Source organism: Amycolatopsis sp. NPDC051372 (assembly GCF_040682095.1).
In the GTDB taxonomy this organism is placed as follows: Bacteria; Actinomycetota; Actinomycetes; order Mycobacteriales; family Pseudonocardiaceae; genus Amycolatopsis.
Genome location: NZ_JBFBAF010000013.1, coordinates 169962 through 225005, shown reverse-complemented (window position 1 = coordinate 225005; position 55044 = coordinate 169962). Strand labels below are relative to the sequence as shown.

The 55044-nt window shown below is 70.5% G+C and carries 55 protein-coding genes and 2 pseudogenes (2 of these 57 running past the window's edge); 31 read left to right on the top strand and 26 right to left on the bottom strand.

All coding sequences use genetic code 11. The annotated features are described in order from the left end of the window. The 4 genes in view from AB0M56_RS21530 to AB0M56_RS21515 are tightly spaced (each overlapping or abutting the next) and all read right to left on the bottom strand, a layout consistent with a single transcriptional unit that may run on beyond the window. Positions 1-441: the 5' end (the start) of a 2Fe-2S iron-sulfur cluster-binding protein gene (locus tag AB0M56_RS21530; protein ID WP_364178871.1), read on the bottom strand. The gene continues 558 nt to the left of window position 1, outside the view; only the first 441 of its 999 coding nucleotides appear in the window; it begins with the start codon at positions 439-441; the stop codon falls past the left edge of the window. After that, positions 438-1400 carry a 4-hydroxythreonine-4-phosphate dehydrogenase PdxA gene (locus tag AB0M56_RS21525; RefSeq protein WP_364178869.1) on the bottom strand — a complete coding sequence of 321 codons (963 nt, stop codon included), beginning with the start codon at positions 1398-1400 and terminating at the stop codon, positions 438-440. The genes AB0M56_RS21530 and AB0M56_RS21525 overlap by 4 nt, the downstream gene beginning before the upstream one ends. Next, the gene (locus AB0M56_RS21520) at positions 1397-1861 is read right to left on the bottom strand and encodes an aromatic-ring-hydroxylating dioxygenase subunit beta (RefSeq protein WP_364178867.1); all 465 of its coding nucleotides are present in this window, start codon (positions 1859-1861) and stop codon (positions 1397-1399) included. The genes AB0M56_RS21525 and AB0M56_RS21520 overlap by 4 nt, the downstream gene beginning before the upstream one ends. Continuing rightward, positions 1861-3183, bottom strand: coding sequence for an aromatic ring-hydroxylating dioxygenase subunit alpha (locus AB0M56_RS21515; protein WP_364178865.1), 1323 nt, complete (start codon positions 3181-3183; stop codon positions 1861-1863). The genes AB0M56_RS21520 and AB0M56_RS21515 overlap by 1 nt, the downstream gene beginning before the upstream one ends. Positions 3184-3325: 142 nt before the next feature. Between AB0M56_RS21515 and AB0M56_RS21510 the strand changes: the two genes are divergently transcribed. The 8 genes from AB0M56_RS21510 (at position 3326) to AB0M56_RS21475 (ending at position 11405) form a co-directional block, all read left to right on the top strand. Further along, on the top strand, positions 3326-4078 hold the full coding sequence (locus AB0M56_RS21510) for an IclR family transcriptional regulator C-terminal domain-containing protein (protein WP_364178862.1): 753 nt from the start codon (positions 3326-3328) through the stop codon (positions 4076-4078). Between the two features lie 74 nt (positions 4079-4152). Further along, on the top strand, positions 4153-5160 hold the full coding sequence (locus AB0M56_RS21505) for a LacI family DNA-binding transcriptional regulator (protein ID WP_364178859.1): 1008 nt from the start codon (positions 4153-4155) through the stop codon (positions 5158-5160). A gap of 116 nt (positions 5161-5276) precedes the next feature. Further along, a complete protein-coding gene (locus AB0M56_RS21500) occupies positions 5277-6668 on the top strand; it encodes an extracellular solute-binding protein (protein ID WP_364178856.1) in 1392 nt (463 codons plus the stop codon). After that, positions 6646-7611: a sugar ABC transporter permease gene (locus AB0M56_RS21495; protein WP_364178853.1), complete on the top strand. Its 966-nt coding sequence runs from the start codon at positions 6646-6648 to the stop codon at positions 7609-7611. Before AB0M56_RS21500 ends, AB0M56_RS21495 begins: the two co-directional genes overlap by 23 nt. Continuing rightward, positions 7608-8486 carry a carbohydrate ABC transporter permease gene (locus tag AB0M56_RS21490; RefSeq protein WP_364178850.1) on the top strand — a complete coding sequence of 293 codons (879 nt, stop codon included), beginning with the start codon at positions 7608-7610 and terminating at the stop codon, positions 8484-8486. The genes AB0M56_RS21495 and AB0M56_RS21490 overlap by 4 nt, the downstream gene beginning before the upstream one ends. A gap of 42 nt (positions 8487-8528) precedes the next feature. Further along, the gene (locus AB0M56_RS21485; protein ID WP_364178848.1) at positions 8529-10118 is read left to right on the top strand and encodes a glycoside hydrolase family 13 protein; all 1590 of its coding nucleotides are present in this window, start codon (positions 8529-8531) and stop codon (positions 10116-10118) included. Between the two features lie 84 nt (positions 10119-10202). Beyond that, entirely contained in the window at positions 10203-10721 is a 519-nt protein-coding gene (locus AB0M56_RS21480; RefSeq protein WP_364178846.1) for a hypothetical protein, read from the top strand. A gap of 111 nt (positions 10722-10832) precedes the next feature. Beyond that, positions 10833-11405 (top strand): dihydrofolate reductase family protein, encoded by a 573-nt coding sequence (locus AB0M56_RS21475; RefSeq protein WP_364178844.1) that lies wholly within the window; start codon positions 10833-10835, stop codon positions 11403-11405. Positions 11406-11419: 14 nt separating this feature from the next. Here the strand turns inward: AB0M56_RS21475 and AB0M56_RS21470 are convergent, their stop codons facing one another. Then, positions 11420-11992 carry an AAA family ATPase gene (locus AB0M56_RS21470; RefSeq protein WP_364178842.1) on the bottom strand — a complete coding sequence of 191 codons (573 nt, stop codon included), beginning with the start codon at positions 11990-11992 and terminating at the stop codon, positions 11420-11422. A 49-nt stretch (positions 11993-12041) separates the two neighbouring features. Next, entirely contained in the window at positions 12042-13343 is a 1302-nt protein-coding gene (locus AB0M56_RS21465; protein WP_364178904.1) for a hypothetical protein, read from the bottom strand. Positions 13344-13476: 133 nt separating this feature from the next. Here AB0M56_RS21465 and AB0M56_RS21460 point away from each other — a divergent pair, with 133 nt between their 5' ends. After that, the gene (locus AB0M56_RS21460; protein ID WP_364178840.1) at positions 13477-14934 is read left to right on the top strand and encodes an ABC transporter substrate-binding protein; all 1458 of its coding nucleotides are present in this window, start codon (positions 13477-13479) and stop codon (positions 14932-14934) included. Between the two features lie 132 nt (positions 14935-15066). On the opposite strand, the gene AB0M56_RS21455 is transcribed toward AB0M56_RS21460, so the two are convergent. Further along, entirely contained in the window at positions 15067-15849 is a 783-nt protein-coding gene (locus tag AB0M56_RS21455) for an NPP1 family protein (RefSeq protein ID WP_364178838.1), read from the bottom strand. 120 nt (positions 15850-15969) lie between these two features. Then, entirely contained in the window at positions 15970-16707 is a 738-nt protein-coding gene (locus AB0M56_RS21450; protein WP_364178837.1) for an SDR family oxidoreductase, read from the bottom strand. 103 nt (positions 16708-16810) lie between these two features. Here AB0M56_RS21450 and AB0M56_RS21445 point away from each other — a divergent pair, with 103 nt between their 5' ends. After that, positions 16811-17443 carry a methyltransferase domain-containing protein gene (locus tag AB0M56_RS21445; RefSeq protein ID WP_364178835.1) on the top strand — a complete coding sequence of 211 codons (633 nt, stop codon included), beginning with the start codon at positions 16811-16813 and terminating at the stop codon, positions 17441-17443. A gap of 39 nt (positions 17444-17482) precedes the next feature. Here the strand turns inward: AB0M56_RS21445 and AB0M56_RS21440 are convergent, their stop codons facing one another. The 4 genes from AB0M56_RS21440 to pip all read right to left on the bottom strand — a co-directional run bounded on the left by AB0M56_RS21440 (position 17483) and on the right by pip (position 23321). Beyond that, the gene (locus AB0M56_RS21440; RefSeq protein WP_364178833.1) at positions 17483-19384 is read right to left on the bottom strand and encodes a S8 family serine peptidase; all 1902 of its coding nucleotides are present in this window, start codon (positions 19382-19384) and stop codon (positions 17483-17485) included. Between the two features lie 243 nt (positions 19385-19627). Beyond that, a complete protein-coding gene (lpdA, locus tag AB0M56_RS21435; RefSeq protein WP_364178831.1) occupies positions 19628-21013 on the bottom strand; it encodes a dihydrolipoyl dehydrogenase in 1386 nt (461 codons plus the stop codon). Between the two features lie 52 nt (positions 21014-21065). Further along, positions 21066-21851, bottom strand: coding sequence for a lysophospholipid acyltransferase family protein (locus AB0M56_RS21430; RefSeq protein ID WP_364178830.1), 786 nt, complete (start codon positions 21849-21851; stop codon positions 21066-21068). A gap of 63 nt (positions 21852-21914) precedes the next feature. Then, a complete protein-coding gene (gene pip / locus AB0M56_RS21425; protein WP_364178828.1) occupies positions 21915-23321 on the bottom strand; it encodes a prolyl aminopeptidase in 1407 nt (468 codons plus the stop codon). A 37-nt stretch (positions 23322-23358) separates the two neighbouring features. Here pip and AB0M56_RS21420 point away from each other — a divergent pair, with 37 nt between their 5' ends. The 7 genes and pseudogenes from AB0M56_RS21420 to AB0M56_RS21390 all read left to right on the top strand — a co-directional run bounded on the left by AB0M56_RS21420 (position 23359) and on the right by AB0M56_RS21390 (position 31284). Continuing rightward, on the top strand, positions 23359-24396 hold the full coding sequence (locus tag AB0M56_RS21420; protein ID WP_364178826.1) for a LacI family DNA-binding transcriptional regulator: 1038 nt from the start codon (positions 23359-23361) through the stop codon (positions 24394-24396). Between the two features lie 78 nt (positions 24397-24474). After that, a complete protein-coding gene (locus AB0M56_RS21415) occupies positions 24475-25158 on the top strand; it encodes a response regulator transcription factor (protein WP_364178824.1) in 684 nt (227 codons plus the stop codon). Between the two features lie 2 nt (positions 25159-25160). Then, positions 25161-26507, top strand: a complete 1347-nt coding sequence (locus tag AB0M56_RS21410; protein WP_364178821.1) for a HAMP domain-containing sensor histidine kinase — start codon at positions 25161-25163, stop codon at positions 26505-26507. A gap of 189 nt (positions 26508-26696) precedes the next feature. Then, a pseudogene (locus AB0M56_RS21405) lies at positions 26697-28078 on the top strand (amino acid permease). Beyond that, positions 28075-28848 (top strand): carbon-nitrogen hydrolase family protein, encoded by a 774-nt coding sequence (locus AB0M56_RS21400; protein WP_364178819.1) that lies wholly within the window; start codon positions 28075-28077, stop codon positions 28846-28848. Before AB0M56_RS21405 ends, AB0M56_RS21400 begins: the two are co-directional and overlap by 4 nt. Then, a pseudogene (locus AB0M56_RS21395) lies at positions 28845-30539 on the top strand (NAD(P)/FAD-dependent oxidoreductase). Before AB0M56_RS21400 ends, AB0M56_RS21395 begins: the two are co-directional and overlap by 4 nt. A 112-nt stretch (positions 30540-30651) precedes the next feature. After that, on the top strand, positions 30652-31284 hold the full coding sequence (locus AB0M56_RS21390; RefSeq protein WP_364178817.1) for a TetR/AcrR family transcriptional regulator: 633 nt from the start codon (positions 30652-30654) through the stop codon (positions 31282-31284). A 178-nt stretch (positions 31285-31462) separates the two neighbouring features. Here the strand turns inward: AB0M56_RS21390 and AB0M56_RS21385 are convergent, their stop codons facing one another. Beyond that, positions 31463-32191, bottom strand: a complete 729-nt coding sequence (locus AB0M56_RS21385) for a TetR family transcriptional regulator (RefSeq protein WP_364178814.1) — start codon at positions 32189-32191, stop codon at positions 31463-31465. A gap of 67 nt (positions 32192-32258) precedes the next feature. Here AB0M56_RS21385 and AB0M56_RS21380 point away from each other — a divergent pair, with 67 nt between their 5' ends. From AB0M56_RS21380 to AB0M56_RS21370, 3 genes are all read left to right on the top strand, one after another. Further along, on the top strand, positions 32259-33143 hold the full coding sequence (locus AB0M56_RS21380) for an alpha/beta hydrolase (protein WP_364178812.1): 885 nt from the start codon (positions 32259-32261) through the stop codon (positions 33141-33143). A gap of 169 nt (positions 33144-33312) precedes the next feature. Further along, entirely contained in the window at positions 33313-33741 is a 429-nt protein-coding gene (locus AB0M56_RS21375) for a hypothetical protein (protein WP_364178809.1), read from the top strand. 143 nt (positions 33742-33884) lie between these two features. Further along, positions 33885-34070 carry a DUF5302 domain-containing protein gene (locus AB0M56_RS21370; RefSeq protein WP_285973648.1) on the top strand — a complete coding sequence of 62 codons (186 nt, stop codon included), beginning with the start codon at positions 33885-33887 and terminating at the stop codon, positions 34068-34070. A gap of 60 nt (positions 34071-34130) precedes the next feature. Here the strand turns inward: AB0M56_RS21370 and AB0M56_RS21365 are convergent, their stop codons facing one another. Then, positions 34131-34556: a MarR family transcriptional regulator gene (locus tag AB0M56_RS21365; RefSeq protein WP_364178806.1), complete on the bottom strand. Its 426-nt coding sequence runs from the start codon at positions 34554-34556 to the stop codon at positions 34131-34133. 57 nt (positions 34557-34613) lie between these two features. On the opposite strand from AB0M56_RS21365, the gene AB0M56_RS21360 reads away from it, so the two are divergent. Beyond that, positions 34614-35135: a DUF6790 family protein gene (locus AB0M56_RS21360; protein WP_364178803.1), complete on the top strand. Its 522-nt coding sequence runs from the start codon at positions 34614-34616 to the stop codon at positions 35133-35135. Positions 35136-35195: 60 nt separating this feature from the next. On the opposite strand, the gene AB0M56_RS21355 is transcribed toward AB0M56_RS21360, so the two are convergent. The 4 genes from AB0M56_RS21355 to AB0M56_RS21340 all read right to left on the bottom strand — a co-directional run bounded on the left by AB0M56_RS21355 (position 35196) and on the right by AB0M56_RS21340 (position 39222). After that, on the bottom strand, positions 35196-36269 hold the full coding sequence (locus tag AB0M56_RS21355; RefSeq protein WP_364178800.1) for a Glu/Leu/Phe/Val dehydrogenase dimerization domain-containing protein: 1074 nt from the start codon (positions 36267-36269) through the stop codon (positions 35196-35198). Positions 36270-36407: 138 nt separating this feature from the next. Continuing rightward, positions 36408-37601 (bottom strand): kynureninase, encoded by a 1194-nt coding sequence (locus AB0M56_RS21350; RefSeq protein ID WP_364178798.1) that lies wholly within the window; start codon positions 37599-37601, stop codon positions 36408-36410. Further along, positions 37598-38389: a tryptophan 2,3-dioxygenase family protein gene (locus AB0M56_RS21345; RefSeq protein ID WP_364178795.1), complete on the bottom strand. Its 792-nt coding sequence runs from the start codon at positions 38387-38389 to the stop codon at positions 37598-37600. Before AB0M56_RS21345 ends, AB0M56_RS21350 begins: the two co-directional genes overlap by 4 nt. After that, positions 38386-39222, bottom strand: coding sequence for a PaaX family transcriptional regulator C-terminal domain-containing protein (locus tag AB0M56_RS21340; RefSeq protein ID WP_364178792.1), 837 nt, complete (start codon positions 39220-39222; stop codon positions 38386-38388). Before AB0M56_RS21340 ends, AB0M56_RS21345 begins: the two co-directional genes overlap by 4 nt. A gap of 68 nt (positions 39223-39290) precedes the next feature. Here AB0M56_RS21340 and AB0M56_RS21335 point away from each other — a divergent pair, with 68 nt between their 5' ends. Next, entirely contained in the window at positions 39291-39983 is a 693-nt protein-coding gene (locus AB0M56_RS21335) for an SDR family oxidoreductase (RefSeq protein WP_364178789.1), read from the top strand. Further along, the gene (locus AB0M56_RS21330) at positions 39980-40807 is read left to right on the top strand and encodes an enoyl-CoA hydratase family protein (RefSeq protein WP_364178786.1); all 828 of its coding nucleotides are present in this window, start codon (positions 39980-39982) and stop codon (positions 40805-40807) included. The genes AB0M56_RS21335 and AB0M56_RS21330 overlap by 4 nt, the downstream gene beginning before the upstream one ends. Positions 40808-40871: 64 nt before the next feature. Here the strand turns inward: AB0M56_RS21330 and AB0M56_RS21325 are convergent, their stop codons facing one another. After that, positions 40872-41129 (bottom strand): DUF397 domain-containing protein, encoded by a 258-nt coding sequence (locus tag AB0M56_RS21325; protein ID WP_364178784.1) that lies wholly within the window; start codon positions 41127-41129, stop codon positions 40872-40874. Next, the gene (locus AB0M56_RS21320) at positions 41126-41998 is read right to left on the bottom strand and encodes a helix-turn-helix transcriptional regulator (RefSeq protein ID WP_364178781.1); all 873 of its coding nucleotides are present in this window, start codon (positions 41996-41998) and stop codon (positions 41126-41128) included. The genes AB0M56_RS21325 and AB0M56_RS21320 overlap by 4 nt, the downstream gene beginning before the upstream one ends. Positions 41999-42268: 270 nt before the next feature. Between AB0M56_RS21320 and AB0M56_RS21315 the strand changes: the two genes are divergently transcribed. From AB0M56_RS21315 to AB0M56_RS21305, 3 genes are read left to right on the top strand one after another with little or no spacing between them, the layout of a single operon-like run. Beyond that, positions 42269-43114 (top strand): Scr1 family TA system antitoxin-like transcriptional regulator, encoded by an 846-nt coding sequence (locus AB0M56_RS21315; RefSeq protein ID WP_364178778.1) that lies wholly within the window; start codon positions 42269-42271, stop codon positions 43112-43114. 32 nt (positions 43115-43146) lie between these two features. Then, positions 43147-43884, top strand: a complete 738-nt coding sequence (locus AB0M56_RS21310) for a DddA-like double-stranded DNA deaminase toxin (RefSeq protein ID WP_364178776.1) — start codon at positions 43147-43149, stop codon at positions 43882-43884. Further along, positions 43881-44249 carry an Imm1 family immunity protein gene (locus tag AB0M56_RS21305; protein ID WP_364178773.1) on the top strand — a complete coding sequence of 123 codons (369 nt, stop codon included), beginning with the start codon at positions 43881-43883 and terminating at the stop codon, positions 44247-44249. The genes AB0M56_RS21310 and AB0M56_RS21305 overlap by 4 nt, the downstream gene beginning before the upstream one ends. Positions 44250-44252: 3 nt before the next feature. Here the strand turns inward: AB0M56_RS21305 and AB0M56_RS21300 are convergent, their stop codons facing one another. From AB0M56_RS21300 to AB0M56_RS21285, 4 genes are read right to left on the bottom strand one after another with little or no spacing between them, the layout of a single operon-like run. Then, the gene (locus tag AB0M56_RS21300; RefSeq protein WP_364178770.1) at positions 44253-45008 is read right to left on the bottom strand and encodes a fumarylacetoacetate hydrolase family protein; all 756 of its coding nucleotides are present in this window, start codon (positions 45006-45008) and stop codon (positions 44253-44255) included. Positions 45009-45049: 41 nt separating this feature from the next. Next, on the bottom strand, positions 45050-45967 hold the full coding sequence (locus AB0M56_RS21295) for an SMP-30/gluconolactonase/LRE family protein (RefSeq protein ID WP_364178767.1): 918 nt from the start codon (positions 45965-45967) through the stop codon (positions 45050-45052). Between the two features lie 10 nt (positions 45968-45977). Next, complete coding sequence (locus tag AB0M56_RS21290) at positions 45978-46634, bottom strand: histidine phosphatase family protein (RefSeq protein WP_364178764.1); 657 nt, start codon at positions 46632-46634, stop codon at positions 45978-45980. A gap of 21 nt (positions 46635-46655) precedes the next feature. Next, positions 46656-47408, bottom strand: a complete 753-nt coding sequence (locus AB0M56_RS21285) for an SDR family oxidoreductase (protein WP_364178761.1) — start codon at positions 47406-47408, stop codon at positions 46656-46658. A gap of 416 nt (positions 47409-47824) precedes the next feature. Between AB0M56_RS21285 and AB0M56_RS21280 the strand changes: the two genes are divergently transcribed. After that, positions 47825-48751, top strand: coding sequence for a hypothetical protein (locus AB0M56_RS21280; protein WP_364178759.1), 927 nt, complete (start codon positions 47825-47827; stop codon positions 48749-48751). A gap of 227 nt (positions 48752-48978) precedes the next feature. Here AB0M56_RS21280 and AB0M56_RS21275 read toward each other — a convergent pair whose 3' ends face one another. Then, positions 48979-50616, bottom strand: coding sequence for an acyl-CoA synthetase (locus AB0M56_RS21275; protein ID WP_364178756.1), 1638 nt, complete (start codon positions 50614-50616; stop codon positions 48979-48981). Between the two features lie 154 nt (positions 50617-50770). Between AB0M56_RS21275 and AB0M56_RS21270 the strand changes: the two genes are divergently transcribed. The 3 genes from AB0M56_RS21270 to AB0M56_RS21260 are packed head-to-tail and all read left to right on the top strand — an operon-like array spanning position 50771 to position 53448. After that, the gene (locus AB0M56_RS21270; protein WP_364178753.1) at positions 50771-52462 is read left to right on the top strand and encodes a bifunctional 3'-5' exonuclease/DNA polymerase; all 1692 of its coding nucleotides are present in this window, start codon (positions 50771-50773) and stop codon (positions 52460-52462) included. Positions 52463-52485: 23 nt separating this feature from the next. Next, the gene (locus tag AB0M56_RS21265) at positions 52486-52953 is read left to right on the top strand and encodes a hypothetical protein (RefSeq protein WP_364178750.1); all 468 of its coding nucleotides are present in this window, start codon (positions 52486-52488) and stop codon (positions 52951-52953) included. A gap of 57 nt (positions 52954-53010) precedes the next feature. Further along, on the top strand, positions 53011-53448 hold the full coding sequence (locus AB0M56_RS21260; protein WP_364178747.1) for a hypothetical protein: 438 nt from the start codon (positions 53011-53013) through the stop codon (positions 53446-53448). 3 nt (positions 53449-53451) lie between these two features. On the opposite strand, the gene AB0M56_RS21255 is transcribed toward AB0M56_RS21260, so the two are convergent. Next, on the bottom strand, positions 53452-54534 hold the full coding sequence (locus AB0M56_RS21255; RefSeq protein ID WP_364178744.1) for an aldo/keto reductase: 1083 nt from the start codon (positions 54532-54534) through the stop codon (positions 53452-53454). A 151-nt stretch (positions 54535-54685) separates the two neighbouring features. Here AB0M56_RS21255 and AB0M56_RS21250 point away from each other — a divergent pair, with 151 nt between their 5' ends. Beyond that, positions 54686-55044: the 5' end (the start) of an AraC family transcriptional regulator gene (locus AB0M56_RS21250; protein ID WP_364178741.1), read on the top strand. It continues 517 nt past the right edge of the window; only the first 359 of its 876 coding nucleotides appear in the window; the start codon lies at positions 54686-54688; its stop codon lies beyond the right edge, outside the window.

The following is a 55044-nucleotide window of genomic DNA, read 5'->3' as shown; positions in this document are numbered from 1 at the left end:
CGGGTTCGCGAGCGAGTACGGCCGCGGTTCGTCGTCCGGCAGCTGCACTTCCAGGAACTGCCCGGCGCGAAACGGCGCGCGCCGCCCGATCGGGAACCGCAGGTCGAGGACGGTGACGCGCGGCGCGGGTCGGCGGATGCGGTGCACCACCGTGGTGAGCTTCTTGCGCCGCGGCGGCTCGCTGCGTTCGATGCGGCGCGGCCGGACCACGACCGGGCCTTGCGGTTCGGCGCGGCAGAGCAGCACGCCGTCGGCCGGCCCCGTCAGCTCACCACGGCCGCGCACCACGACCGAACCCGCGACGAGCGAGCCGGTGCACGACGTGCAGACCCCCTTTCGGCACGAGTACGGGATCGCCCAGCCCGCGTTCTCGGCGGCTTCGAGCACGGTTTGCCCGTCGTCGCACGGGATCTCGACGTCCGTGTCCGCCACGGTGATCATGCGGTGGTCTCCTTCGTTCGTCCGAACAGGCCCAGCGTGCGGACCACGGCCGTCGGGTCGGCAATACCGCGCCCGGCGATGTCGAACGCCGTGCCGTGGCCGACGCTGCAGAACGGCACGCCGGCGCCCACGGTCAACGCGGTCGAGGTGCGGCCGGCGAGCAGCTTGACCGGGATGTGGCCCTGGTCGTGGTACAGCGCGACGAACCCGTCGTGGCCCGGCGTGGTGAGCGCCACGTCGGCGCCGGTCGGGCCGACGGCGCCGATGCCTTGCGCGACAAGGGAAGCCACGGCCGGCGCGGTGACGCGCTCGTCGTCGGTGCCGAACAGGCCGCCTTCGCCCGCGTGCGGGTTGATGCCGAAGACGCCGATGCGCGGGACGGCGACGCCGAACGTCCGAAGGGCTTCCCACAACGCCTTTCCGGCCGCGGTGACGAGCTCCGGCGTGAGGCGGGCGAGGGCGTCGGCGAGGCGTTCGTGCAGGGTCGCGTGCACGATGTTCAGGCCACCGCCCGACAGCAGCAGAAAAACGCGGTCCTCGGGCACGCCGGTGAGCTGCGCGATCAGTGGCGGGTAACCGCGAAAAGGAATTCCGGCGGCGTGCACGGCCGTCTCCGAATGCGGGCAGGCGACCACGCCGCGGTAGCCGCCGCCGAGGGCGAGCGTGACGGCGGTGCTGACGTACCGGATCGTCGCCGCGCCCGCCTCGGCGCTGAGCACGCCGGGCCGGAACTCGTCCGGCGGCAGGTGGCGTGCGTCCACGACGTCGAGCACGCCGTCCTCCGCCGGGGCACCCGGCGCGTGCTCACGCAGCCGGAAACCCTTCGCCGCGGCCAGATCCGCGAGCACGTGCCGGTCTCCCACCAGCACCGGTCGGTCCTCGGCCTGCGTGGCGGCCGCGACCGCGATCTCGGGCCCGATGCCGTTGGGGTCACCGATGGCCAGCAGCACCCGGCTCACAGCGGCAGCGCCAGGAGCGTGTCGATCTCCTTGCTGTCGCACACGACCACGCGTTCGCGCAGCAGAGCCCGATCGCCTTCGACGCGGTAGCGGTCGACATAACGACCGCTGGCGAACAGGTCGGTCGGGCCGCCGCCGGTCACGCGCAGCACGAAGAACGGCGTCTCGCTCTCGACGTCACCACCGGACTCGGTGAGGATCGCGGGCTGGCCGAGCATGTGGCGGTACACGTGCGGCTCGTAGATGTTGGCTTCCTTCAGCGCCGACACGCGGTCGGTCAGCATGCCGCGGGTGTCGGCCCAGATCAGGCCGGCGGGCAGGCCGCGGGCGTAGTTGTCGGCCGTGGTCACGCGGTAGTGGCAGTCTTCGGTGAAGAACGTGGGCCAGTCTTCGAGCGGCCCGTCGTCGATGCAGCGGGCGTAGTGCGCCTGGGCGCGGGCGATGGCGACCTGGTTGTCCATCAGGCACGCACCACCCGGGTGCGTTCGTGCTTGCCGATCTCGGGCAACGGCGCGTCGTCGTCGGGCACGAAACCCATCGACTCGCGGTAGGCCAGCCAGAACCCCCGGACCGACGCTTCCGTGACCCGGCTTTCGCTCGATTCCGCGGTGTCGCCACCCATCTGCAGGGTCGCGTACTCGTCGGACGCGCCGGCGATGCCGCGCTGCACGAAGCCGCCGATGCCACCGTCCTCCATGGACACGTAGCCGGCGGGACCGACCAGGTTGGACTGTTTCATCCGGACCAGCCGCTGCTCCTCGGTGTCGGACTCGAAGCCGAGGTAGGTCCAGTTGAGCAGCGTGTCATCAGTGCCGCGCGGGAGAATCTGACGCACGGCCACGGAGTTCTGGATCTGCTGCAGCACGAACCCCGGGTAGACCGAGAGAATCTGCAGTGTCACGTCGTCGCCGACCTCGCTGAACCCCTGCAGCAGCGACGGGTCGGCCAGGCGGTACTCGGACTCGGACCGGATGTTCTGATCGCGGTACTCGCTGGTCTCGGTGGCGCTGCGGTCAATCGCCGAGTAGCTCACGTGGTGACCACCGGACTCGTCGACGATGATCGCACCCTTCTGCGAGAGCCGGTTGATGCCGAACGTCGTGAAGAACAGGTGCAGGATGCTCGCGTGGTAGGAGTCGCGGACGTTCTCCGCGTACAGCTTCCAGTTGTTCGGCAGCCGCTGCGCGAACCGGCCGAGCACCACGGGCTTGCGGCCGCCGAGCACGCGGTCGATGCGGTCGAGGATCTCCTCGCCGAGGTATTCCTCGATGTCGGGCAGGTCGTTGGACAACGTGCCGAACACCAGCCCGTGGACCACGGCGATGCGTAGCTTGCGCGGCCCGTGGTCGGCCAGGCAGAAGTTCGGCGGCATCCCGCCCTTGCCGCCCACGCCTTCGGCGAACGCGACAGCCGTGAGGTCGCCCTGCAGGTTGTAGGTCCAGGCGTGATAGACGCAGGTGAAGTCGCGGGCCTTGCCGTGGTCGGCCATCGCGATCAGCGCGCCGCGGTGGGCGCAGCGGTTTTCGAACGCGTACACCTCGCCGTCGACGTCGCGCGTCACCAGCACCGGCTGCTCGCCGATGAAGGTCGCGCAGAAGTCGCCGGGCTCAGCCAGCTCGGCCTCGAGGCACAGGTAGCTCCAGTGCGGGCCGTGGAAGATCCGGTCCTGCTCGGCGCGGTACACCGCCTCGTCCTGGAAGACCCAGTACGGCACCCGGGTCAGCGACCGCGGCCAGCTGCGGTCGGGTGCGCGGCCCGCAGTGGTCCCCGTGAGGCGATCCATCGTCGGTTCCTCCTCGCCTGGGGTGCCGCTCGACAGCTCGCGGCACCCCTGATATTGTTCGAATAACGAACGCAGTTTCACTTGCCGAACACATTGAAGGCAGGCGAGAGCCTGCCGTCAAGACCCATCTCCCGGGAGAGTCGTGCCCGCAGCCGAAGGAATGGCCGGTTTGGCCAAGGGATTGGCGATCCTGGAACTGTTCGGAGAGGCGACGCCGAAGCTCGCGATCAGCGACGCGGCGCGCCTCACCGGCCTCAACCGCGCCGTGGCCCGCCGCTGCCTGCTCACGCTCGTCGACCTCGGGTACCTCACCCACGACGGCAAGCACTTCCTGCCCACCCCGCGCCTGTTGCGCCTGGGCGACGCGTACGTCGAGTCGACGGCGCTGCCGCAGCTCGCGCAGCCACATCTGGCGGCGGTGCGCGAGCACGTGCAGGAGTCGGCATCGCTGGCGGTGCTGCAGAACGACGAGGCGCTGTTCATCGCGCGCAGCGAGGTGAAGCGGATCGTCAACACCGGCGTGCGCATCGGCGCGAGCGTGCCGGCGTACACGTCGGCGACCGGGCACGTGCTCCTGTCCGCACTGTCCACGGAGGACTTGACGGCCTACCTCGAGCGCACCGAATTCCACCCCAGAACCCCGAAAACGCCGGTGACCGCCGCCGAGATCCGCCGGCGGGTGGACCTCGTGCGCGCCGACGGCGCGGCGTTCACCGACGAGGAGCTGGAGTACGGCCTGCGCTCGCTCGGCGTGCCCGTGCTCGACTCGCGCGGCCGCACCGTCGCCGCGATGTCGGTGAGTGCCACCGCCGGCCGCATCTCGATGGCCCAGCTGCGCGACGAGTTCCTGCCGGTGCTGCGCGACCAGGCGGAGCAGCTGGGCCGCAAGCTGTAGCAGTGGCTCCGCGTATCGGCCCACTCTCACCCTGAAGTCGAGATTTTGCGAGCCATTGCAGTAAAGTTTCAGCCATGACGCGTCGACTTGCCGAAGTGGCCCGACAGGTGGGGGTCAGCGAAGCCACGGTCAGCCGGGTGCTCAACGGCCGGCCCGGGGTTTCCGCGAGTACCCGGGCCGCCGTTCTCACCGCGCTGGACGTGATGGGCTACGAACGCCCCACCCAGCTGCGCGGGGAACGGGCCCGCCTGGTGGGGCTCGTGCTGCCCGAGCTGCAGAACCCGATCTTCCCCGCGCTGGCCGAGATCATGGGCAACGCGCTGGCTCAGCAGGGGTTCACGCCCGTGCTGTGCACGCGCACCGCCGGCGGGGTGTCCGAAGCCGAGTACGTGGAGCTGCTCCTGCAGCAGCAGGTGTCCGGGGTGGTGTTCGCCGGTGGGCTGTTCGCCCAGGCCGACGCCGTGCACACCCACTACCACCACCTCGTGGAACGCAAGCTGCCGACGGTGCTGATCAACGCCGCCGTCGACCACCTCGGGCTGCCGCAGGTCTCGTGCGACGACGCGGTGGCCGTGGAGCAGGTCGTGGGGCATCTGAGCTCCCTCGGCCACGAGAAGATCAGCCTGGTCCTGGGCCCGGCCGACCACGTGCCGTCGCAGCGCAAGCTCGCGGCTTTCCGCTCGTACGCGGCGAAACTCGGCCTGCCCGTGCTCGACGAGCTGGTGGAGCACGGCATGTTCTCCATCGAGGGCGGGCACGCCGCGGCCGCGCGCCTCTACCCGCGCGGGGCCACCGCCGTGCTGTGCGCGAGCGACCTGCTGGCACTCGGCGCGATCCGCGCCGCGCGCCGGCAAGGACTGTCGGTACCGGAGGACATCTCGGTGGTCGGCTACGACGACTCCGCGCTCATGAACTGCACCGATCCGCCGCTCACGACCACGCGCCAGCCGATCGAGGCGATGGGCCGCGCGGTGGTGGAGCTGCTCGTGAAGCGGATCAACGGCGGCGAGGTCGCGGCCGAGGAGCTGCTGTTCGCCCCCGAACTCGTGGTGAGGGGGTCGACCGCGCGGTATCGGGGATGATCACGTTCTGTTCGTAACTTGCAAATCCTCGTCGGGTTATTGCGGCGTTCTGGTCTCACACTTTAGAGTGACGGCCATCACGACACAGCCGTCGCGACCGCGAGAAGAGGCTTGAGATGAGCAGTCCCTGGTCCCGAGCAGCGAGGTCCAGCCGCACCCCCAGAACCGTGATCGCCCTGCTCACCGCGGGCGGCCTGGCTGTGAGCCTCGCCGCCTGCGGCTCCGGCTCCGAGGGCGGAGATGCCGGCGGAAAGGTCCAGATCACCGTCACCGGGCAGCCGCCGACCACGCAGCCGTTCGAGCGCAAGGTGTTCGACGCCGACGTCGCCGAGTTCGAGGCTTCGCACCCGGACATCGACATCGTGCCCCACGAGGGGTTCATGGACCCCAAGACGTTCTCGGCCAAGCTCGCCGGCGGCCAGCTCGAAGACGTGTACTACGTGTACTTCACCGACCCGGCGCAGATCATCGCCCGCCACCAGGCCGCCGACATCACGGAAGCGGCGAAGAGCGTGCCGCATGTGAACGACATCCAGCCGCAACTCCTGGACAACTTCCGGGACGCGAGCGGCAAGCTTTACGGCCTCCCGACGGCGAACTACACCATGGGGCTCGTCTACAACCGCAAGCTGTTCCAGCAGGCCGGGCTCGACCCGGACAAGCCGCCCGCGACCTGGGACGAGGTGCGGGCCGACGCGAAGCAGATCTCCGCGCTGGGCAACGGGGTCGTCGGCTACGCCGACTACAGCAAGAACAACCAGGGCGGCTGGCACATGACGGGCTGGCTGTACTCGATGGGCGGCGACATCGCCCGTAAGGACGGCGACAAGTGGGTCGCCGACTTCGACAACGACAAGGGCCGTGCCGCGCTGAACTACCTGCACGCCATGCGCTGGGACGACAACTCCATGGGCAGCAAACAGCTGCTGCAGGACGTCGACGTGCAGCGCATGATGGGCGCCGGCCAGCTCGGCATGTACATGGCCGCGCCGGACAACGTGCCGGTGCTGGTGAAGCAGTTCAACGGCAAGTACGAGGACTACGGCATCGCCGGCATGCCCGGCACGAAGGGCACCCTCCTTGGCGGCGAGGGATACATGATCAACCCGAAGGCGTCGGCCGCGAAGATCAAGGCCGGCCTCGAGTGGATCCAGTGGAAATACCTCAATCCCGACCGCTTCGACAAGCACGTGAAGCAGTACGTCGACGGCAAGCAGCCCGTGGGCCTGCCCACCGAGCCGACGCCCGACATCTGGCAGGGCGCGGTGCGCGACCAGCAGCTGGCCGTGAAGAAGAAGTACGCCAACGTGCCCGCGGAGAACTACCAGTCCTACGTGGACGCCGCGGACAAGATCAAGGGCAGCATCGAGCCGCCGAACGCGCAGCAGATCTACGCCGCGCTCGACAGCGTGATGCAGGCCGTGCTCACCGACCGCAACGCGAACATCGACCAGCTGCTCGGCTCGGCGCAGTCGAAGGTCAACAGTGTCCTCGCCCAGGTCAGGTAACGTGCTCGACTGGCCCGCGGTCACCCCGCGGGCCGGTCGGCCTGCCGCCTCGGCCGCCGAACGCCGGCGCGCCCGGCTCAAGCGGCGCCTGCGCGAGAACCTCACCGCGTACACGCTGTTGTGCGCCGCGCTCGTGGTGTTCGCGATGTTCTCCTGGTACCCCATCGTGCGCGGGGTGCTGCTGAGCTTCCAGCAGGTCGACTTCGTGAACCCGCCGACGTGGGTCGGGTTCGACAACTTCGCGCGCCTGTTCGCCGACCCGCTGTTCGGGGTCGCGTGGCGCAACACGTTGCTGTTCACCGGGTTCGCGCTCGTCTTCGGGTTCCTCGTTCCGTTCCTGGCGGCCGTGCTGCTCAACGAGCTGCGCCACGCGCGGGCGTACTTCCGGCTCGCGGTCTACCTGCCGGTGATGCTCCCGCCGGTGGTCACCGCGCTGATGTGGAAGTGGTTCTACGACCCGGGTCCCGGGCTGTTCAACTCGGCGCTGAACGCGGTCGGCCTGCCCGGTCTGCAATGGCTCGACTCTTCGACGACCGCGATGCTGTCGCTGGTGTTCGTGTCCACCTGGGCCAACATGGGTAGCACCACGCTGATCTACCTGGCGGCGCTGCAGACGATCCCGGGTGAGCTGTACGAGGCCGCGGAGCTCGACGGCGCCGGGATGTGGCGGAGGCTGCGGCACGTGACCTTCCCGCAGACGCGGTTCGTGCTGCTGGTGCTGCTGCTGTTGCAGATCGTCGCGACGATGCAGGTGTTCACCGAGCCGTACGTGATGACCGGCGGTGGCCCGGACGACTCGACCGTGACCGTGCTCCTGCTGCTGTACCGCTACGCCTTCGTCTACAACGACTTCGGCTCGGCCAGCGCGATGAGCCTGCTGCTGTTCGTGGCGCTGGGCGTGTTCTCGGCGATGTACGTGCGTCTCACGAGGAGGGTGGAATGACAGCCGCACGGACGCTGGTCTCGCCTTCGCAACTGCGTACACCGGGCGGAAAAACCGTCTACGTGATCGTGTTCGTGTGCACGTTCGCCTTGTTCACCTTGGCGTTCCTGTTTCCGTTGTACTGGGCGGTGACGGGGGCGATGAAGTCACCGGCGGAGCTGGCGGCGACTCCGGCGACGATCGTGCCGCACGAGTGGCATCCGGAGTCGTTTTCCGAGGCCTGGGACCAAATGGACCTCGGAAAGTACTTCCTCAACACGGTGGTCGTGGCGGGCGGCGCGTGGCTGGTGCAGCTGGCGGTGGACGTGCCGGCGGCGTTCGCGCTGTCGAAGCTGCGGCCCAAGTTCGGCAACGTCGTTCTGGGACTGATGCTCGCCACGCTCATGCTGCCGGCCGCGGCATTGCTGGTGCCGACGTACGTGACGGTGACGGACTTGCCGCTGCTGCACTTGAACCTCATCAACTCACCCGCCGCGATCTGGCTGCCCGCGGCGGCCAACGCGTTCAACATCTATCTGCTGAAACGGTTCTTCGACCAGATCCCGGACGAGCTCATCGAAGCCGCGCGCCTCGACGGCGCCGGTCCGGTGCGAACATTGTGGACGATCATCCTGCCCATCTCGCGGCCGATCCTCGCCGTGGTCTCGATCCTCACGATCGTGGCCGCGTGGAAGGACTTCATCTGGCCGTTGCTGATGTTCCCGGACACCGGCAGGCAGACGCTGAGCGTAATGCTGCAGCGGGTGGCCATCGACATGCCACTGAACCTGCTGGTGGCGGGGATGGTGCTGGCGAGCGTGCCGATGATCGTGTTGTTCCTCGTGTTCCAGCGGCAGATCCTCGCCGGCCTCACGGCCGGTTCGATCAAGGGCTGACACACCGACTGTGTACACAAACGACGCTGGGAGGACTACGCAGTGACCGAACTGTCTTCGGCTTGGTGGCGCAGCGCGGCCATCTACCAGGTCTACATCCGCAGCTTCGCCGACGGAAACGGCGACGGCATCGGCGACCTCGCCGGCGTCCGGTCCAAACTGGACCACCTGGCGGAGCTGGGTGTGGACGCCATCTGGTTCACGCCGTGGTACCCGTCGCCCATGGACGACGGCGGCTACGACGTGGCCGACTTCCGTGACATCGAACCGCTTTTCGGCACCCTCGCCGAGGCCGAGGCGCTCATTGCCGAAGCGCACGAGCGCGGCATCCGCGTGATCATCGACATCGTGCCGAACCACTGCTCCGACGAGCACCGGTGGTTCCAGGCGGCACTCGCCGCCGGGCCGGGATCGGTCGAGCGCGAGCGGTTCTGGTTCCGCCCGGGCCGCGGCGCCGACGGCTCGGAGCCGCCGAACAACTGGAAGTCTCGCTTCGGCGGGCCCGCGTGGACCCGCGTCGAGGACGGGGAGTGGTACCTGCACCTGTACAGCTCGCGCCAACCCGACTTCAACTGGGACAACGCCGACATCCGCGCGGAGTTCGAGGACGTGCTGCGGTTCTGGTTCGACCGCGGCGTCGACGGCTTCCGCATCGACGTCGCCGACGGGCTCATGAAGGACCCCGCGCTGCCCGACGTCGAGGACGGGGACGAGACACCGTTCTCCGACCAGGAGGGGCTGCACGAGATCTACCGGTCGTGGCGCAAGATCGCCGATTCCTACGCGGGCGAACGCGTGCTCGTCGGCGAGATGTGGCTGCCCGACATGTCCCGCGCCGCGCGCTACCTGCGCCGCGACGAGCTGCACTCGGCGTTCAACTTCGACTTCCTGGTGTGCCCGTGGGACGTCTCGCGCTTCCGCGACGTCATCTCGCGCACGCTGCGGGCCCACGACGAGGTCGGCGCGCCCGCGGCGTGGGTGCTGTCCAACCACGACGTGACGCGGCACGTCACGCGGTACGGCCGCTCCGGCGACACGGGTTTCTCGTTCGCGGATCGGCTGCACGGCTCGCCGGTTTCGCTCGCCCTGGGCACCCGCCGAGCGCGGGCGGCGGCGCTGCTGACTTTGGCGCTGCCCGGCGGCGTGTACGTGTACCAGGGCGAAGAGCTGGGGTTGTGGGAGGTCGAGGACCTCCCTTCGGAGCTGCGGCAGGACCCGGTGTGGGCGCGGACCGACGGCGCGGACCCGGGCCGGGACGGGTGCCGGGTGCCGCTGCCGTGGTCGGGTCCTGCCGCACCGTTCGGCTTCGGCACGGGGACGCCGTGGCTGCCGCAGCCGTCATCGTGGGCCGAATACACGGCTTCCGCGGAGGCCGCGGACCCGGCGTCGATGCTGTCGTTGTACCGCGACGGCCTGCGGATCCGCACGGAGCAGGCGGCGCTCGGCGCGGGTGCGCTGGAGTGGCTTCCGCTCGGTGACGGCGTGCTGGCGTTCACACGGGAGCCGGGGTTCACGTTCGTGCTGAACTTCTCCGCCGCGGCGGTTCCGTTGCCGGCCGGGGAGATTTTGCTGGCGAGCGGTCCGGTCACGACGGAGATTCCGACGGACACTGCCGTGTGGCTACGGTCCTGACCGGCGGTGGAGGGCGTCACGGGGGCGCCCTCCACCGCCGTCAGCCGGGACCGGTCCCCATCGAGCATGGCTAACGTCCGTGCTGTGATCGACAAACGCATCCCGACAGTGGCGCTCGGCTTGCTGGTCCTCGCCGGGTGCTCGGCCTCGCCGACCTCGGCCCCTCCGCTCACGACCGCCGCTCAGCTCGACAGCATCTGCGCGGATGTCGGCGCCAAGGTCGGCCCGCTGCCGTCGCTGAAGGACCTGGACGACGCGACCCACATCGTGCCCATGCTCGACACGCAGCTCGCCGCGGCCCAGGACGCCCAGCGGCGCCTGGGCAGCGTGCTGGCCGCCGCGGCCGACCGCTCGCGGTACTCGGACTTCCAGGCCAAGTGGGCCGCGGCCGCGACCACCCTGGGCAAACTCCGCGACACGTGGCACGACCCGTACGTGGATAGCCCGGGCCTTCCGGAATCCGCTCACTCGGACAGCGCCGCGGCCCTCTCCGTCTACGCCGCCGAAACCGACGCCCGCCGCGACACCACCGCACTCCGCGACGCCGCGACCCGCGCCGAGCTCTCCCCCTGCGCCACCATCGCGTGGCACACGGACACCTGATCGTCGCGGGTCGCCGGAGATTTTTCCGGCGCCGGTGTCGATCGGCGTCGAGCGGATTCGTAGGCAGGGTGAGGGGCCGCCCGGCCCCGAACCTCACGCAAGGAGCACACCATGACCGCCACCTACACCTTCGACGTCTTCTCCAGCCTCGACGGCTACGGCTCCCACACCGGCGACTGGGGTGGCTACTGGGGCAAGCAGGGCCCGGAGCTGCTGGCGCGCCGCCTCGAGCTGTACGGCGAGGGGCAGCGGATGGTGTTCGGGAAGACCACGTTCACGGACAACGCGGAGATGTTCGCCGAGTTCGGCGTGGAGAACCTCGACCCCTGGGTCGCCCGGATGCGGAAGCTGCCGGCCACCGTCATCTCCACCACCCTGCGCGGCCCCTTGGACTGGCCCGACGCGACCGTGGCTGCCGGCGACGCCCTCGACGTCGTCGCGCGCCTCAAGAAGGAGTCCGACGCCCCGCTGCGCTCGCACGGCAGCCTGGCGATGAACCGCGCCCTGATGGCCGCCGGCCTGGTCGACCGCGTGCAGCTCACGGTCTTCCCCGTGCTCACCGGCCGCACCGGCGCCGCCCGCATCTTCGAGGGGGCCGAGGACTTCGACCTGGAGCTCCTCGAAAGCCGCACCTTGGACGGCCACACGCAGGAACTGATCTACCGGCCCACGCGGCATCCGTGAGCGGACTCAGGCGATCAGCTTGTTCGTGCGCGGGCGGCGCGAAGGCGTTCGAACGCTTTCGGCCGCCCGATCGCGTCGAGGCGGCCGGCGATCGCGCGGGCGCAGTCAGCCGCCGTGCGGGCAGTGGTGTCCACGACGAGGTCGTTGTCCCGGTGGGAGTAGATCAGCGTCTGCGAGGCGGCGAGTCCGTGCGGCCGGTCACCGCGCGAGCGCTCCCGCCGGGCGAGTTCCTCCGGCGCGCAGTGGACGTCGACCAGGGTGACGTCGTAGCCGTCGAGGACGACGAGGAGGTCGTCGAGGCGCCACGGCTCGCTGAGCAGGTAGTCCATGACCACGTCGTTCCCCGTGGACGCGAGGGCTGCGACGGCGCGGTGGTAACCCCGCCGGGTTCGTCGCAGCATCTCCTGCACTCCGGCGTCGTCGAGCGCACGGGTGTAGCGCGTCGACCGCATCCCGTTGATCCCGTCGACGGGGACGTGGAACCAGGGATCGGGCAGGACCGCGAGCAGTGCCTGCCCGATGCTCGACTTCCCCGAGCTCGACGGGCCGTTGAGGAGAATGACCCGGCCACGCGCCTCTGTCTCCATGATCGAACTGTAGTCAACGGCGCCGATCGATCTCCCGACCGACCAGGCCTCAGGCAGTCAGCTTCAGCACATCCACCCCACGCACGTTGTCCGCCACATACACATACCCGTCATGCCAGTACGGCGCCCACGAGCTCGCGTCCGCCGGGCGGAAGTAGGCGATCTGGCGCGGGTTGGTCGGGTCGCTGACGTCGAGGAAGCGCGTGCCCTGGGAGTAGAAGGACTGGACGAGCACGTGGTCGCGCAGGTCGAAGTAGTGGGCGGAGCAGTCGTCGGAGGCGGGGTCGCTGCCTTCCTGGCCCGCGACACTCCAGGTGCCGATGCTCTGCAGCCGGAAGGGGGCCGTCGCGGTCGAACGCCAGCCTTCGCCGTGGTACGAACCGGCCAGGGACGAGATGGTGAGCACGCCGTCGCCCGCGCAGCCGTCGAGGAAGTTCTCCTCGGTGGCGTACACGAGGTCGTGGCCGCGCCAAGCGCCGGCGTCGCGGGGGCCGACCGGGTGGAAGCTGTTGTGCAGGAACTTCGACGGCGCGGCGGTCTCGTCGACGCCGCCCCCGGCGTACGGGATGGGCTCCAGCGCGGTGGCGCGATGCACGCCGCCGCGGACGGGGTCGCGGTGCAGGCCGCTGGTCCAGTAGCCGCGGACGCCGCCGCGGCCCGAGACCCACGCGACGCCCGCGGAGTCGACCTGGACGTCGTGGACGTAGTCGGTCTGGCCGTCGTTGCGGGCGAGCTCGATGGGGTCGGGGTGCACGACAGGGTGGCGCGGGTCGCGCACGTCGGTGACCCAGATCGGGCGCCCGCCCCAGTCGGCCGGCTGGTCGTCGGCCTTCGCAGGGCCGCCGGTCCACAGGTAGCGGCAGCCGTCGACGCAGCTGGTGGTGTGGCCGGCGGGCACGCGCACGTAGCTGAGGATCGTGGGCTTCTCCGGGCGCGAGACGTCGACGACGTAGATGCCCGATTCGCCGGTGTGCGTGTTGCCCTCGAACGCGCGCGGGTCGCGCGAGAGGAACACCAGCTTGCGCTGTGCGTCGACCTCCGTGTCCTCGGTCTCCCACAGGCCGGGCAGGCTGAGCTGCCCGACCGCCTTCGGTGCGGCGGGGTTGCGGGTGAGGTCGTAGACCTTGAGGCCGAACTCGCCGGACACCACCATCACGTCGCGGTGGCCGTAGGACAGGAAGTTGGCGGAGATCGCGCCCGCCGCGTCGGGCACGTTGCCGACGGCGCGCACGCCCTTGACCGCGCCGGGATCACCGGCGGTGTGTTTGGCCTGCACCGCGGGCTTGTCGTCCTCGCCGCACGCGGCCGCGGGCAGCTCGGTCGCGATCAGCGTCGCGGCGACAGTGGTCAGGGCCAAGCAAGATCGAACCCACCAGCGGCGCACACGAACCTCCCAGAACGCCCAGCGTGACCGTTGCACTCTAAGACGGTGACCAACCGGACACAACCGCCTTTCGTCTCTTTCCAACTGGTATTAAGACACCATGCGCCTGCCCACCCTGCTCGCCGCCGCAGTGGTGGCGTTGTCCGCGCTCGCCGGCTGTTCGTCCGACGAGCCGGCGCGCCCGGGCGTCGTCACGGTCGGGCTGCAGGAACCGGGCACGCTGCTGCCCGCCGACGTCGACGACCAGGCCGGGCGCTTCGTCACGGGCGCGCTCTGGACGCCGCTCGCCGACTACGACCCGGCCACGGGCAAGCTCACCCCGCGCGCCGCCGCGTCGATCACGAGCACTGACCGCGTGACGTGGACCGTGAAGCTGCGCCCTGGCCTGAAGTTCCACGACGGCACCCCGGTCACCGCGAAGTCCTATGTGGACACGTGGCGGGCCATCGCCGGCGAGAACTGGGAGGTCACACCGGTGCTGACGAAGTCGTTGCGGGCCAAGCAGATCACGGCCCCCGACGCGGCGACGATCCGGCTCGTGCTCGGCCGTCCGAGCAGCCAGGTGCCGGCGTGGCTCTCGGCGCCGGGGCTCGTGCCGATGCCCGCCTCCGTGCTCGCTTCGCACGACTGGAACGGCTTCGCCCGCCACCCCGTCGGCGACGGCCCCTTCCGCCTCGCCGACGACTGGGCCCCCGGCACCGGCGGCACGCTCCTGCGCATCGCCCCGGCCGGCGAGCTGGCGACCGAGGTCGACCTGCGCGTGGGTGACCCGGTGGAGCAGTACGACGCCGTGCGCGACGGCTCGCTCGACCTCGTCACCTCCGTCCCCGGCGAACGCCACGAAGCCATGCACACCGACTTCGCCGACCGCCACACCACCTGGCCCCTGCCCGAGGCCGGCTACCTCGTCTTCCCCACGACCGACCCCCGCTTCGCCGACGCCGCCGTGCGCCACGCCTTCGCCCTGGCCGTCGACCGCTCAGCACTGGAGGCCGGGCCCCTCGCCCACCAGGTCGACCCGGCCCACGCCCTCCTGCCACCCTCCGACGCCCCCGGCGAACGCACCGGCACCTGCCGCCCCTGCTCCTTCGACGCGGCCGCCGCCAAGTCACTGCTGGGCCAGTCCGGCTTCACCGGCCCCACCACGGTGTACTTCGACCCCGCCGCGGGCCAGTGGACGCGCCCGCTCGCCGTCGGCTTGACCACGGCACTGGGGGTTCCGGTGACCGCCGCCCAACGGCCGACCGAGCAAGCGACCGGTCCGTCTACTGTGGACTTGAATCTCGCCTCGGCCAGCCCTGCGGACTTGCTGTCGGCCCTGGCTTCCGCCTCGGGCTACTCGGACGCCGGCTTCGAGCAGGACCTCGCGGCCGCGGAGTCCGCGGCCACCGCCGCGGAAGCCGGGCAGCTGTACCGGGTCGCCGAGAACCAGCTGCTGCGCGACCTCCCGGTGGCTCCTTTGTGGACGGGCCACGGGCACGCCGTGTGGTCGCCCCGCCTGCACGACGTCACGGCGGCGGCGTTCTCGGGTATCGACCTGGCCGGGCTTTCTGTCTGATCACCGTTTCGCGAGCCGCGCGGGAACCTCGACAAATCAGCGCGCAGGTGGCACACGCCCCTCGAAAGGGAGCAGATGTTCTACCGCCTGTTCGACGAGTTCCGCCGCGACAAAGTCATTCCCTGACCCGAATCAGGCGTTCGGGTCCAGACCGACGTCGGCGGGCTTCGCGGTGGCGAGTGTCCCGTTGAAGCGGTCGTCCGTCAGCTTGAAGGTCGCGTCGCCGAAGTCGGCGGAGGTGAGTTTGTCGCGGATGCCCGAGGGGTAGTTGTCCCAGCCCACGAGGCCCTTGACCTGCCACACGCCCTCGTCGTTCTCGGGGGGCTCGTCGCCGTCGCCGGCCTTGGGGAAGCGGAAGTCGTGGGTCGTGACGCCGTCCTTGTGGTACACGGCCTTCGGGTGGCTGTCCTGGAACGGGACCTCCGACGCGGGCTTCGTCTCGTAACCCTGGTGCTGGGAAACGGAAATGTACTTCGCCTGGTCGTCCTGCACCCACACGACGATGTGCTCCCAGTCGTGCTTGTGGCCGGCCGACACGGGGCCGTCGGAGACCTGGTCCTTCTCGAAGTAGTACCCGTACAGGTAAGCGCACCAGCCGTTGTTGCACTTGGACCTGGAGTAGACGTTGGTGTTGGCCAGATCGGACTTGTCGTGGCAGTTGCCGTTCACGGCGCCGCCGAGGTCGAGGCCCGGGTTGAGCGTGCCGTCGGGTCCGATGGCCGGGGTGTTGTAGCAACCGTCCTTGTCGAAGTCGAGCGCGGGCTGCCACTTGGCGTCGGCGGCGGGCGCGCGGGCCGGCAGAGCCGAGGGCGGGTCGGCCCACGCGGTCGCCGAACCGAAAGCGATCGAACCGAATGTCACCGTGGCGATCGCCAGCGGTACGACGGCCAACCGACGCAACGTGCGGTGCTTCATCGAGCGGGTCCCTTCTCGTGATCGCACGCCCAGCGTGGTCCCGGGACACCAGCACCGCAGCGTGGATCAGACCACTCGAAGATCCTTGCCCGAACGGGTAACTCCGGCGGTACGGAAGGGTCAGCCCCTCCCGATGAACGGCATGGTCGTGGCCGTGATGGTCAGGAACTGGACATTCGCGTCCAGCGGCAGCCCCGCCATGTACAGCACCGCGTCGGCCACGTGGCCCGCGTCGAAGGTGGGCTCGGCGAGCACGCGGCCGTCGGCCTGTGGGATGCCGCCGGACATGCGCTCGGTCATCTCTGTGGCGGCGTTGCCGATGTCGATCTGTCCACAGGCGACGTTCCACGCGCGGCCGTCGAGGGAGATCGACTTGGTCAGCCCCGTGACGGCGTGTTTCGTGGCGGTGTAGGCGACGCTCGCGGGCCGCGGCGCGTGCGCGGAGATCGAGCCGTTGTTGATGATCCGCCCGCCCATGGGTTCCTGGTCCTTCATCAGGAGCACGGCCTGCTGCGCGCACAGGAACATCCCGGTGAGGTTCGTGTCGACCGTCCGGCGCCAGCGCTCCACCGACAGGTCCGCGACGGTCCCACCCACCGACACCCCGGCGTTGTTCACCAGCAGATCCAGCCGGCCCCACCGCCCGCGCACCGCCTCGAACAACGCCGCCACGGCCTCGGGCGAAGCGACGTCCGTGGGCACGACCAGCGCACCTTCGGCACCGTCCGCCGTCTCCTCCAGCGCTTCGGCCCGGCGCCCGGCCAGCGCGACCTGGTAGCCAGCGTCCAGCAGCGCCCGTGCCACCCGCCGGCCGATGCCCGAACCTGCTCCCGTGACCACCGCGGTCTTCGTCGTCATCCCACCCCTCCTCGGCCTCGCAGGCCAGCACGCTGCCACACCATCCGGGTCACCACAATCCACGTCGTGGACTCGCGGCCGTCGCGGGGGCAGACTTGCGGAAATGGGACCACGAGACACTCTGCTCGCCGGGCTGGCGCGGCAGCTCGGCCACCCCAGCGGCCTGCCCGGCCGGGCCGTCGGGCGGCTGCTGAACCGCGCCAACCGAGGCAACGTGACAGCGGCTGTCGAAGCACTCGACCTGAAACCCGGGGAGACCGCGCTCGACATCGGCTTCGGCGGTGGCCTGGGCCTCGACCTGCTGCTGCGCGCCGCGGCGGGCGGCACGGTGCACGGCGTCCACATCTCCGACACGATGATCGCCAAGGCCCGCGCCGCGTTCCCCGCGAACATCGCCGCCGGCCGGTTGCGCCTGCACCGCGGCACGATGACCGCGCTGCCGCTGGAAGACGCGTCGATGGCCGCCGCGATCGCGCTGAACACGGTGTACTTCATCGACGACCTCGACCTGGCGTTCGCGGAGGTCGCCCGCGTGCTCACGCCAGGTGGCCGGTTCGTGCTCGGCATCGGCGACCCGGAAGCCATGAAAGCCATGCCGTTCACCGAACCCGGCTTCCGGCTGCGCCCGGTCGCCGACGTCGAGACGGCGCTGGGCGAGGCGGGCCTGAGCCTGGACCGCCACCAACGCATCGGCGAGGGCACTCGCGCCTTCCACCTGCTGATCACGAGCAGGTGAGCCGGCGGCCCCGGTCGCCCAGGGCCGCCGGAACCCCGCCTAGCTCTGTGGCACGCCCAGTGCCTCCAGCGCCGGGCCCGCCATGATCACGCCGGCGCCCGTCACGGCGTCGTACCCGGGCGCGCCCAGGTCGATCGCGCTCGACACCAAGGCCGAGCGGATCTCCGCGGGTGTCGCGGTGGGCTTGCCCGACAGCAGCAGCGCCGCGATGGCGGCCGCGTGCGGGGCCGCCGCGGACGTGCCGTAGAACGGCTGGAAGCCGGCCACGGACGTGGCGACGCCGTCGGCCGCGGTGATGTCCGGCTTGGCGCGCGTGGCGCCGCCCGTCGAGGAGACGTTGCCCGGGGTGACCTCGGTGCCGTCGGGGTTGAAGAACAGGTGGCGCTCACCGTCGGAGGTGAAGCGTTCCCATTTGCTCGCCGCGGTGAACTGGCCCGGGAACGGGCCGGCCGGGTTCGCCGGGTCGCCCGTCTCGAGTGGACGGCCGAACGCCGTCGCCGCCGGGGCCGCCGCCACGCTGAACGCGTCGGCCGCGGCCGAGTGGCCCGAGGTGACGCCCGCCGTGCTGAACGCCTTGAGCGAGCCCGATGCGACGAACCGACCGCGGATCACGTTGAGCGCGAGGAACCGGTCGGCGCCGCTGTACTTCACCACGGCCACGCGGTAGCCCGAGCCCGTGGTCGGCACCGAGGCGATCTCGTACGGGTTCTGCGAGCCGGTCTGCGGGTTGTCGCTGGAGGACACGACGCTGCCGGACGCGTTGAGGATGAACAGGTCGTAGTCGTTGCCCGACTTGCCCCACGGGTCCGACCAGAACAGCGTGACCGGCTTGCCGAGCGAACCCGCCGAAAGCGGGTCGGAGGTCTGCACCGCCGAGCCCGGGTCGAAGTCGTGCGGCGTGCCGCTGATGCCCGGCAGCGTGGAGGCCGAGGCGCGGAAGTCGCCTTCGTAGTAGCCGCTGGTGCCGTCGGTGAGGTTGCCGGAGTTGCCGGCGGAGGAGAAGTACAGCGTGCCCGCGGCGGTCACGTCGTTGACGGCCTGCGCGACCTGCGTGTCCTGGAACGGCGACTCGTCGAAGTAGGCGACGTCGTCGACGATCACGGTGCAGTGGCCGGTGGTGCGCAGGGCGCGGATATTGGCGGCGAAGCTCGCTTCGCTGGTGAACGCGGTGGCGAAACCGAGCGTGGCGCCGGGCGCGAGGTCGTGGACGATCTCGAGCATCGCTGTGCCCTCGTCGCCGCTGCCGGCCTGGCCCGCCAGCACGTCGACGGCCGGCAGCTCACCCGCGGCCTGCGACTTCGACAGGGAGTTGACGCCGTCGGACAGCACGCAGACCTTGATGCCGGAGCCGGTCACGCCGTACTGCGCGCGGGCGGTGCCGGCGCCGTGGGCCTTGTCGCCTTCGGACACCTGCGTCACCGCCTGGGCCACCAGCTCACGACGCGGGTCCTGCTCACGCCACGTCATCGCCTGCGCGGCCGGCGCGACGGCGGCCACATCACCGCGCGCCGCGATCTTGTCCACGGCGGCGAGCGGCAGGTCCGCTCGCACCGCGCCGTCCGGCGAGGCGTAGCGGACGGTGCCGCCGGCCGCACGCACGGCCTGGGCCACGGCGGTCCCGGTGGTGCCGGTAATGCCGGTGATGTCGACGGAGACCGCACCGGTCTTCGCCACGGGCAGGCCGGTGCGGTAGTCGGGCAGCAGCGCGGCGAGCGCATGGTCGGCCCGCAGGCGCTTCTCGATCACCAGCCGGCTGTCCTGCTTGCGCTCCGCGGGCGTCAGCGACTTCTTGATGCCCTGCAACGCGCTGATGCCGGTCTCGGTGCGCTGCGCGACGACGTCGGCCGCGGACGGCTGCGCGCTCGCCACGCCGGCGCCCAGCAGCACGACCCCCACCGCCAACGGCACCGACCGAGTGGCAGCCCGGCTGAATCTCCGCATCGACTCTCTCTCCCTGCCTCGCCCGCCACACCGGCGGTAGTCAGAAGAATCTAGAGAGTCACCACCGCGCAGTACACCGACAAAAGTTTGAATCGTCCGATGTGTCCACTCCGTGGACGCGGTGGTCGGCGTAGCGGCCCGTCCCCCGCTCGTGGACGCTCTCCGGGCAGACGGGTGATGAACCGGAGGACAACGACGCCGGACCGTCCGCAGTGGACGATCCGGCGTCGTGGCGGGAAGACCTCAGAAGTTGATCATGTGTCCGGCCAGGCCGTGGATCGCTTCCTTCACCGCCTCGCCCAGGGTCGGGTGGGCGTGGACGTTGCGGGCGACCTCGTGCACGGTCAGGTCCCACTGCTGGGCCAGCGTGAGCTCGGGCAGCAGCTCGGTCACGTCCGGGCCGATGAGGTGCGCGCCGAGCAGCTCGCCGTACTTGGCGTCGCTGAGGATCTTGACGAAGCCGCCGGCGTCGCCGAGGCCGTGGGCCTTGCCGTTGGCCGTGAAGGGGAACTTGGTGACCTGCACGTCGTAGCCCTTGTCGCGGGCCTGGGCCTCGGTCCAGCCGAAGCTGGCAATCTGCGGCTGGCAGTAGGTCGCGCGCGGGATCATCACGAAGTCCAGCTCCATGGTCTCCGCGCCGGCGATCGTCTCGGCCGCGACGATGCCCATGGACTCCGACGCGTGCGCCAGCATGAGCTTCGCCGTCACGTCGCCGATGGCGAACAGGTGGGGCACGTTGGTGCGGCCGCGGCCGTCCACCGCGATGGCGCCGCGCTCGGTGAGCTCGACGCCGGTGTTCTCCAGGCCGTAGCCCTTCACGTTGGGCGCGAAGCCGATGGCCTGCAGGACCTTGTCGGCCTCCAGCACGTCCTGCTTCCCGTCCTTCGACACCGTGACCCGGACTTTCGCGCCCGAGTCGTCGATGGCCTCGACCTTGGTGCCGGTCAGCACCTTGATGCCGAGCTTGCGGTAGCGCTTGGCCAGCTCCGCCGACACCTCGGCGTCCTCGAGCGGCACCATCCGGTCGAGGAACTCGACGATGGTCACGTCCACGCCGTAGTTGCGCAGCACGTACGCGAACTCCACGCCGATCGCGCCGGCGCCCGCGATGACGATGCTCTCGGGCACCTCGCTCTCGAGGATCTGCTGTTCGTAGGTGACCACGCGGTCACTGCGGGAAGTGCCGGGCAGCAGACGCGCCGTGGCGCCGGTCGCGATGACGCAGTGGTCGAAGGTGATCTGCTCGCCGTTGACCTCGAGGGTGTGGTCGTCGACGAACGTGCCGTGGCCGTCGTACTCCGTGATCTTGTTCTTCTTCATCAGGAAGTGCACGCCCTTGACGCGGCCGTCCGCGACCTTGCGGCTGCGCTCGTAGGCGGCCGAGTAGTCGAAGCGGATCTCGCTGTCGGAGGAGATGCCGTAGGTGGCGGCTTCTTCCTTCACCGTGTGCGCCAGCTCGGCGTTGCGCAGCAGCGCCTTCGACGGGATGCAGCCGACGTTGAGGCACACCCCGCCCCAGTACTTCTCCTCGACGACCGCCGCGCTCAGACCGAGCTGCGTGGCGCGAATGGCGGCCACGTAGCCGCCGACACCGGCCCCCAGGACCACGACGTCATAGTGTGCACTCATACCATCCAAATTACCCCGAACCGGCTGGCGGGGCGGGGTGACGGTGCTCGCCTCACGCACGGTCGCCGGGGGGCGCTTCGCCGCGGATCCCGGCCAGCAGATCCGTCACCGCGCGCATGATCCGGGCGGTCGCTTCTTCGAGCACCTCGCGGGTCGGCGCGCCGTTGCGGAGATCCGAAAGGTCCACCGGCGGACCCGCCACGAGCTCGACGGTCTTGCGCGGGATCCCGTGCGGGAACCAGGCCCCGGCGGGCAGCAGGTGGTGCGTGCCCCAGTTCGCGACGGGCACCACCGGCACGCCGGTCTCCAGCGCGATCCGCGCGACGCCCGTCTTGCCCTTCATCGGCCAGCCGCCGGGGTCGCCCGAGAACGTGGCCTCCGGGAAGATCGTCACGCACTCGCCGGCTTCCACCGCCTTCACGGCGTCGCGGTATGCGCCTGCCGCCGTCGGCGCTCCGCGGTACACCGGGATGTGCTGCCCGGACCGCATCACCGAGCCGACCACCGGCAGGTCCCACAGGCTCGACTTGGCCAGGTACCGCGGCACGCGGCCGGCGGCGAGGCAGAACGCCGTGAGCGTGGTCGGGTCGGCGAACGACAGGTGGTTCGACGCCACCAGCACCCCGCCCGAGGCCGGGATGTGGCGCGCGCCCCGCACGCGGAAGCGGCTGAACAGCACGAGGAACTGCCAGACCACCTCGATCGCGAAGCTGTACCAGGCACCACGGCCGGCGCGGGCGAAGCGCCGGCCGTAGGCCTCCATCTGACGGAAGGTGAGCAGCTCCCCCTCGTTCTCGAGCGGGGTCCAGCGTTCGCGCGACCGGTTTCGCAGGGCCATGAGCGTCATTCGTAGCCGAAGAACACTCGGCTCGGTGACCCCGGGTCCCGGACGCGGCGCGGATCACACCCGCTCGAGGACCACCACGGGGATCTCGCGGTCGGTCTTCTTCGCGTATTCGTTGTAGTCCGGCCACACCGCGGCGAGCTTGTCCCACAGCCGGGCGCGCTCCTCGCCGGAGACCGTGCGGGCCCGGGCGGTGAACTTGTCGGCCAGCACCTGGACGCCGGCCTCCGGGTTGGCCTCCAGGTTGAGGTACCAGCCGGGGTGCTTCGGCGCGCCGCCCTTGGAGGCGACGATGACGGGGTTGCCGTCCACCTCCTGGTAGATGAGCGCGAACTTGCGGTCCTCACCGGACTTGCGGCCCTTGGTCGTCAGGACCAGTGTCGGCACGCCGGGCTGCCACTCGTGGCCGACCTCGCCGTCGGTCTCCTCGTAGCGGCGGACGTGCTCGTCACCAAAAAGCATCCGTGTGTTTCCTCTCGGCTCGTCGATCTCGTGGTCGTCCCAGCCTGCCGCGAACCGGTCGGTCGTGCTGATCAGCTCGTGCAGGGTCCGGGGCTCGTCGAAGGCGTGACCGGCGTCGGAGATCATCTTCAGCTCCGCGCCGGGCAGGACCTGCGCCAGCTCCCACGCCGTGGTCGCGGGAGTGACGACGTCGTACCTTCCCTGCACGAGAACGCACGGGATGCCCGTGAGCTTCCCGGCCTCGCGAATGAGCTGGTCCTCGGCCAGCCAGCCGCCGTGGCGGAAGTAGTGGTTCTCGATGCGCGCGATGGCGAGCGCGAACTCCGGTTCGGTGAACGCCGACACCACTTCCTCCTGCGGCGTGTACTTCACCGTCTCGCCCTCCCACCGGCTCCACGCGATCGCCGCCGGTCCGTGGACTTCGGGGTCCGGGTGGTGCAGCAGCTCGTGGTAGACCTCGAGCAGGTTGTCGCTGCGGCGCGCGTACGGCACGGGCGCGAGGAACCGCGACCACGCCTCCGGGAACAAGCACGCGGCGCCGCCGCCGAAAAGCCACTGGATCTCTTTCACCCGCAGCGTCGCGACTCCGCGCAGCACGAGCTCGCTGACGCGGCGCGGGTATTGCTCGGCGTACGCGAGGGCAAGCACGCTGCCCCAAGAGCCCCCGAACAGCTGCCACCGGCCGATGCCGCGGTCTTCGCGCAGGAGCTCCATGTCGGCGACCAGGTGCCAGGTGGTGTTCACCGACAGGTCCGCCTCGGCCGTGCTGCCATGGGGTGTGCTGCGGCCGCAACCGCGCTGGTCGAACAGCAGGATCCGGTACCGCTCGGGGTCGAACAGCCGCCGGTGCCGCGCCGACGCGCCGCCACCGGGACCGCCGTGCAGGAACGCCACCGGCTTGCCCTCGGGGTTCCCGCACTCCTCCCAGTAGATTACGTTGCCATCGCCCACCGGCAGCATCCCGTGGTCGTAGGGTTCGATTTCCGGGTACAGACCGAGCATGGGGCCACTATGCCCGAGGAACCACCATGGAGGAGCGATGAAGTCCGGGCCGCACGTGACCCTGGCGGACGTGGCACACAGCGCCGACGTGTCACTCGCCACGGCTTCGCGGGTGCTCAACGGCACCGCGTCCGTCCGCATGGACCTGCGCGATCGCGTGATGTCGGCCGCGGCTGAGCTCGCGTACGCACCGAACGCACACGCGCAGGCACTCGCCGGAGGGACACATCGGACGGTCGGGGTGATCTGTCACGATGTGTCCGATCCGTACTTCTCCGCGGTCGCCGGCGGGGTCATGAAGGTGGCCAACGGCAACGGCCTGCTCGTGATGCTCGCCGACACGTTCCGCGACGCCGACCGCGAAGTGGCGTATGTCTCGGCGCTGCGGGCGCAGCGGGCTTCGGCGATCGTGCTGATCGGGTCGGCGTTCGAGGACCGCTCGTGGGAACGCGCGATGGCCGCGGAGCTCGACCCGTACCGCCGTGGCGGCGGCCAGGTCGCCGCCGTCAGCCGGCACCGCGGGCTCAAGGTGGACACCGTGCAGCCCGACAACCGCGGCGGCGCGGCCGCGCTGGCGAAGGCGCTCGTCGGGCTGGGCCACAAGCGGTTCGCCGTGCTGGCCGGGCCGACGCGGCTCACGACGGTGTGCGACCGGCTCGACGGGTTCGCCGAGGAGCTCGCCGCCCACGGCGTCACGCTGTCCGACGAAGACGTCCTCGAGACCGCCTTCACCCGCGACGGCGGCTACGAAGCGGCGAAGCGGCTATTGGAGCGGCCGAAGCGGAAGCGCCCGACGTGCGTGTTCGCGGTCACAGACCTGATGGCGATCGGCGCGCTGGCCGCGTTGCGCGAGGCCGGCGTCGCCGTGCCGGGCGAGATCTCCGTGGCGGGCTTCGACGACATCCCGGTGGTCCGCGACCTCACGCCGGCGCTCACCACGGTCGCGCTTCCCTTGGAACAGCTTGGCGAACGCGCGATGGACCTCGCGCTCAAGGGTTCCGGCGCGCGAGCGCGCACGGTCCGGGTCAACGCCGAGGTCGTGCTGCGCGAAAGCACCGCGCGTCCGAGGCGCTGAGCACCGTCCTTTGTAGACGTAACCGGGTTCCGCGGATTTCCCGGCACTCCCGGCCAGGGTGTTGGTTAGGCTGCTCCCGTGGCCAAGGTGCTGGTGGTGGAGGACGACCTGACGATCGGCGGCGTCCTGGAGTCGTCGCTCGCGCGCCACGGCCACGAGGTGCGCTGGTGCCGCGACGGCCGCAGCGCCCTGAACGAGGCCGGGGCCGAGCTCGTGCTGCTCGACCTGGGCCTGCCCGACCTCGACGGGGTTGACGTGTGCCGCCGCCTGCGCACGAGCATGCCGGGTGCCGTCGTCGTGATCCTCACCGCGCGGGCCGACGAGATGGACGTGGTCGTGGGCCTCGACGCGGGCGCCGACGACTACCTCACCAAACCCATCCGCCTCGGCGAGCTGCTCGCCCGCGTGCGAGCCCACCTGCGCCGCGGCGCGCCCGTGAACCCCGCGGTGCCGGTGGTCACCGTCGGCTCGCTCGTGGTCGACGCGGCGAGCCGGCGCGCGGTCGTCGGCGGGCGGGAGGTGGACCTGCGGGCGCGGGAGTTCGACCTGCTGGCGCGTCTCGCCGAGCAACCGGGCGTGGCGGTGAGCCGGGAGCGGCTCATGGCCGACGTCTGGGACGCGAACGCCCACGGTTCCACCAAGACGCTCGACGTCCACATCGCGGCCTTGCGGCGCAAGCTCGCCGACGCCGCGCCCGAGCCGGCCGACGTGCCCCGGATCGCCACCCTGCGCGGGCACGGCTACCGCCTGGAAGAGGCCTGAGCGTGCGCCGCCGGATCGTGACGCTCACGGTGCTGGCCGCCGTGGTGGCCACCGTGCTGTTCGGGCTGCCGCTGGCCGTCGCCGCGCTGTGGTACTTCCGTGAGGACACCAGTTCCGAGCTCGAACGCGCCGCCGACGGCACCGCACTGGAGGTGTCCGACGCGCTCGCCGCCGGGCGCGTGCCCCGCCAGCCGGTTCAGGACAGCGCGACCGTCGGGATCTACGACCCGAGGGGACAGCTGGTCTCCGGCGCGGGCCCGGAAACCGCCGACGCGGTGGTGCACCAGGTGTCCGGGGCGGACGTCGATGTGGCGTCCGGACCGGTCGACGGCGAGGACGTGCTGGCGGTGCCCGTGATGGACGGCGCGCGGCTCGCGGGCGTGGTCCGAGCGGCGATGCCGCACACCGTGCTCCTGCGCCGCGTCGGCCTGACCTGGCTCGGGATGATCGGGTTCGGCGTCGCCGCCGTGGCCGCGAGCTGGCTCATCGCGCGGCGCATCGTGGCCCGGTTGTCGAGCCCGCTGGAGGAGCTGTCCTCCGCCGCGACCCGGCTCGGCGACGGTGACTTCACCGCTCGCAGCCCCCGCGCGGGCATCGCCGAGATCGACCGGGTCGGCGCGGCGCTGGACGTGACCGCAGAGCGGATCGGCGAGACACTCGATCGCGAACGCGCGTTCTCGGCCGAGGCGTCCCACCAGCTGCGCACGCCCCTCGCCGGCTTGCGGCTGCAGCTGGAGGCCGCGCTGGAGACGCCCGGACTCGACCCGTACGAGGCGATCCGCGCCGGCATCGACTCGGCCGACCGGCTCGAGCGCACGATCGACGACCTGCTCGCGTTGTCCCGCGAACGCCGGGCACCGCGTGCGGAGCTCGACCTCGACGCGGTGCTGGCCGAGCTGCGTGAGGCCGGCGCTCCGCTGCTCAACGGCCGCGGGCTGCACGTCGAGGTCGTCGACCCGCCCGCCGTCCGGGCCTCGGCGGCGGCCGTGCGGCAGGTCCTCGCGGTGCTGCTCGACAACGCGACCACGCACGGCTGTGGGCCGGTCACCGTCGTCGCGCGCGATGCGGGCGGCGCGCTCGCCATCGACGTGGCCGACGACGGCCCTGATCTCGGCGACACCGACCCGTTCGCCCTGGCCCGCACCGCGCCGCCGGGGCACGGCATCGGGTTGCGGCTGGCCCGCAGCCTGGCCGAGGCCGAAGGCGGGCGGCTGCGGCTGTCGAGCCCGCACCCGCCGACGTTCACCTTGCTGCTGCCCGCGAGCGACGACCCGGCGGAGCCGGCCGCACCCGCGGAGCCGGCTGAAGCGGCCCAGCCGGCTGAGCCGGCGCCCGCCGTCGCGGAGTGAACAGATCACCGTTTCCGACCGTGAAAGTGCAATGAACCACCCAGATCTCATCCGGACGCGCAACGTTTTCCAGTTTTCGGGGCACACTTCGCTCGATACCGTGGCTCGCACCCGATCTTCATCGCAGCCTCGACGACGAGGAGTAGCCAGGTGACGTCCACCCCGACCCGCGTGCGGTTCGGCACTGCGCTGGGGCGCCGCAAACCGGTCGCGGACCTGGTGGCCGAAGCCGGCCACGGCCCGTTGAAACGGTCGCTCGGCTGGGCCAGCTCACGATGCTGTCCATCGGCGCGACACTGGGCAGCGGCATCTTCGTGGTGCTCGGCGAGGCCGTGCCGGTGGCCGGGCCCGCCGTGGTGGTCTCATTCGTGCTCGCCGGGGTCACGGCGCCGTTCTCCGCGCTGTCCTACGCCGAGCTCGCGGGCCTGATCCCGCTGTCGGGCTCGTCGTACTCCTACGCGTACGCCACACTCGGCGAGCTGGTGGCGTCAGTCTGCGGCTGGTGCCTGATCCTGGAGTACGGCGTGTCCGTGGCGTCGGTGGCCGTCGGCTGGGGCCAGTACATGAACGAGCTGCTGCGGCTGGCGTTCGGATTCGCGCTGCCCGAGCCGATCAGCGGCCCACCCGGCGACGGCGGGCTGGTGAACGTGCCCGCGATCGTCGTGGTGCTGCTGGCGATGGTGCTGCTGCTTTCGGGTGCGAAGGAGAGCGCGCGGGCCAACGCGATCATGGTCGTCGTGAAGATCGCGACGCTGGTCCTGTTCTGCGCCATCGCGTTCACCGCGGTGCAGGCCAAGAACTTCACGCCGTTCCTGCCGCTGGGCCTCGCCGGCATGAGCGCGGGTGGCGCGAAGCTGTTCTTCTCCTACATCGGGTTCGACGCGGCCTCGACCGCCGGAGAGGAGGCCCGCAACCCGCAGCGCGACCTGCCCCGCGCGATCCTGCTCTCGCTCGGCATCGTCACGGTGCTCTACTGCCTGGTGGCCGTCGCGGCGGTCGGCGCCCTGCCCTGGCAGCAGTTCGACGACCAGCAGGCCGCCCTGTCGCACGTGCTGACCTCGGTGCTGGACAGCCCGTTCTGGGCCGGCGTGCTCGCCGTCGGCGCCATCGTGGCGATCTCCAGCGTGGTGCTGACCGTCCTCTACGGACAGACGCGGATCCTGTTCGCCATGTCGCGCGACGGGCTCGTACCCAGAGCACTGTCCACAGTGCACCCGAAGACCGGCGTACCGCGCACGAACACCCTGGTGGTGTCGGCTTTCGTCGCCGTGCTCGCCGCGTTCGTACCGCTGGGCAAGCTCGCCGACGCGACCAGCATCGGCACGCTCTTCGCGTTCGGTCTGGTCAACATCGCCGTGCTCGTGCTGCGCCGGCGCCGCCCGGACGACCCGCGCACGTTCCGCGTGCCGTTCTCCCCCGTCACGCCGATCCTGGGCGTGCTGTGCTGCGCGTACATGATGTTCAGCCTCGACGGGGCCACGTGGGTCGTGTTCGGCGGCTGGATGCTGCTCGGGCTGGTGCTGTACTTCGCTTACGGCATCCGGCGTTCGCGGCTGGCGGCGGCGAAATGATCGTCGCCGTCCACCAGGGTGCTTACGAGGACCTGCCCGCCGCGCTCGCTGCCGCGGCCGAAGGCGGCGCACAGCTCGTGGTCACCGCGGAGATGATCACCACGGGGTACGCCATCGGCGCCGCCGCGGTCGCCGAGCGCGCCGAGCCGGCCGACGGAGCGCTGGCTCAGGAACTGGGCGCGCTCGCGGCCGAGCACGGCGTGGCGCTGGTCTACGGCTACCCCGAGCGCGACGGCGCCGCCGTGTACAACTCGGCGCAACTGCTTTCCGCACAAGGGGAACGGCTCGCCAACTACCGCAAGACGCACCTCTACGGCGAGATCGACCACAGCCAGTTCTCCCCTGGCGTGGACCTGGTGGTGCAGGCGGACCTCGGTGGGCTGCGCGTGGGACTGCTCATCTGCTACGACGTGGAGTTTCCCGAGCCGGTGCGGGCGCACGCCCTCGCCGGCACCCAGTTGCTGCTCGTGCCGACCGCCTTGATGCGGCCGTACGAGCGGGTCGCGGACGCGCTCGTCCCCATCCGGGCGCACGAAAGCCAGCTGTATGTCGTGTACGCGAACCGCTGTGACGCCGAGGGTGAGCTGACCTACTGCGGCCACTCCACCGTCGCCTCCCCCGAGGGGACCGTGGCGAAAGCCGGCGAAGGACCCGAGCTGATCTTCGGCGACGTCGACCCGGCCGTACTCGCGCGCCCGGGGAACACCTACCTGGCCGATCGCCGGCCCGCGTTGTACCGATCCCTGACCGAAGAAGGACCCCAGGCATGACCTCCGCCGTCCCGACCGCGATTCCCACGGACGAGCCGGCCGGGCGCCCGATCACCATGTTCGGCCCCGACTTCCCGTTCGCCTACGACGACTACCTCACCCACCCCGCCGGCCTTGGCACCGTGCCGGCGGAGCACCACGGCACGGAGGTCGCCGTGATCGGCGGCGGGCTCTCGGGCGTCGTCACGGCCTACGAACTCATGAAGCTCGGGCTGCGCCCGGTGGTGTACGAGATCGCCGAACTGGGTGGCCGCCTGCGCACGCACCACTTCCCCGGCCTGCCCGACGACGTGGTCGCCGAAATGGGCGCCATGCGCTTCCCGCCGGCGTCCACCGCGTTGTTCCACTACATCGACAAGGTGGGGCTCGAGACCTCACCGTTCCCGAACCCGCTCGCGCCGGCGACGCCGAGCACCGTCGTGGACCTCAAGGGGCAGAGCCACTACGCGCGCACGCAGGACGATCTGCCACCGGTGTTCAGCGAAGTCGCCCAGGCGTGGCAGCGCACGCTCGACGAGCACGCGTCCTTCGCCGAGATGCAGACCGCGATCCGCGACCGCGACGCGAAAACCGTGAAACGGATCTGGAACGAGCTCGTGCCGCGCCTGGACAACCAGACCTTCTACGGCTTCCTGTGCGATTCGCCCGCGTTCGCGTCGTTCCGCCACCGCGAGATCTTCGGCCAAGTCGGTTTCGGCACGGGCGGCTGGGACACCGATTTCCCCAACTCGATCCTGGAGATCCTGCGGGCCGTGTACACCGGCGCCGACGACGAGCACCGCAGCATCACCGGCGGCAGCAGGCAGCTGCTGGCGCGGTTGTGGGACCACGCACCGGAAACGCTCGCGCACTGGGCCGCCGGCATCAGCCTCGCCGCGCTGCACGAAGACGGCCTGCCGCGCCCCGGCGTCACGCGGCTGCACCGCACGGCGCCGAACAACGTGACCGTGACCGACGCGTCCGGGCACATCCGCACGTTCCGCGCCGCGGTGTTCACCGCGTAGAGCTGGATGCTGCTGTCCAGGATCGAATGCGACGAAGCGCTGTTCCCGATCGACCACTGGACGGCCATCGAGCGCACGCACTACATGGAGTCGTCGAAGGTGTTCGTGCCGGTGGACCGGCCGTTCTGGCTCGACCGCGACCCCGCGACCGGGCGCGACACGATGAGCATGACACTGACCGACCGGATGCCGCGCGGCACCTACCTGCTCGGCAACGACCCGGGCAAACCCGCCGTGATCTGCCTTTCCTACACGTGGGCCGACGATTCCCTGAAGTGGCTGCCGCTGAGCGTCTCCGAGCGCGTGGAGGTGATGCTGCAGTCGCTGCGCGAGATCTACCCCGGCGTCGACGTGCGCAAGCACCTCGTGGGCGATCCGGTGACCGTGTCATGGGAGGCGGAACCGCATTTCATGGGCGCGTTCAAGGCGAACCTGCCCGGCCACTACCGCTACCAGCACCGGCTCTTCACGCACTTCAAGCAGGACGCGCTGCCCGAGCGCTACCGCGGGCTGTTCCTCGCCGGCGACGACGTGTCGTGGACCGCTGGCTGGGCCGAGGGCGCGGTGCAGACGGCGCTCAACGCGGCGTGGGGCGTGCAGCGGCACTTCGGCGGCGAGTCGGCGCCGGCCAACCCCGGTCCTGGTGACCTGTTCGACGACCTGGCGCCGATCGAGCTGCCGGACTGACCCCGCGGCCAGTCAAGCCGTACCCGGCGGTAGCCAACCAATGGTGTCCCCGGGCGCGACACCGCCGGAGATCGGTCGGCCCGACTGAACCGATCATGCGAAAATATTACGTATGAATACGGAGCCGGCGCCGAAGTGGCGGAGACTGGAACCGGACGAGCGCAGAGAGCAGATCTACGCCTGCGCGGCACGCCTGTTCGGCGAACGGCCCTACTCGGCGGTGTCCACTTCGGACATAGCCGCGGCTGCCGGGGTCGCGCGGGGGTTGATCAACCACTACTTCGGCACGAAACGCGAGCTGTATCTGGAAATCGTGCGGCGCGCGCTGACCGTGCCGCGGCTCGCGATCGAGATCCTGCCCGAGGGGCCGCTCGAGCTGCGCGCCGACGTGGCCATCGACTGGTTCCTCGACATGGTGCGCTCGCAGGAGAAGACGTGGCTCGCCGCGATCGCGCCCGAGGGCATCGGGCGCGACGCGGAGGTCGACCGCATCCTCGAAGAGGCCGACCGCGAATCGGCCGACCGCGTGCTGGAGGCCGTCGGGCTTTCGCGCGACAGCGAGCACGGTGAGGAGCTGAACGCGGCCGTGCGCGCGTTCGCCGGCATGGTGAAGGCGGCGGGACGCGAGTGGCTCGTGCGGGGTTCGCTGAGCCGGGACCAGGTGCACACGCTGCTGAGCAAATCGCTCGTCACACTCATCGGTGAGGTGTTCCCGCTGATCCAGGGCGAAGTTCCCGGGGAATGACGGAACCCCCGGCACCACGAGGGGGGAGGAAAGTGCCGGGGGCCCCGGCCGGAAGCCTCTCGACCCCCGGCTCCTTTCCACGTTACCCCTGGTCGACGTGGGTTCGGTGTCAGTTTCCCCCGGATCGCACCGGGGTGGTCACACGTTCGGCCCACGCCGGAAGGTTGCTGCCACCCGATCAGGCCCGCGGCTCGGCCTCGAGCTCGGCCAGCCGGTGCGCCAGCCCGTCCACGCAGCGGCGCACCGCGTAGTCGTACAGGCGGGCGTACCAGCCGGCCGCCAGCTCCGGGTCGGCCATCAGCTCCCGCATCGCGCGGCCCTGCGCGGCCATGCCGGGCAGGTCGGCACGGTCGTGATAGGTCGCGTACTCCTCGGTGTTGTCCAGGCGCAACGCGAGCGTGGTGTCGCGGTCGTCCTCCATCGCGACGAACTGGCAGGCCGTGGCGACGAGCAGGTTGTAGGCCAGCACGCTCTCCTCGCCGAAGCCGGCGGCGAGCAGCACGCCGACCCCGCGGTCGATCGTGCGGATGGCGGCCGACACCGACGGCCCGAACAGCACCAGCCGCCGCGCCGTACCGGGGTGCGCCCGCAGCACCGTGCGCAGCTCGGCCAGCAGCTCGGCGAACCAGTCCTGCCACGGCAGATCTTCGTCGGGCAGGCTCAGCAGGCCGACGACGCGATCGAGCACCGCGGCCACGACCGCGTCCCGGTCGCCGACGTGGTGGTAGATCACCGCGGGGTAGGCGTCCACGGCCGCCGCGAGCTGGCGCAACGTCCAATTGTCGAGGCCGCGCTCGGCGGTCAGCGCGACCGCCGCGTCGACCACCTTCTCGGCGGTGACGGCCGGCAGTCCCGCTGCCGCGCGCGAGCGAGGACGGTTCCCGGCCCGCGAGGTCGAAGACGGCATGCGATGTACCGTATCCGGATAACGACGGCGCGTGCCAGGATTCGGGGATCTAGGGCAGGATCAGGGCATGCCCCGTGCCCTGGCCAACGGCCTCGAACTCGAGTACGACACTTTCGGCGACGCCGCGGACCCGCCGCTGGTGCTCGTGATGGGCCTCGGTGCCCAGATGGTGACGTGGGAGACCGGGTTCTGCGAGCTGATCGCGAGCAGGAGATTCTTCGTCGTCCGCTTCGACAACCGAGACATCGGCCTGTCGACCTACCTCGACGAGCTCGGCGCGCCCGACCTCCCGGGGATCGCGGCCGGGCAGGCCTCGGCGCCGTACCTGCTCTCGGACCTCGCCGACGACACCGTCGGCCTGTTCGACGCGCTCGGCTTCGCGAAGGCCCACGTGGTGGGCGCGTCGATGGGCGGGATGGTCGTGCAGCAGCTCGCCATCGACCACCCGGACCGGCTGCTGAGCCTCACGTCGATCATGTCCACGACCGGCGACCCGACCGTCGGCCAAACCTCGCCCGCCGCGCTGGCCACGCTGACGCGCCCGCCCGCGGCGACGCGCGAGGAGGCCATCGAGCAGAGCATCGCCTCCTACCGCACCACCGGCTCGCCGGGTTACCCCGCGACCGACGAGTACCTGCGATTCAAGGCGGCCCGGGGCTACGACCGCGCGCAGCACCCGATGGGCACACTGCGCCAGGCCGCGGCGGTCGTCGCGTCGGGCGACCGCACTGAAGCGCTGCACTCGCTGCGGCTGCCGACGGTGGTCGTGCACGGTGACTCCGACCCGATGATCGACGTGAGCGGCGGCAAGGCCACCGCCGCCGCGATCCCCGACGCCGAGCTCGTGGTCATCCCCGGCATGGGCCACGACCTGCCCGAACCGCTGTGGCCGGAGATCGTGGACGCGATCGTGCGGGCCACGAGCCGCAGTTACCAATCCGGCCAAAAGTAGGCCGACCCCCACGCGGTGCGTAACCGTTGCTACGAAGCCATTCGGCCGTGACTGTGGTCGGATTGGTAACGATAGGCACAGTTAAGGAGACGTCAAGAACACCGCGCGGGCTGTAGGGAAAGCGTCCGCGCCTCTCGTGCGGTGCGGGCGGGCGCGCTGAGCTGGACGCATGGGCATCACCGGTGGTTTCGGTTTCCCGCTCGGCTGCGCGGCCGTGGTGGCCGCCGCGATCGGGGCGGACGTCGCGGGGGCGACCGCGCACCCGCTCTACGCGCTGGTGCCGCTGGCGCTCGTCGTGGTCGCCGCCGCTGCGGCCACGGCCCCGGCCGCGGCGGCGGGGATCGCCGTCGTGGCCTGGGCCGTCGACTCCGGCTTCATCCTCGGCCGCGAAGGCCATCTCGTCTTCGACACCGCGAGCGGCCGCGCCGCCCTCGTGCTCGCCGCGGTGCTCGTCGTGGGCTTGCTGTCTCGGCTCGTGGTGACGGCGGCGGTCCGCGCTCGCCCCCGCGTTCACCCGTGGCCGCACCGGTTCGTGGCGTCCGTCCCCTCGCCGCGAACCGCCGGACAGCGGCGGACCGATCACACAGCCCCCGCTTGATCGGCCCGGCTGCATCCCGCGCAGGTCGAGCGTGGTTGGCTGTGCGAGTGTGAGCGTGTCCCGGTGTGTCGAAATCGACTCGCGTCGGGCTCCCGGCGGTGCCAGGCTGGGACGGTCACACGTCGTCACCTTCGGAGGTAAGCATGAGTGATCCGCAACCGTCGCCCAGCGGCGAGGAGGACGACGTCAAGCGCAAGTTCCGCGAGGCGCTGGAGCGCAAGCAGGCCCACGCCCGCTCGGGCTCCGCCCACGAAACCGGCGGCGGCAAGAACCAGCACGCCCACGGGCCCGCCGCGAACAAGCGCACGTTCCGCCGCAAGAGCGGCTGAGCGTCACCCCACCGACGAAGGCCCTCTCACCGCGGTGAGGGGGCCTTTCTCATGCCGTTCTCATGGCTCCAGAAGCCGGGCCAGTCGGGCGGTGTCGCGCAGGTACTGCTCATACGGGAAGCCGGCTTCGAGCAGGGCGGTGCGCAGCTCGTCGTAGAGCGGTTTTCCGTTGTCGTGGAAGGCTTTCGCGCCGACCTCGGTGATGGTCACGAGCCGGCGCCGGGCGTGTTCGGGGTCTTGGCGGACCTGCACGAGCCCGGCGGTCTCGAGCGGGCGCAGCGCGCGGCTGATCGCCGGGTCGGACACCGACAGCGCCTGCGCCAGCTGGTGCTGGGTCACCGGCTGGATGTCCTCCAGCGTGCCCAGCAACCGCATCTGGCTGTAGGTCAGGCCCCCGGCACCACCGGCACCGTCGGCACGCCGGCGCGCGGCCTCCCCCAGCAGGAACACCACGCGATGCAGCAAGTCAGCGAGATCGTCGTCCACGCCACAAGCCTACCTTGAGTCTTGTGTCGTTAATATTAACCATGCAAGACTCAAGGCATGACCACGATCGCGTACCTCGCCCAGTCCGCCGTTCCCCTGCTCTTCGTCGTCGTGCCGGCCATCGGCGCCTTCGTCCGCACCCGGCACAGCCCGTCCCGCCAAGCCGCACTGGAGACCTGGCAACGGTGGTGGGCCATCGGCGCACTCGGCTGCGGAAGCCTCTGGATGACGCTCGCGTTCGTCGGAGCCCCGGACGTGATGGCCACGGCGATCGGCTTCACCCGGACCCCGTTCGAGTTCGAAATCGCCTTCGCCAACCTCGGGCTCGCCGTGATGGGCTTCCGCGCCGCGTCGGCCTCGACAAGGGAACGCCTCACGATCGGAATCGGCGCCGGGATGTTCCTCTGGGGCGCGGTCGTAGGGCACGTCTACCAGTGGTTCGCCAACGGCGACCACGCGCCGGGCAACACCGGCGGGGTCCTGGTCACCGACCTGCTCATCCCCGCCGTGATGATCATCCTCGCGCGCCGCGCGCAGCGACTGTCCACATCGGAGCGAGTCGCACCGGCCCTCGTCTGAACCCCGGGCAAGAAAAAGCGGGCGCACGGAGATCCCGTGCGCCCGCCGTCGTGAAGGAACTCAGACCGTGAGGATCGAGCGCAGCCGACCGACGTCGGCCATGCGTCGTTCGGCCAGGCGGTCGGCCGCCGCGGCGGGCGGGACCCCGTCGGCCTTGGCCAGGGCGTACACGGCCTTGGTGGTGTCGAAGATGGCCGTGGTCTTGCGCTGGGCGCGGGCGAAGTCGAAGCCGTGGCGTTCGTCGTCGACCTGGATGACGCCGCCGGCGTTGACCAGGTAGTCGGGTGCGAAGAGGATGCCCCGGTCGTCGAGGAGCTTGTCGACGCCCGGGTGGGCGAGCTGGTTGTTCGCGGCACCGCAGACGATGCGAGCCCGCAGAGCGGCCACCGTCTCGTCGGTCAGCACGCCACCGAGCGCACACGGGGCGAAGACGTCGAGGTCCGTGCGGATCAGGGTGTCCACATCGGACACGACCTCGACGCCCGGGTACGCGGCACGCGTGCGCTCCAGTGCGGGCGCCGAAACGTCGCTGATCACAACCTGCGCGCCCGCCTCCACGAGGTGGCCCACCAGGATGTGGCCGACCTTGCCGACACCGGCGACACCGACGCGGCGGCCGGCCAGCTCGGGCACGCCCCACACGTTGTCGGCCGAAGCGCGCATGCCCTGGTAAACGCCGTACGCGGTCAGCACCGAGGAGTCGCCCGCACCGCCGTCTTCGGGCGAGCGGCCGGTGACGAACTTGGTCTCGCGGGCCACCACGTCCATGTCGTGCACATACGTGCCCACGTCGCAGGCCGTGATGTAGCGGCCGCCGAGGGACTGCACGAAGCGGCCGTACGCACGCAGCAGCGCTTCGGACTTCATCGTGGCCGGGTCGCCGAGGATCACGGCCTTGCCGCCGCCGAGGTCGAGCCCGGCCAGCGAGTTCTTGTACGCCATCCCCTTGGAGAGCGCGAGTACGTCGTCGAGCGCGTCGTCCTCGGTGGCGTAGGGGTAGAAGCGGGTGCCGCCGAGCGCCGGGCCCAGTGCGGTGGAGTAGATGCCGATGATGGCTTTGAGGCCACTGGCCTCGTCGTGGCAGTACACGACTTGTTCATGGCCGCTGTGCCGGCCGAACACTCCTTCGGTCACGGTGGTGACTCCCTTGTCTGACCGCTCGCGGTTCGTGGCCGCGCGCTCCGGAAGGTGGTGTGCCGGACGGAGGTCGTCCACCCCGCACATCGCCAACCTAGAGCCATCCGCGCGAGCCGACCACCGCAGGTCGTCTGCTCAGCCGGCGACGACCTTTCCGAGCGTCGCCATTGCTGCTTCCAGCTGGGCATCCGACAGGTACGGCGCCGGGCCGAACCGCAGGTAGGAACCCCGGCTGTCGGTCCGGACGCCGCGCTCGCCCAGCGCAATCTGCAAGTCGCCGGCCGAGGGGCTGCGCAGCGACAGGAACCCGCCGATCATCCCCAGCGGCGTCTCGCGGTCCCTCGACACCACGTCGGCGGGCAGGCCGAGGTCGTCGAAGCACTGCGCCAGTAGGCCGACCTGGTGCTGCGACACCGTGCGCAGGAACTCCGGCGTCAGGCCCTGCTCGGCGAAGAACCGCTGCACGCGCACGCCGCGGTAGTGGCTCGACGGGTCATAGGTCGCGCCGGCGAAGCGGTCGCCGCCCGTGGCGTAGGCGACGCGGTCCGGGCGCTGCCGGTCGGCGAGCGCGCCGAACTCCGCGTACCAGCCGGTGACGACCGGGCGCAGCTCCTGCGCGTGGGCGGGCAGGCGCAGGAAGCAGTTGCCCTCGCCGAGCTGGAGGTACTTGTAGCCGCCGCCGACCACCCACGCGTTGGTGAGCCCCAGGTCGTGCAGCGAGAACGGCACGACGCCCAGGGCGTGGTAGGCGTCCACGACCAGCTCGACGTTGCCGGCACGGCAGACGTCGGCCAGGTGCGCGAGCCCGGGCACGAGCCGCGAGGTCTCGAACAGCACGGCGGACACGAGCACGGCAGCGGTGTTCCCGTCGACCTCCGCGGCCACGCGTTCGGCCAACGTCGGCACGGGGTCCACGGGCACCCGGACGACCTCGACACCCTCTTCCTCCAGCCGCGCGAGCTGGCGGCGCAGGGTGTGGAACTCGCCGCCGGTGGTGACCAGGCGCGGGCGGGACCGCAGCTCGATCGCCGAGAGGAACCGGATCACGAGCTCGTGGGTGTTGGCTCCGAGGGCGTACTCGCCGTGCGGGTCGGACAGCAGCGCGCGGAAGCCGGCGCGCAGCTCGTCGGCCTTGGCGAACGCGGCGGTCCACTTCTCGTCGACGTCGCGGGCCGCGTCGGCGAACGCGTCGGCCAGACCTTCCTCGGCGACGTCGGGCCAGGCCTGGTGCGAGTGAGCCGAGAGCAGCAGCCGGTCGGCCACGCGGAAGCGCGAGTAGTGCGGCGCGAGCGCGTTGTCGTCCGCGCGCAGGGAATCCAGCGTCGTCACAGCTTGCTCCGCACGGCCCACAGGTCCGGGAACATCGGCTGGAAGAGGGTGGTCCGCAGGTACGTCGCGCCCGACGACCCGCCCGTCCCGGTCTTGTCGCCGATGGTCCGCTCGACCATCTTCACGTGCCGGTAGCGCCACTCCTGCATCCCTTCGTCGAGGTCGACGAGACACTCCGCGACCACCGAGGCGCCGCCGTCGTCCTGGTAGACCTTCAGCAGTACCGCCTGCAGTTCCGCCGACGGTGCCACCGGCCGGGTGACATCTCGATCACGGTCCACGGCGTAACCGCTGTTCGCGAGGTATTTGAGGAACGAATCGAAGACCGACGGCCGGGCCATCGCGCCCGCGATCCGGGCGCGCTGCTCGCCGCCTTCCGGGTAGTGCGCGAACACGCGCTCGTCGCGGCGGCCGAGCACCGCCTCCAGCTCGCGGAACTGGGCCGACTGGAAGCCGCTGGACTGGTCGAGGCGCGCCCGGAAGCTCGTGAACTGGCTGGGCGTCATGGTCTCCAGCACGTCGAGCTGCGCGACGATCACCTTGAGCACCGTGAGGATGCGCCGCAGCGTGCGGATCGCGTGCGCGGTGTTGCCGGCTTCGAGGTTGGCCTGCAGGAACTCCGCCTCGTGCAGGATCTGCTTGAACCACAGCTCGTACACCTGGTGGATCACGATGAACAGCAGCTCGTCGTGCTCATCGGAGCGCGGGCGCTGGGCTCCGAGCACCTCGTCGAGCGCGAGGTACGACGTGTAGCTCAGCGCGGCCTGCGTGTCGTCGGTCTGGGTCATGGGTTCCTCACCTCGTCGAAATCACTGGTCCGCACGGCACGATCGAAGTGCCGTTGCGCCGCGGGCGCCAGCGCGGCGTACAGGTCGTGGAAGAGCTCGACGGCCGCCGCGCGCCGGCCGGGCGCGGGAATGAGCTCGCCTGGCAGCTCGGGGTCGAGCGACGGGAACACGCGGAACTCGTGCACCAGTCTCGTCCGCACCGTAAACGCTTGCGCGTCGGGCAGATCGTGCGGGCTGCCGCCGAACTCGGTCACGAACGCGTCATAGCGGGCCGACAGCTCGTCGAGATCCCAGGCCCGCCCGGCGAACCGGCGGACGTCCAGCGCCGCCGACGGAGTGCCCAGCATCAGGCCGGCGTGCTCGGTCACGCCGAGCTCGGCGAGCAGGCCGAGCACCTCGGCCTCGCGGTCGTGCGGCGCGATCCACGTGCCGTCCTGCACCGGGCCGAAGCCGAGGAACCGCAGGCGCCGCACGAGCATCTCGCGGGCCTGGCGGCGGGTCTCGGGGATGTTCTGCCACAGCACCGTCCACGGGCCGGTGGGCCGGTCGCGGCGGCCGAGGCTGAAGATGCGCCGGTCGCCGTCGGCCAGGACCGCGACGGTGCGGCTCGTGAGCGAGTAGTGCACCAGCCGGCCTTCGCGATGGCGCGCCAGCAGGTCGCGGTTGACCAGCCGGGTGAGCGCGATGCGGGCGGCGCCGTCGGAGAAGCCCAGCTCGGTGAGCAGCGACACGAGGCCGCCCGACCACACACGCCGGTTCTCGCGCGGCCGCACGTAGCTGCCGAGGAGCGTGATCACCAGCTCCTGCGGTCCGGTGGGCGATGGTTCGGGCACGGCATGACTCTATACACCACAGTCCGCTGCGGTGTAGCTTTCGATCGAGCAGGTTGTCAGGAGGCTGGATGAAACGGCTGGTGGTCGTCACCGGCGGCACTCGCGGCATCGGCGCGGCGATCGCGGAACGGTTTACGGCGGCGGGTGACACGGTGCACGCGCCGGGCAGACGTGAGTGCGACGTGACCGACGAGCAGGCCGTGCGCTCGTACTTCGCCGACTTGGGCCCGGTCGACGTGCTCGTGAACAACGCCGGGATCTCGTCGAGCGCCCCCACCGCGAAGACGTCGATGCAGGACTGGCGGGCGCAGTTCGAGGTCAACGCGACCGGCGCGTTCCTGTGCACCCGCGAGGTGTTGCCGGGGATGCGCTCGCGCGACCGCGGCCGGATCGTCACGGTGGCCTCGACCGCCGGGCACGTCGGTTACCGCTACACCACGGGCTATACGGCCTCGAAGCACGCCGCGGTGGGGCTGATGCGCGCGGTCGCCGCGGAGATCACCGGGACCGGCGTGACGGCCAACGCGGTGTGCCCGGCGTTCGTGCGCACGGACATGACGGCCGGCTCGGTCGCCCGCATCCGCGAACGCACCGGCCGCGACGAAGCCGACGCCGAAGCGGCTTTGGCGGCCGCGTCGCCGTTGGGGCGGTTGCTTGAGCCGGAGGAGGTCGCGTTCGCGGTGGCGTTCTTCGCCGCCGAGGAAGCGGCTGCGATCAATGGACAGACCCTCGTACTCGATGGTGGAGGAATTCAGAAATGAGCCCGTTCCGCGCGACGCCCCCGCTCACGAAGTCGTGGGACCACTTCGAGTTCACGGTGGACGACGGCGTGGCGACGCTGACGTTCAACCGGCCGGACAAGCTCAACGCGCTGACCTTTGACGTGTATGCGGATTTGCGGGACCTGGTCACGGAGCTGCCGCATCGCGGCGACGTGAAGGTGCTCGTGATCACCGGGCAGGGGCGGGGCTTCTGCTCGGGCGGGGACGTCGAGGAGATCATCGGCGAGCTCCAGAAGATGGAGACCGCGGAGCTGCTCGAGTTCACGCGCATGACCGGCGCGGTGGTGAAGGCGTTGCGGGAGACCCCCATTCCGGTCATCGCCGCCGTCAACGGCGTGGCGGCTGGGGCCGGGTCGGTCATCGCGTTGGCGTCGGACTTCCGCGTGCTGGCGAAGTCGGCGAAATTCGCGTTCCTGTTCACGAAGGTCGGCTTGGCCGGCGCGGACATGGGCTCGGCTTATCTGCTGCCCCGGCTGGTGGGCCTCGGCCGGGCCACGGAACTGCTGATGCTGGGCGACAAGCTGGAGTCGGCCCGGGCCGAGGCGATCGGGCTGGCGACGTCGGTTGTGGAGGACTCCGAGCTGGCGTCCACGGCCGCTGCGCTGGCCCGCCGCCTCGCTGACGGCCCGGCATTGGCGTATTCGACCACGAAGGTCCTGCTGACCCGCGAGCTGGACATGGACCTGGGGTCGTCGATCGAGCTCGAGGCGATGACGCAGGCGTTGCTGATGACGGCTCACGACCACAAGGAGTTCTACGCTGCTTGGTCGGCGGGCCGTAGTCCACAGTGGACTGGTCGCTGAGTTCTCTTCCTGACAGAACGATGCCCCGGCACGGCTGGGGTGTGCCGGGCATCGTTTTGCTACTTCAGTCGCGCACGATCTTCTCGGTCAACGCACGCCACGCCACACCGGGAACGGCCAGCTCACCACCGGCGCGATCCTTCGTGTCACGCACGCCGATCACTCGACCGATTTTCACCTCGACACAGTCCTGCCCCTGGCCGCTGAAGGTCGACTTCCGCCACTCGCCGAGGCCTGCGAGCATGTTCACCTCGACACAATCCTGCCCCTGAGTGCTGCAACTCGAGGTCCGCCAGCCTCCGGCCTTGCCGGGTTCGATCATGATGCCTTCTCCTTGCCGTCGATGACATTGGCGATCAGCTCCGCTGACGCCTTGGAGCTGAACGCCACCTTCTCCGCCCTCACCCCAGCGGCCAGGTAAGGCGCAACCTCATCCGGAGCATCGAGGTAGAGGGCGGAAACCTTGTTCTCCAGCTGCACAACCGGTTTCCGCTCGACCGATTCGGGAAAGGTCGCGACACTGAAGGGCCCTTCCCACCCAGGATTCCAGTTGGTGCGAGTGGGAATGATGCGAATATCGATGTTGTCCCGCCGCCCCGCTTCGAGCAGATATGCGAGCTGGTCGGCCATCACCTGCTCACCACCGAGCAAGGTGTGCAGCACCGGTTCCCAGATGAAGGCCCGCAGCTGCAAGGGATCCCGCCGGGTCAGCACCGCCTGCCGGCCGATCCGGACCGCCACCCGCGTGTCGATGGACTCCGGCGGAGCACCGATCTCGACGTAGACCGTGCGGGCATATTCGGGGATCTGCAGAATCCCCGGAACCAGCAGCGGCGCGACGTGGACGAGGTCTTTGGCTGTGCGCTCGATCTCGAGCATCGCTGCATACTGGCCTTGGTCACTCTGGTTCCGGCCCACCGTCATGGTGAGCCATGGCTTCCGGCTCGTGTCGCGGGACATCTCGACCAGCTGCTCGCGCAGCTCGGCCGGCGCGCCGACCGCAGTCAGGTAAGCAGCAACATCTTCCGACCGTGGGCTGCGCTCGCCGGTCTCCCAGCGAGACACCGTGGGGTGTTTGACCCCGAGCAGCTCGCACATCGATCGCACGGTGCTGTCGGGCAGGTACCGCTGTCGCGCTTCGCGCATCTGAGCGCCGAGCGTCGCGGCTTTGGTTCCTCTGGTACCAGCCATGGTCCAGAGAATACGCACAACCTCTCACGTCAGCATGGTCACCCGATTGAGCCATTGCCTCCACCGGTACCGAGGTACACCATTGGTTCCGGTACCAAATGGAACCATCGGCACCACATCGCTCGGCCGCCGCGGTTGCCCCGACACCGCGTCGCCCGGGTCTCCAAGCTGTGTCCGCGGCAAGGCTGGGGCGGGCGCAGGGCCCGAGCCCCGGCTGCTCCCGAGAACCCGGTCGGGGCTCGGCGCTTTACCCACCCGAAGAAGGTCACGATGAAATCCGGCACGAGAACTGAGTCGAGCGCCACCTCTCCCGTCCTCATCGAGCTGGGCGCGGGGCTGAAGGCCGCCCGAGAGCAGGCCAAGTTCGGCGTCCGCGAGCTGGCTCGCCGCTCGGGGGTCCCGCTCGGCAGCCTCGCCAACTGGGAAGGCGGGCGCCGGGTGCCGCAGCTGGACCGTCTCTCGTACCTGCTCGGGCTGTTGCGGCTGCCCTCAGCCGAGTACGACCGCCTGCTCACCCTCGCGGCGAACGCGACCAACACCATCCACGCCGAAATCCTGCCGATCCGCCCGGCGCGGCTGGCCACCGCCTACAACCGCACCGCCTCGAAGATCACCGAGTGGGCACCGACCTTTCTGCCTGTAACCCTGCAGACTCGTGCCTACACGTGGGCCATGGTCGAACACACGACCCGGCCGAGCGCCGACTCCGAGAGCTACCTGTTCGAACTGACCGCCGAGACCGACCAGGCCGCCGGCCCCGAGCCGGCCACGCGGGAGTGGTTCCTCGGCCACCGTTCACTTACCAACCCGGCGATCGACCGCGCAACCACGGTGGCTCAACTCCGGCGTCTGCTCACCGTCATGGCGAGCGACGCCGGGAAAATCCGCGTGGTGCCTCAGGAACAGCACGACCTGCCGGGCTTCGTCGTGTACCAGACGAGTGGGCGCAAGCCGACCGTCGCGTTGCGGCACCGGCACACGACCGTGTACCTCACGTCGGAGGACGCCGTGGCCGAGTACACGGCGGCCGGCAGACACCTCGCCAAGTCGGCCCTCACGCCGGCCGAAACCGAGGAGCTTGTGACAAAGCAGCTTGGTCAGTGGGAAGCCCCGTAAAATGACCTGTCACGTCGCGAGGGGGTGCGGTTGTGGCGGTCGAGGGGGTCGCCGAACGGGCGCGGAACGTTCTCGCGCTGATTTCAACGGCGCGGACCGCACTCTCGGACGCGCACAGCCGCATCGTCGAGGTGGGACCGATCTGGCGGCAAGCATTCGAGGGCACCGGCGACCCGGACGCGGCACAACTTCCGGCCCTGGCCGATTCCGTGGCCACCGGCATCGGAGAATGGCACGCCGCCACCATGCAAGCGGAACGATTGCTCACCGGCTACCTCACCTCGCTCGGCGCGAACGCCTCATCTCCGGCTGCCCCTCCGCCACCGGCCGGGCCGGAGCCCCCGGCCCACGCGGACCGGATAGCGCAAGCCCGTGCCCGGGTCGGCGAGTCACACGTGCGCGGCAGCCAAGCGCGCGGCGAGTGGCTGCGCTCTGACGGGTGGTCGGTGCGGATGGCCAGTGGTGGTGGCGACGAACACCACGCCGCCGCACTGCGGTTCATCCGCGACAACAACTTGCCGCGCCCGGCTTCGCAACTTGCCCGGCACGTCGAGGTCAAGGTGGCGATATCGATGTGGGTGCGCGGGTTGCGGGACGAAACAGTAGTGATGGACCGGCCGGTGTGCGGGACCCGCGAGTTCGACCGTGACGACCCTTTCACTTGCGACAAGTATCTGGCCCGGTTTCTGCCGCCAGGGGCACGTCTGCGCGTCGTACAGCCGGATGGCACCGTATCTGACTACACCGGTACCGAAACGGAGCAGCAATGACCCTCAGCGCGAGCGTCCCCACCTTCCGCGACGGCGTGCAAGGCGGCCGGCGGCTACCGCTCGACACCGACGAGGACTTGCAGCGGCTGGCGGAGCTGCTTGCCGAACCGTGGGCCGACTCCGCATCGATTCAAACCGCCGACACTGCACTGGACGTCCATGTCCGAGACGAATGGGGCTACATGCTATACGCGGGCGACGCCGGATACCTCATCACCGATGGCGACCCCGCGTCCCCCGCCGCACCGTGCGAGGTGGATTTCCCCGCCGGGACAGGGCTCCCCGCAGCGCACGTCATCGCAGCCGTGCGGGAGTTCATGCGTACCCGGAAGCTGCCTGAAACGGTGCCGTGGCGCGACGCGTGACCGTCACGAAGTCGCCAAGGTGAGGCTGCCCAAGCCGGGGACGTCGGCGGCGAGAGTTTCGCCGCCGGTGAACGGAGTGGGCGCGCACAGGGTGCCGGTGAGGATGAGGGCGCCTGCCGGGAGTTCGTCGCCCGTCGTGGCGAGGTGGTTGGCGAGCCAGGCGATGGCGGCGGCGGGGTTGCCGTTCAGCACCGCGGTGGAGGCGCCCGGAACGACGCGGTCGCCGATGGTGAGGGTGCAGGTGATGGCCGAAAGGTCTCGCGGCACCGGGACCTGCGGGCCGAGGAAGGCGTAGGCGGCGTTGGTGTTGTCGGCGGCGAGCATGGCCAACGTCGTCGGCCCGCCGGACCAGCGGGAGTCGACGATTTCGAAGGCGGGGGCGATCGCGGCCGTCGCGGCGAGGACGTCCTCGGCGGTGATACCGGGGCTGGAAAGCGGGCGGCCGAGGATGAAGGCGATTTCGACTTCGGCGCGAGGGGCGAACATGGCCGCGGTCGACAAGGATTGTCCGGGGCCCAGCACTGTGGAAGCCAGGACGTAGCCGAGGGCGGGCTCGGCGGCGCCGTAGGTGGCGCGGGCCGGCTCGGACGTGAGGCCGATCTTGTAGCCCGCCAGGCGGTCGCCGGCGGCCAGGGCCAGGTCGCGGGTCGATCGGGAGACGCGGTAGGCGTCCGCGAGATCGGCCACGGGTGCGGGGGCGACGGCGGGGCCGCCGTGGGTGGCCTTGTTCAGGCGCCGGGCCAGGTCGTCGTCCGCCACCGTGTGCTCCTCAGGGTCCGGGATGGGGCCCGGACATCTGATCACACCTCGGTGTGCGCGATGGCGTTGCCCTCCAGCGAACCGAACCACAGGCGCCCGGCGTGCTCGCGGACGCCGACGAGCATGTGAAAGCCCGGGATCTCGCCCCACAGCTCGTGCTCCACCGCGCCGTCGGCGGCGATGCCCAGCACGCCGACCTGGCGTTTCGGGGCGGGCTGCAGAGCATCCGGCAGCGCACGCACCGCGGCGCGCAGGGGCTCCGGCAGCTTGCGGACGACGTCCAGGGCGGGGACGCGGACGGAGGCCTGCGTGACCCAGATCAAGCCGTCGCTGCCGGTGGCGATGTTGTCGGGGAAGCCGGGCAGATCCGTGACGAGGGTGTCGCGCTGGCCTTGGCGGGTGCCGTGGAGCCAGAAGCGGGTGACGCGGAACTCGCCGGTTTCCGCGACGGCCACGAAGGACTCGTCCGGGGGCAGGGCGACGCCGTTGGCGAACTGGAGGCCGTCGGCGATCAGATCGATGCTGCCGTCCGGGGCGCGGCGCAGAAGACGGCCACCGGCGGTCTGTTCGATGAGGTCGTCGCGCCAGCGGTCGATGCCGAAGCGGCGCGAGGAGTCGGTGAAGTAGATCGTGCCGTCGGTGGCGACAGCGGCGTTGTTGCAGAACACCAGGTCGAGGCCCGCGGCGGAGGTCGCGAGGGTGCGCACCGCTCCCCCGGCCAGCGGCATCGTGAGCAGGCCGGCGCGGGCGTCGCAGATGAGCAGTTCTTCGCCGTAGAGCTCCAGGCCCAGCGGGCGGCCGCCGGTGTCGCCGAGGACGTCGATGCGGCGGCCGTCAGGGGCGACGCGCAGGATGCGCCCGTCGTCGACGCCGGTGTAGACCCGGCCCTCGGCGTCGACCACCACGTCTTCGGGTGCGTGCCCGTTGACCGGGACCACCGCGACGTCACCGAAGTCCATCACGAACCTCCTACCGATAGGTGAGCAGCTGCGCCGCCTCCGCTTCGAAGTGCGGGTGTTCGTTGAACGTCAACAGGTTCACGCCGCCGCGGCCCGAAGTGAGCTTGGTGATGCCGGTGTTCACGGTGACGCGGTTGAACTTCAGCAAGCCGACCTCGGGCACACCCAGCACCGCGCCCGCGATCGTGCCGATCACGCCGCCGGAGGTGAACACCAGCGCGTGCTCGCCCTTGCCGAGCGACTCGACGACGTCGGTCAGCCCGGCCGTGCAGCGTTCGAGGAACGCCGGCCACGTCTCGGCGCACGGCCCGTCGGCGCCCGCCGCGACCCAAGCGCCGAGCGCGGCGTCGAGCACGCCCTGGTACGCCCGGGAATCCTCCTGCGGCGCGCCGCCGGCGTGGTGGCGCGAAATGTCCACGTGGTCGTATTCGTTCCACCGCGGGTCCTCGACCACGGCCGCGTCCGAGCCGAGCGTCTTCAGCGCCGTCGCGGCCGTGTCGCGCTGGCGGGCGAGCGAGCCGGAGCGCACCTGCGCGAACTCGACGCCGCGGCGCGCGAGCTCGCGACCGACCACAGTGGACTGTTCGAAGCCGCGCTCGGACAGCGCGTCGTAGTCGGCCGCGCCGAACGAGGCCTGACCGTGGCGGACGAGGTAGATCGCACCCAACGCACTTGCTCCTTTGGCTCGTCAGGAGAACTTGGCCAGCAACCCGGCGGGCAGCACGCGCATGACCGCACTCAGCGGCACCCACGGCCACGAAGGAACGTACGCCATTTTCGGCTCCGCTTCGATCGCCTTGGCCATCGCGCGGGCCCCCGCCTCGGCGCCGGTCAGCAACGGCGTGGTGCCGCTGCGGTCGGTCATTTCGGACGCGATGTAGCCGGGGCGGATCTCGGTGACGCTGATGTCCGTGCGACGCAGCTCGACCCGCGTGCCCGCCACGAACGCGGAAATCCCGGCCTTCGAAGCGGCGTAGGCGGTGAGGTTCTTGGGCAGGCCGCGGATCGCGCTGAACGACGACACCACGGCGAGGTGCCCTTCGCGCTGCTCGCGGAAGATGCCGACGGCGGCCTCGACCTGTGCGGCCGCGGCGACGAAGTTGGTCTCGAGAGTCTGGCGGTTGGCGTCGAAGCGGCCCTTGCCCACGGGCTGGCCCTTGCCGAGCCCGGCGTTCACGATCACGCGGTCGAGCGAGCCGAGCTCGCCGCGGAACTCTTCGAAGACGGTGAACACGCGGTCGTGGTCGTTCACGTCGAGCGGGCGGGTGAGGACCGTGATCCCGGGAAAAGCGGCCTTGAGCTCGGCCGCGAGCTCGTCGAGGCGGTCGGTGCGCCGCGCGCAGAGGGCGAGGTTGCGGCCGCGCGCCGCGAACTGGCGCGCCATGCCTTCGCCGAGCCCCGAGCTGGCGCCGGTGATCAGGATGTTCTTCCGCAGGACCATGGGCCGGATCCTACCGGTTGGTAACCACCGTGCCTCGGCCCTTGACCGGTGGCCCGGCGCTGGGGGCATCGCCGGGCCACCGGTACCGGGTACGGCCGCCGGCCGTGCACGGGGCGCGGACCGCGGGCCGGGGCCGAAGTAACTGCGCCGCAACCGGGATCGCCGGTGCGGGGCTCGATGGCCATACAAACGCGACCCCGCAGGTCAGGGCAATGGTTCACAGTTGCCAGTACTAGCCCGTTCGCCCCAGTGGTGACGCCGAGTGCCTGGTCGGCTGCTGATACGGTCTGGAGTGTCGGTTCGGACACTGTGGGTTTTCAGGCACTCCGTCGGGAGGGCCACGGGTTTTCGGACGCGCGTTTTCGGACACGGGTTTTCACCACGAACCGATGCGGTGCGAGACCACGGGCGGGGGCATGGCTGGTGGAACTGCGGACGAGTCCGGGGCCGACGGCGCCCGGACCGCGTTCGCGAGCGCGCTGCGCGCGGCGATCACCGCCAGCGGCCTGTCGCTCGACCGGATCCAGGCGCGGCTGCGCGCTCGCGGTGCGGCCGTCAGCGTCACGGCGCTGAGCTACTGGCAGTCGGGCAAACGCCAGCCCGAACGCGCGGGTTCGCTGTCCGCGGTGCACCTGCTGGAGGAGATCCTCGACGTCCCGGCCGGCTCGTTGCTGGGCCTGCTGCCACCGCCCCGCCCCCGCGGCGCGACCCGCCGCGACCGCGTCGGCGAAGAGCCTTTGACGTTCACGCGCGAGACGCTGCAACCGCTGCTGGACCGCGTCGGCGCGCCGAACATGCTCGACCAGCAGCAGCACCTCAAGCTCGTGGGCCTGCACGACCGCTGCGAGATCGCCGCGGACGGCGGGCAGCAGGCCGTCACCTCCCGCGCCGTCTTCCAGGCCGGCGCCGACGGTCTCGACCGCTGGCTGCTCGTCTACGCACAGGACGACGCCGCGTCCGTGCCTCAGGTCCACGCGGTGCGCAACTGCCGCGTCGGCCGCTTCGAGGCGGATTCCTCGCACGGGATCCTGGTGGCGGAGCTGCTCTTCGACCGTCCGCTGAACCGCGGCGAGACGCACCTGATCGAGTATTCGCTGACCAACTCGGGCCCGCCCTACCCGCAATGCCGCGCCACGCATTACCGCGAGTTCCGCCGCCCGGTGCGCGAATACCTGCTGGAAATCCGCTTCGCCCCGGAAGCCGAGCCCGTGCGCTGCTGGCAGTACTCCCGCGGCGGCGACACCACCCCGTCCCGCCGCCGCCTCCGCCTCGACTCGGCCCACGGCGTGCACGCCGTGGCGCTCGACTTCGGGCCGGGGATCTTCGGCATCGGGTGGGAGTGAGCTCGTTCAGCCGAGGGTGACGCGCTCCGCCTCGGCCTTCCCGCCGACGAACGCACAGGAGCGGAGTTCGGTTTTCGTCGGATTGCGCACTGCAGCACGGCCCGGCTCAGGGTCAGCACGCACCCCTCAACGGTCGGCGTCCTCGATCCGCCCGAAGTCTGGCAGCACGGATCGCCGCCGCCGGCCGTGAATGTCCGGTTCGGCAGCTTCAGGACACTGTCGCAAGCTCAGCTGAGCTTGGAGCGCAACACCTTCCCGGTCGCATTGCGCGGAAGCTCGTCCAGGAACTCGACGTCGCGCGGCACCTTGTACCGGGCGAGGTTCGACTTCACGTAGTCGCGCACCCCGTCGGCGTCGAGCGTGGAGTGCTCGCTGCGCACCACGAACGCCTTGAGCCGCTGGCCGAACTTCTCGTCCTCGACCCCGATCACGGCGGCCTCGATCACGTCTTCGCGCTCCACCAGGAGGTTCTCCACCTCCACCGGGAACACGTTCTCGCCGCCGGAGACGATCATCTCGTCGTCGCGGCCGTCGATGAACAGCAGGCCGTCTTCGTCGAAGTGGCCGACGTCGCCGCTGGAGAGCAGGCCGTCGATGATCTCCTTGTGGCGGCCGTCGGTGTAGCCGCCGAAGCTGAGGCCGCTGCCGACGAAGACGCGGCCCGTCACGTTCGGCTCGGTGATCTGGCGGCCGTGCTCGTCGTACAGCGCGACACGGCAACCCACGGGCGCGCGCCCGACGGTGCCCGGCGCCTTGCGCCAGTCTTCCGGCGTGGCGACAGTCGCGACGGCGACTTCCGTTGAGCCGTAAAGGTTGTGCACGACATCGCCGAATTGCTCGTTGGCCCGGTTGCCCAGGTCCGGCGACAGCGCGGAGCCCGCGACGAAGATGATCCGCAGACACGACGTGTCGTACTTGGCGCGCACCTCCTGCGGTAGGTCGACGATGCGCTGCAGCATCGTCGGCACCAGCACGAGCGTCGTGCAACGATGCTCGGCGACGCCCTTGAGCGTCTGCTCCGGGTCGAACTTGCGGCGCATCACCACCTTGCAACCCAGCGCGAAGCTCAGGATGAACTGCGAAAGCCCGGTGCCGTGGAACAGCGGCGCGCCCATGTACGTGGCTTCGCCCGCGCGCAGCGGGATGCGGTCGAGGAACTGCGCGGACGCGAGCGGCGACGTGTGCGGCCGCGGTGCGCCCTTCGGCGTGCCGGTGGTGCCGCTGGTGAGCAGCACGAACCCGCCGGGCTTGGCAGGCGCGGGCAGCGGGCGGTCGTCGGTGCTGGCGATGATCTCGTCGAGCACCGGTATGGAGTGATCGCCCGGCTCGTCGACCCATGCGAGGTAGCGCTCGACGTCGCCGGGAATCGCGTCGAGCAGGCCGGTGAACTCCTGGTCGTACACGAGCGCGGTGACGCGTTCACGCTTCGCGACGTCGGCCAGCTGCGGCTTGGCGAAGCCGGTGTTCATTAGCAGCAGGCGCGCGCCGAGCTTGCCGGCGGCGGCCATGGTGAGCACGAGGCCGCGGTGGTCGCGGCACAGCGCGGCGATCACGGTGCCCTCGCCGAGCCCGCGCTCGGACCAGGCCCTGGCCAGCGCGTTGGAGCGGTCGTCGAGCTGCTTGAACGTGAGCGGGCCGAGCTCGTCGACGATCCCCACGGCCGCGGGGTCGCGGCGTGCGGCGATGTGGTTGGCGCCGGCGAACGGGCCGTACTTCCGGATGGCCACGACCGAGCGCACACCCTCGTCGAGCCGCGGGAACGGCACGAGTCCCGCGCGGCGCATCACGTCGATGCTGCGCACGGTCTCGGCCACCTTGTCCGTGACCTGGCTGGCGAGGCCGAACACCCCGGCCGGGTTCCTCATCCGGGCACCTCCGTCGCTGCTTCGGGGAAAAGCCGCCCGTACCCCCGGTATGGGTGGCTACTCGACAGTAGACCAAGCCGGGCGCGCGTGCACCAGACCACGGCGGCCGCGTTCGGTGACCGAAATTGTCGGTGGTCCCGCGCACAATGACGGCGTGCAGGTGATCACCGGCCAGGAGGAGGACTCCGGCTACACGATCTCGACGCCGGCGGGCACCTCCCGCGGGCTGTCGAGGTCCGACTGGGTGGCCGAGGTGCGGCGGCTCGAGGAGGCCGAGGCACCGCGCTGGGTGCTGCCCTCGGTCGACGCGTTGTACCCGAAGCTCATCGACGCGGGCGTGCGGCTGGGGCGCTGCTACGACCTGGCCTTGGCGGAAGGCCTCCTGCTCGCGTACGAAGGGCGCGAGAGCGAGTCGCGCAGCCTGCGCGCGGCGTGGGCGCGGGCGCAGGGCGAGGAGCCACCCGACGACGGGCCCGCGTTCGGCGAGGCGGCTCAGCCCACGCTGTTCTCGCCGCGCGGACCGGGGCTGCCCGAGGGAGTCACGGTGGCCGACGCGACGCGGCGCGTGCTGGCGGAGCAGGAAAAACGCGTGGCTTCCGTCGCTTCGCCAGGCCGGATGCGGCTGCTGCTGGCGGCGGAGTCGGCGAGCGCGCTGGCCGCGGCGGAGATGTCGGCGGCCGGGTTGCCGTGGCGGGCCGACCTGCACCGTGCGCTGCTGGAGTCCCGGCTCGGTCCGCGAGTGCCGTCCGGACAGCGGCCGAAAGCGCTGGTCGCTTTGGCCGCGCAGATCACCGACGCGTTCGGCGGCCGGCCGGTGAACCCCGACTCGTCGCCGAGCGTCATCCGCGCGCTGGCCCGCGAGGGCATCGAGATCCCGGCCGCGCGGAAGTACCTGCTGCGCGACATCGACCACCCGGCCGTCGCGCCGTTGCTGGAGTACAAGGAACTTTCGCGCCTGCACTCGGCCAACGGCTGGGCCTGGCTCGACGAATGGGTCACCGACGGCCGCTTCCGCCCCCACTACGTCGTCGGCGGCGTGGTCTCCGGCCGCTGGGCCACCCGCGGCGGCGGCGCGCTGCAGATCCCCAAGGTGCTGCGCACGTGCGTCCGCGCGGATCCCGGGTGGAAACTCGTCGTCGCCGACGCCGCGCAGCTGGAACCACGCGTCCTCACAGCGTTGTCCGGCGACCGCCGGCTGGCCGAGGTCTCGGCGGCCACGGACTTGTACGCCCGGCTGGGCGAGGCTCTTTTTTCGGGCGCCCGCTACGTTCCCCCACCGTCCGGTTCCTCGGACGACCGCTCCCGGGCCAAGATCGCCATGCTGTCCGCCATGTACGGCGGCACCTCCGGCGAGGCGGGACCCCTCCTCGCCCTGCTCCGCCAGCGCTTCCCCGACGCAGTGTCCTATGTGGAACAGGCCGCGGCCGCCGGCGAACGCGGCGAACGCGTGCGGTCCCGGCTGGGCCGCACCTCCCCCGCGCCATCCGCCGCGTGGCGCGCCCTCACCGGCGGCCTCGCCGACGACGAAGCCACGGAAACCCGCGCCCGCCGCGCCTCCCGCGGCTGGGGCCGCTTCACCCGCAACTTCGTCGTGCAAGCCAGCGCGGCCGACCTGACGGCCGTCCTCCTCGCCACCCTCCGCGGCCGCCTCCCCGCCCCCGCCCACCTCGTCTTCTTCCAGCACGACGAGGTGATCGTCCACACCCCGGCCGAACTGGCGCCCGCCGTGTCGGCCCTCATCGAGTCCACCGTGACGGAGTCGGCGCAGATGCTGTTCGGCGAGGCGTGTCCCGTCCACTTCCCCATGCAGGCACTCGCCGTCGACACCTACGCCGACGCGAAATAACCCACCCGAAGAAGGAGATTTCCATGGGAGCCTCAGGCTGGCACTACCGCGCGCCCTATGCCGGCAGCGTCAAAGCAACCCACAAATTCGTCCAAGCGCAACTCCTGTCCACCAGCGACTACCTCTGGCCTTGGGAGGACTTCGATCCCGAGTACGTCACTCCCGTGCCCCGGCCCAGAACCCTGGCAGACCTCGAAGCCGCCAAAGACTCCGAAAACTTCTGGGACGCCGGGACCCACTCGATCCTCGACACCCACGAGATCTCCGAAGCCGACAGCGTGGGAACCATTCGGCCGTTGAGCACCGCCGAGCTCACCGACGTGTTCGGCACCCACCAACCCTCGGTGGCCGACTTCGACCGAGTCTTCCGGCCCGGCCCCTCCGGCCCCCTCGCCGACTTGATGGGCGACCGCTGGACCGGCCGAAGCCTGGTGATCTACCAGAACGGCACGCCCAGCGAGGTCTTCTTCTGGGGCTTCTCCGGCGACTGACCTCAACCCTGAAACGTTCGGCTTTGTCGCCGGGTCACCCTGTGGTTGAGTTCCCTCATGCTCTACGACTACTTCACGGCCAATTCGGACAAGGAGGCCGCCACGGCTCTCGAAGCGCCCGGGGGTCCGGCAGCGCTCTTCCCCACGGCCGCGTTCAAGGGCATCGACCCCTTCATGCAGGTACCCCGCGCTGAAGCCTTCCTCACGGGCATCACCGAAGAAGCCGCCGCCGACAACCCCCGGGCCATGAAACTGGTCGCCGAAGTCGGTGGCAGCGAGGCCACCGTCGTCACCCTGACCGACGAGTTCCGCGACGCCCTCGCCGCCACTGACGAAACCCGCCGCCGGGAGCTGGCAGAGTTCTGGTCCCACGCCGAAGACCTCGGCGGCGAGGCCACCGCCGAAGACCTCCTCGCGGTCGTCGACGAACTCGCCGCGCTCGCCAAGCAGGCCAAGCCCACGAACGGGCGCCTGTACTGCTGGGTCGCCCTCTGAGCGTCAGTACCGCGTCGAGTTCTGCAGCAGCGGCGGGTACACCCCGTGTTCCTGCCCGTTCACGGTCGCGCCCGCGTAACGCAGCGTCGGGGCCATGCCGCGGTTCAGCTCGGCCGGGAAGTTGAGCTGCGGCGCCGAAACCTCGTCCAGCGCAGCGACCTGCTCGGCGCTCAACTTCAAGTCCAACGCAGCCAGATTCTCCGTCAGGTGCTCCACCCGCCGCGGCCCGATCAGCGTCGACGTGATCCCCGGCCGGCCTTGCACCCACGCCAGCGCCACCGCCGCTGGGCTCACGCCCAGCTCCTTCGCGATCCCCACCACCACGTCGATCACCCGGAACTGCTCCTCGGTCGGCCCCACCCCGAACGCCGCGCCGCGACGGGTGTCCGCCGCCGCGCCGTCGCGGGTGTACTTGCCGGACAGGAACCCGCTTTTCAACGGACTCCACGGCAGCATCGCCATGCCCGCGTCCTCGGCGAGCGGCAGCAGCTCGCCCTCGATAGTGCGTTCCAGCAGCGAATACTCCATCTGCAACCCGGCCACCGGCGCCCACCCGCGGAACTGGGCGATCGTCTGCGCCTTGGCCGTGAACCACGCCGGGGTGTCGGAGAACCCGACGTAGCGGATCTTGCCGGCGCCGACGAGATCGTCGAGCGTGCGCAGCGTTTCCTCGACGGGCGTGTGGCGGTCGTAGTTGTGCAGGTAGTAGAGGTCGAGGTAGTCGGTGCCGAGGCGGCGCAGCGAATCGTCCACCTGGTGCAGAATCGCCTTCCGACCGGCACCACCGCCGTTGGGGTCGCCGGGGTGCAGGTTGACGAAGAACTTCGTCGCCAGCACGACCCGGTCGCGCAGCCCCGGCGTCGCGGCGAGGAAATCGCCGACGATCTTCTCCGAATGCGTGTTGGTGTAAAAGTTGGCGGTGTCGATGAAGTTGCCGCCGCGGTCGAGGTAGGTCTGCAGGATCCTCTCGGACTCTTCGACACTGCAGCCGACACCGGTGTCCTCGCCGAAGTTCATGGCACCGAGGCAGAACGGGCTCACGACGAGGCCGGAGCGGCCGAGGTGGACGTAGGAATCAAGGCTCACGGGGATTCTCCTGGCTCATCACGGGATTTCGTTGCCGTCCAATGACACCAGCGCCGGGCGTGGCACCGTGAGCCCGAAAGTCGTAGCCTCTTGCCTGATCCTGTCACGATCGCCAGTTGCCCAGCGGGCGCGGCCGTGGTCGAATCGAAGCGTGTCCCTCTCCGAGCTGCGCACGCTGATCACCCGCTACGCCGGCCGCACCGACCTGCCCGGCGGCGTGATGCTGTCGTGCGAACGCGCGCCCACCGACCCGGCGGCCTCGCTGACCGGCCCGGTGCTCGCCGTCGTCGCGCAGGGCCGCAAGCGCATCGGCACGGGTGAGCGCACCTACGAGTACGGCGCCGGCCAGTACCTCGTGGTCACCGTCGACATGCCCGTGACCGGGCACTTCGTGGAGGCCAGCCCCACGGAACCGTTCCTGGGCGCCGGCCTGGTCCTCAAGCCGGAGGCCGTCGCCGCCCTCCTGCTCGAAACGGGCACCACGAACTCAGCCCCGGCCACCCCGTCGGC

Coding starts and splice junctions, on each gene's coding strand:
- AB0M56_RS21330 (WP_364178786.1), top strand. CDS start 39,980: ATGAGCCCGTTCCGCGCGACGCCCCCGCTCACGAAGTCGTGGGACCAC.
- AB0M56_RS21440 (WP_364178833.1), bottom strand. CDS start 19,384: ATGCGGAGATTCAGCCGGGCTGCCACTCGGTCGGTGCCGTTGGCGGTG.
- AB0M56_RS21450 (WP_364178837.1), bottom strand. CDS start 16,707: ATGACGACGAAGACCGCGGTGGTCACGGGAGCAGGTTCGGGCATCGGC.
- AB0M56_RS21420 (WP_364178826.1), top strand. CDS start 23,359: ATGAAGTCCGGGCCGCACGTGACCCTGGCGGACGTGGCACACAGCGCC.
- AB0M56_RS21470 (WP_364178842.1), bottom strand. CDS start 11,992: ATGGAGACAGAGGCGCGTGGCCGGGTCATTCTCCTCAACGGCCCGTCG.
- AB0M56_RS21265 (WP_364178750.1), top strand. CDS start 52,486: ATGGGAGCCTCAGGCTGGCACTACCGCGCGCCCTATGCCGGCAGCGTC.
- AB0M56_RS21490 (WP_364178850.1), top strand. CDS start 7,608: ATGACAGCCGCACGGACGCTGGTCTCGCCTTCGCAACTGCGTACACCG.
- AB0M56_RS21260 (WP_364178747.1), top strand. CDS start 53,011: ATGCTCTACGACTACTTCACGGCCAATTCGGACAAGGAGGCCGCCACG.
- AB0M56_RS21370 (WP_285973648.1), top strand. CDS start 33,885: ATGAGTGATCCGCAACCGTCGCCCAGCGGCGAGGAGGACGACGTCAAG.
- AB0M56_RS21305 (WP_364178773.1), top strand. CDS start 43,881: ATGACCCTCAGCGCGAGCGTCCCCACCTTCCGCGACGGCGTGCAAGGC.
- AB0M56_RS21460 (WP_364178840.1), top strand. CDS start 13,477: ATGCGCCTGCCCACCCTGCTCGCCGCCGCAGTGGTGGCGTTGTCCGCG.
- AB0M56_RS21345 (WP_364178795.1), bottom strand. CDS start 38,389: ATGACCCAGACCGACGACACGCAGGCCGCGCTGAGCTACACGTCGTAC.
- AB0M56_RS21295 (WP_364178767.1), bottom strand. CDS start 45,967: ATGGACTTCGGTGACGTCGCGGTGGTCCCGGTCAACGGGCACGCACCC.
- AB0M56_RS21390 (WP_364178817.1), top strand. CDS start 30,652: ATGAATACGGAGCCGGCGCCGAAGTGGCGGAGACTGGAACCGGACGAG.
- AB0M56_RS21515 (WP_364178865.1), bottom strand. CDS start 3,183: ATGGATCGCCTCACGGGGACCACTGCGGGCCGCGCACCCGACCGCAGC.
- AB0M56_RS21445 (WP_364178835.1), top strand. CDS start 16,811: ATGGGACCACGAGACACTCTGCTCGCCGGGCTGGCGCGGCAGCTCGGC.
- AB0M56_RS21520 (WP_364178867.1), bottom strand. CDS start 1,861: ATGGACAACCAGGTCGCCATCGCCCGCGCCCAGGCGCACTACGCCCGC.
- pip (WP_364178828.1), bottom strand. CDS start 23,321: ATGCTCGGTCTGTACCCGGAAATCGAACCCTACGACCACGGGATGCTG.
- AB0M56_RS21275 (WP_364178756.1), bottom strand. CDS start 50,616: ATGAGGAACCCGGCCGGGGTGTTCGGCCTCGCCAGCCAGGTCACGGAC.
- AB0M56_RS21320 (WP_364178781.1), bottom strand. CDS start 41,998: ATGGCTGGTACCAGAGGAACCAAAGCCGCGACGCTCGGCGCTCAGATG.
- AB0M56_RS21400 (WP_364178819.1), top strand. CDS start 28,075: ATGATCGTCGCCGTCCACCAGGGTGCTTACGAGGACCTGCCCGCCGCG.
- AB0M56_RS21335 (WP_364178789.1), top strand. CDS start 39,291: ATGAAACGGCTGGTGGTCGTCACCGGCGGCACTCGCGGCATCGGCGCG.
- AB0M56_RS21430 (WP_364178830.1), bottom strand. CDS start 21,851: ATGGCCCTGCGAAACCGGTCGCGCGAACGCTGGACCCCGCTCGAGAAC.
- AB0M56_RS21280 (WP_364178759.1), top strand. CDS start 47,825: ATGGCTGGTGGAACTGCGGACGAGTCCGGGGCCGACGGCGCCCGGACC.
- AB0M56_RS21375 (WP_364178809.1), top strand. CDS start 33,313: ATGGGCATCACCGGTGGTTTCGGTTTCCCGCTCGGCTGCGCGGCCGTG.
- AB0M56_RS21475 (WP_364178844.1), top strand. CDS start 10,833: ATGACCGCCACCTACACCTTCGACGTCTTCTCCAGCCTCGACGGCTAC.
- AB0M56_RS21315 (WP_364178778.1), top strand. CDS start 42,269: ATGAAATCCGGCACGAGAACTGAGTCGAGCGCCACCTCTCCCGTCCTC.
- AB0M56_RS21385 (WP_364178814.1), bottom strand. CDS start 32,191: ATGCCGTCTTCGACCTCGCGGGCCGGGAACCGTCCTCGCTCGCGCGCG.
- AB0M56_RS21455 (WP_364178838.1), bottom strand. CDS start 15,849: ATGAAGCACCGCACGTTGCGTCGGTTGGCCGTCGTACCGCTGGCGATC.
- lpdA (WP_364178831.1), bottom strand. CDS start 21,013: ATGAGTGCACACTATGACGTCGTGGTCCTGGGGGCCGGTGTCGGCGGC.
- AB0M56_RS21500 (WP_364178856.1), top strand. CDS start 5,277: ATGAGCAGTCCCTGGTCCCGAGCAGCGAGGTCCAGCCGCACCCCCAGA.
- AB0M56_RS21325 (WP_364178784.1), bottom strand. CDS start 41,129: ATGATCGAACCCGGCAAGGCCGGAGGCTGGCGGACCTCGAGTTGCAGC.
- AB0M56_RS21380 (WP_364178812.1), top strand. CDS start 32,259: ATGCCCCGTGCCCTGGCCAACGGCCTCGAACTCGAGTACGACACTTTC.
- AB0M56_RS21505 (WP_364178859.1), top strand. CDS start 4,153: ATGACGCGTCGACTTGCCGAAGTGGCCCGACAGGTGGGGGTCAGCGAA.
- AB0M56_RS21285 (WP_364178761.1), bottom strand. CDS start 47,408: ATGGTCCTGCGGAAGAACATCCTGATCACCGGCGCCAGCTCGGGGCTC.
- AB0M56_RS21360 (WP_364178803.1), top strand. CDS start 34,614: ATGACCACGATCGCGTACCTCGCCCAGTCCGCCGTTCCCCTGCTCTTC.